The 51,977-nt window shown below is 63.1% G+C and carries 72 protein-coding genes, 1 pseudogene and 1 riboswitch (2 of these 74 running past the window's edge); of the genes and pseudogenes, 28 read left to right on the top strand and 45 right to left on the bottom strand.

Translation table 11 applies throughout. The features are described 5' to 3' along the window. Both LB528_RS18420 and LB528_RS18415 read left to right on the top strand, forming a co-directional pair. A protein-coding gene (locus LB528_RS18420) for a hypothetical protein (protein WP_224513245.1) crosses the window boundary here: on the top strand, positions 1-65 show its end. The gene continues 532 nt to the left of window position 1, outside the view; 65 of the gene's 597 nt are visible here — the last part of the coding sequence; its start codon lies off the left edge, out of view; its stop codon occupies positions 63-65. Positions 66-417: 352 nt separating this feature from the next. Beyond that, positions 418-966 (top strand): hypothetical protein, encoded by a 549-nt coding sequence (locus LB528_RS18415; RefSeq protein WP_224513247.1) that lies wholly within the window; start codon positions 418-420, stop codon positions 964-966. 140 nt (positions 967-1,106) lie between these two features. On the opposite strand, the gene LB528_RS18410 is transcribed toward LB528_RS18415, so the two are convergent. Next, a complete protein-coding gene (locus LB528_RS18410) occupies positions 1,107-1,763 on the bottom strand; it encodes a response regulator (protein WP_224513250.1) in 657 nt (218 codons plus the stop codon). Then, positions 1,760-3,157: a sensor histidine kinase gene (locus LB528_RS18405; RefSeq protein ID WP_224715832.1), complete on the bottom strand. Its 1,398-nt coding sequence runs from the start codon at positions 3,155-3,157 to the stop codon at positions 1,760-1,762. The genes LB528_RS18410 and LB528_RS18405 overlap by 4 nt, the downstream gene beginning before the upstream one ends. Positions 3,158-3,715: 558 nt before the next feature. Here LB528_RS18405 and LB528_RS18400 point away from each other — a divergent pair. Both LB528_RS18400 and LB528_RS18395 read left to right on the top strand, forming a co-directional pair. Next, positions 3,716-3,901 (top strand): hypothetical protein, encoded by a 186-nt coding sequence (locus tag LB528_RS18400; RefSeq protein WP_224513254.1) that lies wholly within the window; start codon positions 3,716-3,718, stop codon positions 3,899-3,901. 510 nt (positions 3,902-4,411) lie between these two features. Continuing rightward, positions 4,412-4,633 (top strand): hypothetical protein, encoded by a 222-nt coding sequence (locus tag LB528_RS18395; RefSeq protein ID WP_224715831.1) that lies wholly within the window; start codon positions 4,412-4,414, stop codon positions 4,631-4,633. A 19-nt stretch (positions 4,634-4,652) separates the two neighbouring features. On the opposite strand, the gene LB528_RS18390 is transcribed toward LB528_RS18395, so the two are convergent. The 3 genes from LB528_RS18390 to LB528_RS18380 all read right to left on the bottom strand — a co-directional run bounded on the left by LB528_RS18390 (position 4,653) and on the right by LB528_RS18380 (position 5,581). Then, on the bottom strand, positions 4,653-4,814 hold the full coding sequence (locus LB528_RS18390) for a hypothetical protein (RefSeq protein ID WP_224513258.1): 162 nt from the start codon (positions 4,812-4,814) through the stop codon (positions 4,653-4,655). Positions 4,815-4,959: 145 nt separating this feature from the next. Continuing rightward, positions 4,960-5,340, bottom strand: a complete 381-nt coding sequence (locus tag LB528_RS18385) for a YkvA family protein (protein WP_224513260.1) — start codon at positions 5,338-5,340, stop codon at positions 4,960-4,962. A gap of 58 nt (positions 5,341-5,398) precedes the next feature. After that, entirely contained in the window at positions 5,399-5,581 is a 183-nt protein-coding gene (locus LB528_RS18380; protein WP_224513262.1) for a hypothetical protein, read from the bottom strand. A 246-nt stretch (positions 5,582-5,827) separates the two neighbouring features. Here LB528_RS18380 and LB528_RS18375 point away from each other — a divergent pair, with 246 nt between their 5' ends. Next, the gene (locus tag LB528_RS18375) at positions 5,828-5,995 is read left to right on the top strand and encodes a hypothetical protein (RefSeq protein ID WP_224715830.1); all 168 of its coding nucleotides are present in this window, start codon (positions 5,828-5,830) and stop codon (positions 5,993-5,995) included. Between the two features lie 42 nt (positions 5,996-6,037). Here LB528_RS18375 and LB528_RS18370 read toward each other — a convergent pair whose 3' ends face one another. Continuing rightward, entirely contained in the window at positions 6,038-6,373 is a 336-nt protein-coding gene (locus LB528_RS18370) for a hypothetical protein (protein ID WP_224715829.1), read from the bottom strand. Between the two features lie 363 nt (positions 6,374-6,736). Between LB528_RS18370 and LB528_RS18365 the strand changes: the two genes are divergently transcribed. Genes LB528_RS18365 through LB528_RS18355 form a run of 3 tightly spaced genes read left to right on the top strand, consistent with a single transcriptional unit; the run spans position 6,737 to position 8,318 of the window. Continuing rightward, complete coding sequence (locus LB528_RS18365) at positions 6,737-7,561, top strand: Ku protein (RefSeq protein WP_224715828.1); 825 nt, start codon at positions 6,737-6,739, stop codon at positions 7,559-7,561. After that, positions 7,503-8,033, top strand: a complete 531-nt coding sequence (locus tag LB528_RS18360; protein WP_224715839.1) for a hypothetical protein — start codon at positions 7,503-7,505, stop codon at positions 8,031-8,033. The genes LB528_RS18365 and LB528_RS18360 overlap by 59 nt, the downstream gene beginning before the upstream one ends. A 36-nt stretch (positions 8,034-8,069) precedes the next feature. Further along, the gene (locus LB528_RS18355) at positions 8,070-8,318 is read left to right on the top strand and encodes a hypothetical protein (protein WP_224715827.1); all 249 of its coding nucleotides are present in this window, start codon (positions 8,070-8,072) and stop codon (positions 8,316-8,318) included. A gap of 31 nt (positions 8,319-8,349) precedes the next feature. On the opposite strand, the gene LB528_RS18350 is transcribed toward LB528_RS18355, so the two are convergent. The 5 genes from LB528_RS18350 to LB528_RS18330 form a co-directional block, all read right to left on the bottom strand. Further along, complete coding sequence (locus tag LB528_RS18350) at positions 8,350-9,561, bottom strand: MFS transporter (protein WP_224715837.1); 1,212 nt, start codon at positions 9,559-9,561, stop codon at positions 8,350-8,352. Between the two features lie 59 nt (positions 9,562-9,620). Then, positions 9,621-10,520 carry a DUF1259 domain-containing protein gene (locus tag LB528_RS18345; protein ID WP_224715826.1) on the bottom strand — a complete coding sequence of 300 codons (900 nt, stop codon included), beginning with the start codon at positions 10,518-10,520 and terminating at the stop codon, positions 9,621-9,623. 113 nt (positions 10,521-10,633) lie between these two features. Continuing rightward, positions 10,634-11,209 carry a hypothetical protein gene (locus LB528_RS18340; protein ID WP_224715825.1) on the bottom strand — a complete coding sequence of 192 codons (576 nt, stop codon included), beginning with the start codon at positions 11,207-11,209 and terminating at the stop codon, positions 10,634-10,636. Positions 11,210-11,358: 149 nt separating this feature from the next. Continuing rightward, the gene (locus LB528_RS18335; RefSeq protein ID WP_224715824.1) at positions 11,359-12,099 is read right to left on the bottom strand and encodes a CbtA family protein; all 741 of its coding nucleotides are present in this window, start codon (positions 12,097-12,099) and stop codon (positions 11,359-11,361) included. Between the two features lie 161 nt (positions 12,100-12,260). After that, positions 12,261-12,470, bottom strand: a complete 210-nt coding sequence (locus tag LB528_RS18330; protein WP_224513276.1) for a CbtB domain-containing protein — start codon at positions 12,468-12,470, stop codon at positions 12,261-12,263. Further along, positions 12,471-12,614: riboswitch (adenosylcobalamin (AdoCbl) riboswitch) on the bottom strand. 85 nt (positions 12,615-12,699) lie between these two features. On the opposite strand from LB528_RS18330, the gene LB528_RS18325 reads away from it, so the two are divergent. The 4 genes from LB528_RS18325 (at position 12,700) to LB528_RS18310 (ending at position 14,493) form a co-directional block, all read left to right on the top strand. Beyond that, a complete protein-coding gene (locus LB528_RS18325) occupies positions 12,700-13,275 on the top strand; it encodes a histidine phosphatase family protein (protein WP_224715823.1) in 576 nt (191 codons plus the stop codon). Between the two features lie 134 nt (positions 13,276-13,409). Beyond that, on the top strand, positions 13,410-13,682 hold the full coding sequence (locus LB528_RS18320; RefSeq protein ID WP_224513281.1) for a PilZ domain-containing protein: 273 nt from the start codon (positions 13,410-13,412) through the stop codon (positions 13,680-13,682). Positions 13,683-14,044: 362 nt separating this feature from the next. After that, positions 14,045-14,266 (top strand): hypothetical protein, encoded by a 222-nt coding sequence (locus LB528_RS18315; RefSeq protein ID WP_224513282.1) that lies wholly within the window; start codon positions 14,045-14,047, stop codon positions 14,264-14,266. Between the two features lie 80 nt (positions 14,267-14,346). Then, entirely contained in the window at positions 14,347-14,493 is a 147-nt protein-coding gene (locus tag LB528_RS18310) for a hypothetical protein (RefSeq protein WP_224513284.1), read from the top strand. Here the strand turns inward: LB528_RS18310 and LB528_RS18305 are convergent. From LB528_RS18305 to LB528_RS18240, 14 genes are all read right to left on the bottom strand, one after another. After that, positions 14,460-14,744, bottom strand: a complete 285-nt coding sequence (locus LB528_RS18305) for a PRC-barrel domain containing protein (RefSeq protein ID WP_224715822.1) — start codon at positions 14,742-14,744, stop codon at positions 14,460-14,462. The two genes, LB528_RS18310 and LB528_RS18305, sit on opposite strands and share 34 nt — an antisense overlap. Positions 14,745-14,826: 82 nt before the next feature. Beyond that, on the bottom strand, positions 14,827-15,240 hold the full coding sequence (locus tag LB528_RS18300) for an MAPEG family protein (protein WP_224715821.1): 414 nt from the start codon (positions 15,238-15,240) through the stop codon (positions 14,827-14,829). A gap of 68 nt (positions 15,241-15,308) precedes the next feature. Further along, entirely contained in the window at positions 15,309-15,794 is a 486-nt protein-coding gene (locus tag LB528_RS18295; protein ID WP_224513286.1) for an SRPBCC family protein, read from the bottom strand. Then, on the bottom strand, positions 15,791-16,108 hold the full coding sequence (locus LB528_RS18290; RefSeq protein ID WP_224513288.1) for an ArsR/SmtB family transcription factor: 318 nt from the start codon (positions 16,106-16,108) through the stop codon (positions 15,791-15,793). Before LB528_RS18290 ends, LB528_RS18295 begins: the two co-directional genes overlap by 4 nt. A 103-nt stretch (positions 16,109-16,211) precedes the next feature. Then, entirely contained in the window at positions 16,212-16,535 is a 324-nt protein-coding gene (locus tag LB528_RS18285) for a DUF2934 domain-containing protein (RefSeq protein WP_224715820.1), read from the bottom strand. Positions 16,536-16,646: 111 nt separating this feature from the next. Beyond that, positions 16,647-17,756: a mandelate racemase/muconate lactonizing enzyme family protein gene (locus LB528_RS18280; RefSeq protein ID WP_224715819.1), complete on the bottom strand. Its 1,110-nt coding sequence runs from the start codon at positions 17,754-17,756 to the stop codon at positions 16,647-16,649. Positions 17,757-17,810: 54 nt separating this feature from the next. Beyond that, positions 17,811-20,246: an FAD-dependent oxidoreductase gene (locus tag LB528_RS18275; protein WP_224715818.1), complete on the bottom strand. Its 2,436-nt coding sequence runs from the start codon at positions 20,244-20,246 to the stop codon at positions 17,811-17,813. 148 nt (positions 20,247-20,394) lie between these two features. Next, complete coding sequence (locus LB528_RS18270) at positions 20,395-21,396, bottom strand: L,D-transpeptidase (RefSeq protein ID WP_224513298.1); 1,002 nt, start codon at positions 21,394-21,396, stop codon at positions 20,395-20,397. 163 nt (positions 21,397-21,559) lie between these two features. Then, on the bottom strand, positions 21,560-21,844 hold the full coding sequence (locus LB528_RS18265) for a DUF982 domain-containing protein (protein WP_224715817.1): 285 nt from the start codon (positions 21,842-21,844) through the stop codon (positions 21,560-21,562). A gap of 22 nt (positions 21,845-21,866) precedes the next feature. Then, positions 21,867-22,169 carry a DUF982 domain-containing protein gene (locus tag LB528_RS18260; protein WP_224715816.1) on the bottom strand — a complete coding sequence of 101 codons (303 nt, stop codon included), beginning with the start codon at positions 22,167-22,169 and terminating at the stop codon, positions 21,867-21,869. 199 nt (positions 22,170-22,368) lie between these two features. After that, positions 22,369-22,596, bottom strand: a complete 228-nt coding sequence (locus LB528_RS18255; RefSeq protein ID WP_201415403.1) for a hypothetical protein — start codon at positions 22,594-22,596, stop codon at positions 22,369-22,371. Between the two features lie 139 nt (positions 22,597-22,735). Continuing rightward, on the bottom strand, positions 22,736-22,936 hold the full coding sequence (locus LB528_RS18250) for a hypothetical protein (protein WP_224513305.1): 201 nt from the start codon (positions 22,934-22,936) through the stop codon (positions 22,736-22,738). A gap of 85 nt (positions 22,937-23,021) precedes the next feature. Beyond that, positions 23,022-23,225, bottom strand: a complete 204-nt coding sequence (locus tag LB528_RS18245; protein ID WP_224715815.1) for a hypothetical protein — start codon at positions 23,223-23,225, stop codon at positions 23,022-23,024. 207 nt (positions 23,226-23,432) lie between these two features. Further along, positions 23,433-24,728, bottom strand: coding sequence for a phospholipase D-like domain-containing protein (locus LB528_RS18240; protein WP_224715814.1), 1,296 nt, complete (start codon positions 24,726-24,728; stop codon positions 23,433-23,435). Between the two features lie 246 nt (positions 24,729-24,974). Between LB528_RS18240 and LB528_RS18235 the strand changes: the two genes are divergently transcribed. The 3 genes from LB528_RS18235 (at position 24,975) to LB528_RS18225 (ending at position 26,657) form a co-directional block, all read left to right on the top strand. After that, positions 24,975-25,328: a hypothetical protein gene (locus LB528_RS18235; protein WP_224513310.1), complete on the top strand. Its 354-nt coding sequence runs from the start codon at positions 24,975-24,977 to the stop codon at positions 25,326-25,328. Further along, positions 25,243-25,755 carry a DUF6894 family protein gene (locus LB528_RS18230; protein WP_224715813.1) on the top strand — a complete coding sequence of 171 codons (513 nt, stop codon included), beginning with the start codon at positions 25,243-25,245 and terminating at the stop codon, positions 25,753-25,755. The genes LB528_RS18235 and LB528_RS18230 overlap by 86 nt, the downstream gene beginning before the upstream one ends. Before the next feature lie 536 nt (positions 25,756-26,291). Beyond that, on the top strand, positions 26,292-26,657 hold the full coding sequence (locus LB528_RS18225; RefSeq protein ID WP_224513315.1) for a hypothetical protein: 366 nt from the start codon (positions 26,292-26,294) through the stop codon (positions 26,655-26,657). Between the two features lie 37 nt (positions 26,658-26,694). Here LB528_RS18225 and LB528_RS18220 read toward each other — a convergent pair whose 3' ends face one another. After that, positions 26,695-27,426 carry a GntR family transcriptional regulator gene (locus LB528_RS18220; RefSeq protein WP_318011495.1) on the bottom strand — a complete coding sequence of 244 codons (732 nt, stop codon included), beginning with the start codon at positions 27,424-27,426 and terminating at the stop codon, positions 26,695-26,697. Between the two features lie 185 nt (positions 27,427-27,611). Between LB528_RS18220 and LB528_RS18215 the strand changes: the two genes are divergently transcribed. Next, positions 27,612-28,625: an SIS domain-containing protein gene (locus LB528_RS18215; protein WP_224715812.1), complete on the top strand. Its 1,014-nt coding sequence runs from the start codon at positions 27,612-27,614 to the stop codon at positions 28,623-28,625. 38 nt (positions 28,626-28,663) lie between these two features. Further along, positions 28,664-29,476 (top strand): PfkB family carbohydrate kinase, encoded by an 813-nt coding sequence (locus tag LB528_RS18210; protein WP_224715811.1) that lies wholly within the window; start codon positions 28,664-28,666, stop codon positions 29,474-29,476. Positions 29,477-29,479: 3 nt separating this feature from the next. On the opposite strand, the gene LB528_RS18205 is transcribed toward LB528_RS18210, so the two are convergent. From LB528_RS18205 to LB528_RS18195, 3 genes are read right to left on the bottom strand one after another with little or no spacing between them, the layout of a single operon-like run. Then, a complete protein-coding gene (locus LB528_RS18205) occupies positions 29,480-30,451 on the bottom strand; it encodes an amino acid ABC transporter permease (protein ID WP_224513318.1) in 972 nt (323 codons plus the stop codon). A 19-nt stretch (positions 30,452-30,470) separates the two neighbouring features. Next, entirely contained in the window at positions 30,471-31,751 is a 1,281-nt protein-coding gene (locus LB528_RS18200; protein ID WP_224513319.1) for an NAD(P)/FAD-dependent oxidoreductase, read from the bottom strand. A 51-nt stretch (positions 31,752-31,802) separates the two neighbouring features. After that, positions 31,803-32,630, bottom strand: coding sequence for a transporter substrate-binding domain-containing protein (locus LB528_RS18195; protein WP_224513320.1), 828 nt, complete (start codon positions 32,628-32,630; stop codon positions 31,803-31,805). 106 nt (positions 32,631-32,736) lie between these two features. Between LB528_RS18195 and LB528_RS18190 the strand changes: the two are divergent. Next, positions 32,737-32,982 (top strand): annotated as a pseudogene (locus tag LB528_RS18190) (IMP dehydrogenase); the annotation flags it as partial. Between the two features lie 24 nt (positions 32,983-33,006). Here the strand turns inward: LB528_RS18190 and LB528_RS18185 are convergent. After that, positions 33,007-33,573, bottom strand: coding sequence for a hypothetical protein (locus LB528_RS18185; protein ID WP_224513321.1), 567 nt, complete (start codon positions 33,571-33,573; stop codon positions 33,007-33,009). Positions 33,574-33,653: 80 nt separating this feature from the next. Between LB528_RS18185 and LB528_RS18180 the strand changes: the two genes are divergently transcribed. Then, positions 33,654-34,184: a cupin gene (locus LB528_RS18180; protein ID WP_224715809.1), complete on the top strand. Its 531-nt coding sequence runs from the start codon at positions 33,654-33,656 to the stop codon at positions 34,182-34,184. A 1-nt stretch (position 34,185) separates the two neighbouring features. Next, positions 34,186-34,785 (top strand): dihydrofolate reductase family protein, encoded by a 600-nt coding sequence (locus LB528_RS18175; protein WP_224513325.1) that lies wholly within the window; start codon positions 34,186-34,188, stop codon positions 34,783-34,785. A 34-nt stretch (positions 34,786-34,819) separates the two neighbouring features. On the opposite strand, the gene LB528_RS18170 is transcribed toward LB528_RS18175, so the two are convergent. Beyond that, positions 34,820-35,179: a hypothetical protein gene (locus LB528_RS18170; RefSeq protein WP_224513327.1), complete on the bottom strand. Its 360-nt coding sequence runs from the start codon at positions 35,177-35,179 to the stop codon at positions 34,820-34,822. 201 nt (positions 35,180-35,380) lie between these two features. Here LB528_RS18170 and LB528_RS18165 point away from each other — a divergent pair, with 201 nt between their 5' ends. Next, positions 35,381-35,695, top strand: a complete 315-nt coding sequence (locus LB528_RS18165) for an EthD family reductase (protein WP_224513330.1) — start codon at positions 35,381-35,383, stop codon at positions 35,693-35,695. Positions 35,696-35,750: 55 nt separating this feature from the next. On the opposite strand, the gene LB528_RS18160 is transcribed toward LB528_RS18165, so the two are convergent. The 4 genes from LB528_RS18160 to LB528_RS18145 form a co-directional block, all read right to left on the bottom strand. Continuing rightward, positions 35,751-35,930 carry a hypothetical protein gene (locus LB528_RS18160; protein WP_224715808.1) on the bottom strand — a complete coding sequence of 60 codons (180 nt, stop codon included), beginning with the start codon at positions 35,928-35,930 and terminating at the stop codon, positions 35,751-35,753. Positions 35,931-35,937: 7 nt separating this feature from the next. After that, the gene (locus LB528_RS18155; RefSeq protein ID WP_224513334.1) at positions 35,938-36,228 is read right to left on the bottom strand and encodes a DUF2934 domain-containing protein; all 291 of its coding nucleotides are present in this window, start codon (positions 36,226-36,228) and stop codon (positions 35,938-35,940) included. A gap of 86 nt (positions 36,229-36,314) precedes the next feature. Beyond that, positions 36,315-36,878 carry a DNA-3-methyladenine glycosylase gene (locus tag LB528_RS18150; protein WP_224715807.1) on the bottom strand — a complete coding sequence of 188 codons (564 nt, stop codon included), beginning with the start codon at positions 36,876-36,878 and terminating at the stop codon, positions 36,315-36,317. A gap of 41 nt (positions 36,879-36,919) precedes the next feature. Next, complete coding sequence (locus tag LB528_RS18145) at positions 36,920-38,068, bottom strand: amidohydrolase (RefSeq protein ID WP_224715806.1); 1,149 nt, start codon at positions 38,066-38,068, stop codon at positions 36,920-36,922. 348 nt (positions 38,069-38,416) lie between these two features. Between LB528_RS18145 and LB528_RS18140 the strand changes: the two genes are divergently transcribed. From LB528_RS18140 to LB528_RS18130, 3 genes are all read left to right on the top strand, one after another. Next, the gene (locus LB528_RS18140; protein WP_224715805.1) at positions 38,417-40,393 is read left to right on the top strand and encodes a putative bifunctional diguanylate cyclase/phosphodiesterase; all 1,977 of its coding nucleotides are present in this window, start codon (positions 38,417-38,419) and stop codon (positions 40,391-40,393) included. 116 nt (positions 40,394-40,509) lie between these two features. Then, entirely contained in the window at positions 40,510-42,666 is a 2,157-nt protein-coding gene (locus LB528_RS18135) for an ABC transporter ATP-binding protein/permease (RefSeq protein ID WP_224715804.1), read from the top strand. 117 nt (positions 42,667-42,783) lie between these two features. After that, positions 42,784-43,191 carry a DOPA 4,5-dioxygenase family protein gene (locus LB528_RS18130; protein WP_224715803.1) on the top strand — a complete coding sequence of 136 codons (408 nt, stop codon included), beginning with the start codon at positions 42,784-42,786 and terminating at the stop codon, positions 43,189-43,191. A gap of 158 nt (positions 43,192-43,349) precedes the next feature. On the opposite strand, the gene LB528_RS18125 is transcribed toward LB528_RS18130, so the two are convergent. The 3 genes from LB528_RS18125 to LB528_RS18115 all read right to left on the bottom strand — a co-directional run bounded on the left by LB528_RS18125 (position 43,350) and on the right by LB528_RS18115 (position 44,927). Further along, the gene (locus LB528_RS18125) at positions 43,350-43,625 is read right to left on the bottom strand and encodes a DUF6894 family protein (protein ID WP_224715802.1); all 276 of its coding nucleotides are present in this window, start codon (positions 43,623-43,625) and stop codon (positions 43,350-43,352) included. Between the two features lie 660 nt (positions 43,626-44,285). Beyond that, positions 44,286-44,543 carry a hypothetical protein gene (locus tag LB528_RS18120; protein ID WP_224715801.1) on the bottom strand — a complete coding sequence of 86 codons (258 nt, stop codon included), beginning with the start codon at positions 44,541-44,543 and terminating at the stop codon, positions 44,286-44,288. 192 nt (positions 44,544-44,735) lie between these two features. Continuing rightward, on the bottom strand, positions 44,736-44,927 hold the full coding sequence (locus LB528_RS18115) for a hypothetical protein (protein ID WP_224715800.1): 192 nt from the start codon (positions 44,925-44,927) through the stop codon (positions 44,736-44,738). A gap of 220 nt (positions 44,928-45,147) precedes the next feature. Between LB528_RS18115 and LB528_RS18110 the strand changes: the two genes are divergently transcribed. Continuing rightward, entirely contained in the window at positions 45,148-45,315 is a 168-nt protein-coding gene (locus LB528_RS18110; protein ID WP_224715799.1) for a hypothetical protein, read from the top strand. Between the two features lie 64 nt (positions 45,316-45,379). Here LB528_RS18110 and LB528_RS18105 read toward each other — a convergent pair whose 3' ends face one another. The 3 genes from LB528_RS18105 to LB528_RS18095 form a co-directional block, all read right to left on the bottom strand. Next, complete coding sequence (locus LB528_RS18105; RefSeq protein WP_224715798.1) at positions 45,380-45,571, bottom strand: hypothetical protein; 192 nt, start codon at positions 45,569-45,571, stop codon at positions 45,380-45,382. Positions 45,572-45,916: 345 nt separating this feature from the next. Beyond that, a complete protein-coding gene (locus tag LB528_RS18100) occupies positions 45,917-46,105 on the bottom strand; it encodes a hypothetical protein (RefSeq protein WP_224513355.1) in 189 nt (62 codons plus the stop codon). Between the two features lie 280 nt (positions 46,106-46,385). Continuing rightward, on the bottom strand, positions 46,386-46,550 hold the full coding sequence (locus LB528_RS18095; protein ID WP_224513357.1) for a hypothetical protein: 165 nt from the start codon (positions 46,548-46,550) through the stop codon (positions 46,386-46,388). A gap of 285 nt (positions 46,551-46,835) precedes the next feature. Here LB528_RS18095 and LB528_RS18090 point away from each other — a divergent pair, with 285 nt between their 5' ends. The 3 genes from LB528_RS18090 to LB528_RS30255 all read left to right on the top strand — a co-directional run bounded on the left by LB528_RS18090 (position 46,836) and on the right by LB528_RS30255 (position 47,742). Further along, the gene (locus LB528_RS18090) at positions 46,836-47,171 is read left to right on the top strand and encodes a hypothetical protein (protein WP_224715797.1); all 336 of its coding nucleotides are present in this window, start codon (positions 46,836-46,838) and stop codon (positions 47,169-47,171) included. Continuing rightward, positions 47,168-47,392, top strand: coding sequence for a hypothetical protein (locus LB528_RS18085; RefSeq protein ID WP_224513360.1), 225 nt, complete (start codon positions 47,168-47,170; stop codon positions 47,390-47,392). Before LB528_RS18090 ends, LB528_RS18085 begins: the two co-directional genes overlap by 4 nt. A 218-nt stretch (positions 47,393-47,610) precedes the next feature. Then, the gene (locus tag LB528_RS30255; RefSeq protein WP_263487334.1) at positions 47,611-47,742 is read left to right on the top strand and encodes a hypothetical protein; all 132 of its coding nucleotides are present in this window, start codon (positions 47,611-47,613) and stop codon (positions 47,740-47,742) included. 440 nt (positions 47,743-48,182) lie between these two features. On the opposite strand, the gene LB528_RS18080 is transcribed toward LB528_RS30255, so the two are convergent. The 4 genes from LB528_RS18080 to LB528_RS18065 all read right to left on the bottom strand — a co-directional run. Next, complete coding sequence (locus LB528_RS18080) at positions 48,183-48,428, bottom strand: MoaD/ThiS family protein (protein ID WP_224715796.1); 246 nt, start codon at positions 48,426-48,428, stop codon at positions 48,183-48,185. Between the two features lie 172 nt (positions 48,429-48,600). Next, complete coding sequence (locus LB528_RS18075) at positions 48,601-50,865, bottom strand: xanthine dehydrogenase family protein molybdopterin-binding subunit (protein WP_224715795.1); 2,265 nt, start codon at positions 50,863-50,865, stop codon at positions 48,601-48,603. A gap of 2 nt (positions 50,866-50,867) precedes the next feature. Next, complete coding sequence (locus tag LB528_RS18070; RefSeq protein WP_224513363.1) at positions 50,868-51,344, bottom strand: (2Fe-2S)-binding protein; 477 nt, start codon at positions 51,342-51,344, stop codon at positions 50,868-50,870. Then, positions 51,344-51,977, bottom strand: the 3' portion of a protein-coding gene (locus LB528_RS18065; RefSeq protein WP_224715794.1) for an FAD binding domain-containing protein. It continues 227 nt past the right edge of the window; the window shows 634 of its 861 coding nt (coding positions 228-861); its start codon lies off the right edge, out of view; the stop codon is at positions 51,344-51,346. Before LB528_RS18065 ends, LB528_RS18070 begins: the two co-directional genes overlap by 1 nt.

The following is a 51,977-nucleotide window of genomic DNA, read 5'->3' as shown; positions in this document are numbered from 1 at the left end:
ACGGACGCACCATCATCGACCGCAAGGCCACCATGGCCGATCTCAATCGCCTGAAGAGTTTGTGAGAGCGAGGTTTTATCGGGATTAGATCTTAAGGGACCGAAGGTCAGCGCTGCAAAACCAGGTTGCCACCTTTTGCTTCGTCTCTGCGGTCCTGATCGTCTTGCGGTAGAACTTGGCTACTCACCTTACCCCCGCCTCCGTGCGGGGGTAATTTTTTCAAGTTCGGCAATGTCCGCCGCTTGCGACATTGGTCAGTCACGGTGGCGGAAATGGTCCGATTGGCCAGGGCATGGGTCGTGGGCCACTTTCGTCGGACCGCCGGAATGTGAATCCTTGCAGAGACACTGTTCCGTCGCGCCTGTCCCGTGAGCGGAACTTCGGCCATGCCGAGACGAACCCGCAGGAAAGGACGGAATGCACCAACCCGCCTGCAAAAGGCCAGCCTACCTTGTGCTGCGCGCCGTTGGCGCGCTGGCGATTGTGGTCGCGCCCTGTCTGGTGAAGCCGGGCTACATGACCAAGCTCGTATCCGCAGCCTATGCCGGCAACGGCAATGGCAATGGCAATGGAGGCGGGAACAATGGAGGCGGGAACGGCGGCAACGGCAGTGGCGGCAATTCGGGTTCCGGCGGCGGCTCGAATTCCGGCAATGGCGGCAACAATGGCAACAGCAACGGCCAGGGCGACAACGGCAACAGCAATGCCGGTGGCGGCAACCCCAATGCCGGGCCGGGGAACAATAGCGGCAAGGGCAATACCAATCCCGGCGGCAAGAACAGCTACACCAACGCCGCAACAGGCGACACGCTCTCGATCGACGGTGATAAGGTCACCGTCATTCATCGCAACGGCATGAAGGAGCAAGTCCAGAACGGCCGTTTCGAGATGACGGACGCGCAAGGCCGCACAATCATCGAACGGCAGGCGACGGAGAAGGACCTGTCGCGCCTGCTGAACCTGTGAAGGTTCTGGAAGAGCTATCCCTTCTCCCCCACCCGCATGTCACCCCCGCCCATGGAGGGGGTGATTGCCTTCAGGCAGTAGGCAGTAGGCAGTAGGCAGTAGGCAGTAGGCAGTAGGATGTCATCTTCGCCACTGCCTGCCTATTGCCTAACTTGCTGCCTTTCCCGCGCCTCATGCATCAGCAGCGCCGCCTCGGTGCGGTTGCGCACGTTGAGCTTGGCGAGCACTCTGGTCATATGATGCTTGACCGTCTTCTCCTGCAGCGATAGCCGGGCGGCGACCTCCTTGTTGCTCAGCCCCTCCGCGACCAGTTTTAGGATCTCAGCCTCGCGGCCGGTGAGTTGGCTCAGCGGATCGGGCTTGCCGCCTGTGGGCTGCAGAAGGTCGGAAAGCAGCCTGGCCGAGAGGCTCGGCGATACGTAGCTCTGGCCATTGGCGACGTCGCGCAGGATCTCGGCCAGCGCCTTGGAGCCGACGCCTTTCAGCACATAACCGCGCGCGCCGGCCTTCAGCGCCTGGGCGACATCGGCATTGGTCTCCGACACAGTCAGCATGACGATCTTCTGCTCGGGCACCGCAGCAAGGATGCCGGCGAGCGCGTTGAGGCCGCCGCCCGGCATGCTGATGTCGAGCAGGAGGATATCGGGCGTGCTGGCGCGCGCCAGCCTTTCGGCGTCCTCTGCGCTGGCGCCTTCGCCCACCAGTTCGAACCCCCCCATTTCGCCGAGGCTGCGCGCCACGCCCTCGCGAAACAGGGGATGGTCGTCGACTATTGCGATGCGGATGGATGCGCTCACGGTTGCTCCTCGACAGACAAGGTGATCACCAGTCTTGTTCCTCCCGGGCCAGACAGCGTTTCGAACTGCCCGCCGATGCTTTCGATACGCTCCCTCAGGCCCGCAAGGCCAAGGCCCTCGCTTCGGGCCGGGTCGAACCCGGGGCCGGCGTCCACAACCTCGACGAGGAGCTTGCCGCCTTTCGTCGTGGTTCTGACCTGCTGGCCCTTGCCTTTGCCGTGCCGGAAGGCGTTGTTCAGGCCTTCCTGCACGAAGCGATAGATGCTGATCTTTTCCGAGGTGCCGAGTTCCGGCAAGCGCTCCGGCAGGGTTAGCAACACTTTGGTGCTGGTGCGCCGCTCATGCTCGGCCACCGCGAGCCGCAAAATGTCGGCGATGGCCTGCGTCTCGATCTGCGGCAGCACCAGCCCGTTGCAGATGCCGCGTATTTCGCGCATCGCTTCGCCCAGCGTCTTGTGGATGCCGGCGATCTCGGCCTCGCGCAGCGTGCTCGATGTGGTCGGATCGACCAGCACCGGGCTGTCCATCCTGAGCGCTGCGAGCGCCACCAGTTGCGCCGGTCCGTCATGCAGGTCTGCCCCGATACGCCTCAGATACCGTTCATTGATCGCGGTGGCGCGGCGCGAGGCGCGCTGTACGCGCTGGCGCAGCGACGAATTCTGCGCCAGCGCCGCCTGCAATTCCGAAACCTTGGCCTCGAGCGCCGCCTGTTGGGTGACAATGGTGCGGCTGCCGCGGAAAACGATGCCGGAGAGCAGGGCGAGCGCCGCGGCGGTGGCGGCCGCCACCACCAGCCATGTCCACAGCAGGGCCGAGTGGAGCGATTCCTCGAAGTCGCCGGACAATTCGTAGAATTCGGTCACAGCCACAACCTCGCCGGACCAGGGCTCGCGTACCGGGTTGTAGATTTCCAGCAGCGGAGCGCCCATCGACCGCTCCCTGTCGTCTTCCTCGTCCTCGAGCCTGTTGTATTTGACCATGACGTTGCCGGCGAAAGCGGCGATGAGGTTGGCGTTGGGCTTGATCTGCCTGCCGATCAGGCTTGCGTCCTTTGAATAGAGGATTGTGCCGTCGCGCCGCCAAAGCTTGAACGACACCAGTCTTTTGCCGAGTGCGCCCTGGCCGAGCGTCTCGTCCAGCGCCCGCTTGACCGTGTCGTCGAGTTCCTGGCTCTTGCGCATGTCTGGCAGCAGCGGCGCGATCACGCTGTCGACATAGAGCGCGGTGGTGGCGGCGGAATTGTGCAAGACGCCGTCACGGATCTGCGATGTCACCCACAGCCCAACCACGAGCATTACGGCCAGAAGGCCGATGCCGCCCGCTATCACGAACTGCCAGGCCAGCGACAGACCGCTCCAGATCCGCGCAGGTCGTTTTAAATACCTCCCAAACATCGGCACCGTTCACCCACCCGTTCGCCAGAGTATAGGCCAGGGAAGGCAATTGCGACACCGACCTTGGTCCGTGCCCTTGGGGAAGGTTAATGGCGAGGCGGTTTGCAGGCCCATGCCCGGCGCCGATTCGCAGCCAGGCAAGGCTGCTCATGCATCTTCCCGACGGCAAAAGCCCGCGCCACTCCTGTTGACGGGGAAGGCGCGGGCCGGTCGCCACCTGGATTTGGATCATCTCTTGCGGCTCTGCATTGCCGAGACAACCACCGATAGGCCCCGAGGTCCACATCAAAAGACATATGCTTCGGCGAATACAGCGCTACAGGGCGGCCGACGCCGGCCGCTGGCCGTCTCCCGCTGTTCGTTATGGACGAAACCATATAGCGGCTGGTCCTTTGAATGGCCCGGTTCGGAACCCCGGGTCCTACCGGCTGCTCCTTCCGACATAAGCCGTTGGAGCCGCGGTAAGATTTGCCCCCAAAAGAAGTCTGGGCCAAGCTGTTGATGGGGCGACCAGCGACCGCATAATGGGTTAAAATCTTGCGGTCTTGGCAACGCGTTATGGATGCCGGTACAAAAAAGCAAAAAAGAAATCAGCCGTTCTCGATCTTTGAGCTCGAGGCGCTGCGGGAAGCTTTCAGGCAGTCTGTTCGCGAGAACGATGTCGCCGAAGCGGAATGGGCGCGGCACGCCGAGTTGTTCGTCAAGAGAGCGCTGCAAAACGTCGGTCGCGTCACGCGGGCCTAGAGCGTCCGGACGTAAAGCGTTGCCAGGGAGCCCGGCGCCTTCGTAGCTTCCGGAATTGGGTCAGTGCAAAAAGCGGTTCGCCGTTTCCGCGAACAGTGGAGCGCTCCGGCGATGGGTGATTCGTCAGCGCCACATGGTCAGACCATTGCGCTGGCGCATAGGACCTCAGCAACAATTGTGGGCACAATGGGAAACGGACACTCTGACCCTGCGCCGGCTCCCCCCAAGGAAACCCAATGTCGGCGCTTTAGCCCGGCTTGCCTGTCAAAGAGCCGTACTCTTTGCCGCCAAGGCAAGCCGGGCTACCCCAATTGCCGATCCGGCGTTCTCCCATGTTCCATATCCCCGAGAGACCGCGCAAATGCAAAGAATGCGCGTGCCGCGCGGACATTGTAACGCATGGAAGACCGGGCGCGCGTCCCTCTCGGACAGGAGACGCGTTGGGATGGCAGGCGTCCGATCGTCCTCGTGCGACGGAACGAAAAGCGGGCAGGCGCGTTTTCCGCCGCGATGTCGAGGATCTCTCATCATCCCAAGGTCGAAAGGCCGTTTCAGGCCTCGGTTGCCGAGGCCGAGCGCTTGGCGCGCGCACAAAAGAACGCCAAGCTGAAGGACCTTCGCACCCACGCTTCGTGGCTGGTTCTCGATCCGCAGGCGCACTTCCAGGAGGAGATCGATTGTTCGGCGTTGCTCGGCGACCTGCCGATCCGAAAGGTCATCCGCGACGACTAGGTCTTTGCGGCTTTCAGGCTCAGGCGGCCTGCAGTCGGGCCGCGCCATCTTCGCGCGATATCTCGACCAGCCGGGCGATCGCCCATGGCACCATCAGCGCGAAGAATGCCGGGGCATCGAGGAAGACGGACCGCACCAGATCGAACCCGCTGTGATCGTAGCACACTGCGAACTCCATCATGCTTAACCCTTATTGACCCACCCATTGCGCGTGTCTTTTCACGAGCATGGAGAGCATGGCCCTGATTTGCATGAATTACAAGTGATAGCTAATTTACCTGCCGGGTGAGATGCTCTGGCATGCGCGGCCACGCGGGCCGAAGCATTCAAGCCGGCTTCGGCCAGAACAACCAGATGAGCCCCAGCGCCGCCAGCGCCCAGAGCGCGATCATGAAGGCGAGACCGGCCTTGCCCACCGGCTTCTCGCGTCGCATGGCTTCTTCGCGGAATTCCCGCATCAGATCGGCCGGAACCAGCTTCACCGCGAGCATGATGCCGACAGGCACGATCAGCAGGTCGTCCAGGTAGCCGATGATCGGGATGAAGTCCGGAATTAGATCGACAGGGCTCAGCGCATAGGCCGCGACGGCGCTTGCGGCCGCTTTTGCGTACCAGGGAACGCGCGGATCGCGGGCGGCAATCCAGAGCGCTACCACATCGCGCTTGATCTTGCGCGCCCACTGCTTTGCCGCATCGAGCATAGACATGCCGCTTATATACGGGCGCGCGGGTCTTCGGGCCATTGGTGGTCGACGGCTTGTTCGCTCAGGCGCAATCCTTCAATTCCACAACGTCGACGCCGAGGCGGAAGGCCTGGCCGTCGGCATAGGAGCGCGCATGCTGCTCGGCCTCAAAGGGGAAGACGAGCGTGGTGCCGTAGGCGGTGACGCGGACCGTCCACTTCTGGCCCCTGACGAGTTCCACGCCATGAAGCTTCGCCGTAACCATCTCACCCTCCTCAGCTCCGGCACTTCAGCGACATCCGCATAACGTTGCGAAAGTCATTTGAATACAAATAATCCGACCAAATCGTGTCGTTGCGGTGTGGATTCCGACATTGGGTCGTTTGCGTCCGTGAAATGGTTCACCGACAGCAGCGCTTTTTTGCTGCCGGGCCGCAGGAGGGCGGGATGGCCTGCTTGGAACCGTGACGATCTCAGCCGGGTTAGAATCCTGGTTCACAAGGAGAGAGCGATGATCCGCAAGCTGAAATCCGGCGAATACCGGCTCTATTCGCGCAAGATCGATCCCAGGACCGGCAAGCGCCGCAATCTGGGCACCTTCAAGTCGCGCGAAGCCGCGGAAAAGCACGAACGCGAAGTGCAGTATTTTTCAAGCGCCATTAGGCAGCTTCAAGGTTGACGCAGCGCGGGGACGCGCGAAGAAGGGCCGTGATCCGCTTGTTCACCCATGCGGTCGCGGCGGGGTGCGCGGGAGAGGGTGGCCAGGCACGTTGGAGGCGATATGGTCGAGGTCGCAGCGTCGCGTGATCATCTCGACCGACTTGGTGTCGACGGTCACGCGTCCCAGCACCTGCACGGTCGTGCGTCCGAGATCCTCGTCGACATGGACGACGTCGCCCTCGAGCCTGAGCTTGTCGCCGGCCTTGGCGTTGGGCCCGATCATCGAATAATTGTGGCTGTCGCCGTCGAGCGTCAGCATGACGCGGTCTTTGACGCGCTCGGTCACCGTCGCGAGCACCGCCACCCTATCCCCTGTTTCAACAACGGGCCGTGTCATTGCGGCCTCCCTTCTGCTCCGCGCGCGAATATCGCCCCGGAGCCAATTGGCTGACGACACGACCGGTGCCGGCAGCTGCTGAAATAAACGGGAAAACAAGCCGTTTGGTTGCCTCTGCGCTGCCTCCGCTGCGGCCCGCCGATCACATGAAGCCAGGATTTCGCGGCGGGTACCGCGTCCAGTCGCCATAAACGGGAGACGCCATCAACGGCCTCGGGAAGGGATGTGCATGCCTTGATCGACCGCGAGGCCGAGCGGCGCGTCGCATATGCCGTCTTGGCTGCTCGACTGCTGGAGCTTGGCGAACGGAACCCCGCGGGTCGACAGATGTTCCTGTTGATCGCAACGACAATGGGATGCCACATGGTTGCGCCGCGGGCGGTTTGGAAGGGTTTTCTGAAGGTCGGCTCTGTGTCTTGCGACATCAAGCTGGTCGGCGCTACAAGCGAGGCCGGCAAGGTGCATTTCAAGATCCTGAACCGTAAGGATGGCTTGCCGGTGAAAAGCGCCTATGTCGACGAGCAGACCGGCGATGTCGTCGAGGCCGAGGACCAGACCAAGGGCTTCGAACTGGAGAATGACGATTACATCGAGATTGAGCCGGACGAGATCAAGAAGCTGAAACTCACCTCGGCGCACACACTGGAGGTCGACGAGTTCGTCGCCCTGGACGACATCGACACGCGCTATTTGGAAAAGCCTTATTACCTCGTCCCCGCCGATGGTGCCGCGCTTGAGGCTTTCAGCGTATTGCGTGAGGCGATGAAGAAGAAGCGTGTCGCCGCAAGGTCCTGTGTGGTGCTCTACCAGCGTGGCCGCGAAGTCGTGATCCAGCCCTTCGGCAAGGGCATGCTGCTCACTGAGTTGCGCACGCGCAACGAGATGGTGTCGGAAAAAAGCGTCTTCGAGGGCCTGAAGTCGCCGAAATACGACAAGGATCTGCTGGAGATCGCCGAACTCCTGATCGACAAGAAGGTGACCAAGTTCGACCCATCGAAATTCGAGGACACCTATGAGGATGCGCTGATTGCAATGATCGATGCCAAGCGCAAGGGCAAGAAGCTGCCGAAGGCGGCGCCCAAGCCGAAGGAAAACGTCATCGATCTGGCTGCGGTGCTGAGGAAGAGCCTTGCCAAGGAAGGGATCAAGGCGCCGTCGACGGCGAGGCCTGCCCGCAAGTCGGCTTGATCAACCAGCCCGGCTGCTGCTTGCCGCCGCTAACAACATCGCCGCATCGCTCAAGACCGAGCTCTTCGCGCACATTCCTGCGCTCGACGCCGCCACGGTGCGCTTTGCCGAGCCACGGACGGAAGGCCGCCACCATCATGCGCCCGATCCGTTCCTGGTCTCGGGCAAGCTCGCCAGCGGGTTGCTTGAGATCATCGACACTCCGCAGGGCGAGCGCATGCGGCTGCGCCTGTCGCGCCACGCCGAGGGCCTGCGGGCGAAGGTTGCCATCGAAAGGGCGGACGGTGCGGTCGAAAGCCTGCCGCTGTCTCCGGTCGGGGGCGATCACCACTATCTGCAAACCCTGGTCGCCCCGGCCGAGCCGCACGAGTTCAGCGCCAGGCTGCAACTGGCTGCGGGTCCCGACAGCGAGGATCTGTCCTTCGTCATGGCCGAGCCGGAAGGCGATCCCCATGAGCACGTGAATGGATGATGCAGGCACTCTTCGAATATCAACGTGAGATCCGCCATGATGGCCGGTGTGGCGATTACCCTTAGGGTCGTCGTCGCCCTTACGGTCCTGTTGCGAAAAGGCTCCGTCGCCATCTTCGACCGGTTTGGCTCTAATGCCGCCTGCATCTCGACGCTGTTGGAGATCGGCACCGGGTTGTTCCTGTTCGGCGCGGCTTTGCGCCAGGTCTTGTCGCTTGAAAATCGCTGGTTTTTTGCAATTCAGAGGTGGCTGAACTCTGCCCTGCGCAGGCCGAAATCGGGTTGATTGTCACCTTCTTGCAGACAGGCGTAGCCCCTCATAGCTCCTCAGGCGGCTTGACGTGGCGGAAAGTCCAAAGCAAAGCCAAATCGTAGAGGATCTTGAGGGCACCGCAGATCACCAGCGGCCAGGCTTCGAACCCCGCAGCAAACAGCGCCCCGGCAATGGCCGGGCTCGCCGCTGCCGCGAGACTGCGTGGAACCGACGTGACGCTCGCCGCCGCGGGCCGCTCCGGCGGCGTGACGACCGCCATCACATATGAGGAGCGGGTCGGCACGTCCATCTGGGACAGTGCTGCGCGTACAAGAAGAAATGCCAGGGAGGCATGAAGATTCGGCACCAGGGCGGCCAGGATTAAGCAGATGCTCGACGGGATGTGGGTGAACACCATCGTGTTCACAAGCCCGATGCGGTTCGACAGCCATGCGGCGACCGGAAATGAGACCGCCGATAAAATACCCGACCAGAAAAAGAACACCCCGGCAGTCGACAGCGAAAGTCCAAACTTGCTGAACAACCACAAAGCCATGAGCGACTGCACCGCAAACCCGCCGGCGAACGCATCGATGCTGAACAGGGCCGCCAACTTGTAAACAATGCCACGCGACGGCCCAAGCGCCGCTGCCGGCCGGTCCTTGGGCGAGGTTTTGGGACCGGCTGGAATGCGCGCGTAGACCAAGCCTCCCGCCATGCCGAGACATGCATAGAGGACGAACATCGCCTTCAGCGCCGTTAATCGCGACATCCCGATCGTAACCAGAAAGTCCGGGCTGGTTGCGGCAAGGGCGCCAAACGCTGCCGCCAGCGCACCCAACAGGCTGTAACGCGCGAACGCCCTGGTGCGGTCCGCATCGGCGACGAGCCGCGACAGGACTGCATGCTCCAGCGGAACGAAGATGCTCACGCTTCCTGACGAAGGATTGATGGTGCCCAGGAAGGCCACGAGCAGAAGAAGTGCATAGGTGCTTGACTGCGTATAGGCCAGCCCGGTTGCGATCATCAGGCCGGACGCAGCCAGAAGCAGGGTGCGCCGGTCTGCGCGCACCGCCAGGAAGCCGATGCCGAGCGTCAACAATGCCGAACCAAGGAGTGCAGCGGTAGCCACGACACCGATCTCCAGCGGTCCAAGCCCGATCGACGCTAGATATACCGGCAGGAGCACTGCGGCGAAGCCGTCCCCAAAATCCCGGAGGGCGCGCGCCGCGTAGATGTCCGCAGCGCGGCCTCCTTCTGGCTGGTAGCCCGGCAGTTCGGCGCCGGCCGGGCCAATGCCGCCGCCTTCGGAATTTCGCCGGGCCTGCGTCAAAGTCAGCTACCCGTCCTAAGATGCACTTGATCGAGCGCCAGCTTCAGCCCTTTGGCCAACTTCCCGACATCGTCATTTGCCCAAAAATGCATGAAGAACAGCCGGGGTTGATCGTCGAGCATGTGGTTGTGCACAGCCGTCACCTCTATTCCGCTTTCCCGCAGAGCTCGTAGCACCGGATTCACTTCAGAGGCGATCAGGACGAAATCGCCGGTGATCGCGGCCTTGCCGTTTCCAGTCGGCTGGAAGTTGATGGCAATCGCAGAGCCCATTGCATCCGGCACCTCCATGCCATCGTCCTTGATGGTTTCTGCGCGCGCGATGCTGACCTGATAGACACCGCCATTGACCTTGCCTTTGTGGCCAAGCGCCTGGTCAATGGTTTGCGTATCAAGATCGATCGCTTTCGAAGCAGCGGCGGTGCTCGCCGGTGCGTCCGAAAGCGGCGTTCCACTCTGCTGCAACGCCGTATGCAGCGCCGCAGCCAGCTTCTCCGGATCGCCGTGCCCAAGGACGTGCATATACATCGTCTCCGGCTGGGCCCTCTGCAGATGATTGTGGAGGGCCGTGATCTCGATGCCGCTTTCAATCAGTTTCATCATTACCGGGTCGATCTCAGGCACGGTCAACACGAGATCGCCCATGACCATGGCGTCGTGATCGCCCACGGGTTTGAATGCGAGCCATGAGCCGAGCGCCAGGGCCGGTTTGAGTTCCACGCCGTCGAGAGTGACTTTCAGATCGGAACGAGGCAGCCCGACGCGGTACACTCCCCCTGGTGCTTCTGTGCCGGATTTCCCGAGCGCCTGCGCTACCGCCTTCCAGTCGGGTGCGGCAAGGGAGGGCTGGGCAATTCCAAGGGAGGCTGCTAACGCGAGGCCAGCTATGATTTTTCCATGCATGATTTGCTCCTGTGTTCAGCCCAGGTGCCCAAATGGAAAACGTCTGCCGTTCCGAGATGACATCACGCTCGCGGAATTGTGATGCGCGCCCGGTTTCCGTGAACGTGAACGCCCTAGGCCGTGCGGCTACGCGGCGCGCCGATAATCGACCATGCGGCGGCGGTGAGCGCCGCTGCCGTGGCAAGCAGCACCGCGAGACTCGGCAGGTGGAAGAAGATGTCCCGCCAGCGTGGCTCGATGACCGCGCCGGTGCTGAAGGCCTCGCCGCTATGCTGGCACAGGATCCACGACGCGCTGCTGCGCACCATCTCGGCATCGATGTCGGAGATCAGCGCCTTCGCGTTGCGTTCGGCAGAGGGCATCGTGGCCATATAGGTGAGCAGCGCCTTGGCGGTGGCGAGATAGGCGTGGCTACATTCGTTGAACGGGCTCTCTTCCTCGCCAAGACTTCCCGGCATCAGGCCCCAGAGGCAGTAGGTGAATTGCAGATTGCCGTGATTGTAGAGCCGCCGGAAGGTCGGGTCGGTCACGGTCTGGCGTTGGGCAAGGTCCAGGATGTCGCCTCGGTAGCGCGCAATCACCACCATCTGGCCGTGGGTCAGGCTGGGGATCTGTATGCCTGGGGGAGGCGGGGCCGACGAGCCGCTATGCGCTTGCGCGGATGTGGCGGCCAGAAGTGCGAGCAGCACCGAAACCGAGCAATTCCAGGAAAACTGTGCTGCGGTTTTCCGTCCGGAATTGCGAGAAAACAAAGGGCCAAAGTGGCTCGGCGGTCCTACCCACCGGTGAGCCATTTTGGCCGCCAGGGCGCGAAACCGTGGCGGCCAGCGCATCGGATTCAGGCGTAGCGGCGTGCCGGGCTGCGCTGGTCGCGCACCGCGACCACGCGCTCGGCAGCCGCGCCGAAGCCGAGCCCAACGACGGTCCACAGCACCAACTGGATGCCGAGCGAGGCGACGCGGAACTGCCACAGCACGGTCGCCGAGAAATTCTCTGGCACTTCGTTGATATCCGGCAGCGCCGCCTTCACCAGCGCGAAGACGACGAGGAAGGCGAGACCCGCGACGATCGAGGCGTTCCAGGCGCCGAGCCGGTTCCACAGCCGCTGCGCCAGGCCGACCGCCGCCACCATCGCCGCGATCGAGACGACGATCATGATGAAGAACAGCTCGGTGCGGTAGCCGATGGTCTCGGCATTGCCTACCGCCGGCGGGTTGGCCGGGTATTTGAGACTCGGAACCACGATCGCGGCAAGGAAGCCGAGCAGCGCGATCAGCGCCGAGGTGCCGCGCGGACCGAGCGAGCCCAGACGGCCATAGGCATAGGCGAAGACCAGCGAGAACAGCCCGCCAAGGGCGGCGCCGTAGACCAGCACGCCGGTTGCGAGACCGATGCCGGCCTGCGTGGTGCGGCTGACCATCTCGGGTTCCGGCGCCACACCGGCTGCCTGCGCCTGCTGGTCCTCGAAGGCGATCGCCTTGTCGACCTGCGGCTCGCCATAGACGCGCGCGAAGGCGAACGCCAGAATCCCCGCAACCAGCCCGACAAGCATGCCGCGCAGCAAAAGTTTTCCGACCATGTCACTAATCCTTCTGAGCAATTCCAGGAAAAGTGCTTAGCGGTTTTCCGTTCGGAATTGCGTTAAGCCAACCAAGCAATTCCAGGAAAAGTGCGTAGCGGTTTTCCGTCCGGAATTGCGTTAGATCAGAATCGAAAGGGGTTCAGCGATGCTGAACCGCTTTAGTGGCAGGGGAAGCCGAGCAGGTGGCGGCCATCATGCACGAACTCGTGCACATAGGTGCCACGGATCAGCGACGTCGCGCCTTCTTCCGCGCCGACGAAATAGATCGCCATCATCAGCATCAGGCCGGCGAAGATGGCCCACGGCAGAAGCTCGCGAACCGGAATCGCAACCGGACCGTAGCTGGGGGCGAAGGTGGTGTCGGACATATTGACCTCCCGTGGGATACTGCGTCCCGTTGATCGAACAATGCTGCGGAATAAGGCCTGACTTTCGGCTGGTGCCGATCACAGTGGCGCGACCGTGCCGGACTCGCACCGGCTTCCAATCCCGTATAGCGCTAAAACACTTGTCAGCACTTCGTTCGTCTGTCAACGACATGCAATGGCCAATACGGCTTCGCACGGCCGAAATTTCACTAGACCACGGAGTTTTGGGATGCTCGCCCGCCTGACGATGATCGCAAGCGGCGCGACGCAGGCCACGCGCAAGGGTCGTTTTCCAAGTGACGAGGCGCCGGAGCCGCGGGCCTTCGAGCGTGCCGGCGCGCTGGCCGCTTCGCTGCGCCGCGCCGACCGCGTCTGGACGAGCCCGGCGCTGGCCGCGCGTCAGACGGCCGACGCGCTCGGCCTTGACGCGACGGTCGAGCCGTTGCTTGCCGAGCAGGATTTCGGGCGCTGGGCCGGCAAAAGTTTCGAGGAGGTGCAGGCGGAGGATCCGGAAGGCATGGCGGTATGGCTTTCCGATCCGGATGCCGCACCCCATGGCGGCGAGTCGCTTGCCGCGGTGGCCTTGCGCGGCGCGGCACTGTTGGAGCGCCTGGCTGCCGAGAGCGGCCACACCATCGCGCTCACCCATGCCGTGCCGATCCGCGCCGCCATCGTGCATGTGCTGGGCGCACCGCTCTCCTCGGTCTGGAAGATCGACCTCGAGCCGCTGTCGCTCACCGAATTTCGCAGCGACGGCCGCCGCTGGGTGCTGCACGCGAGCGGCGTGGTCGCCGGCGCAATATAACGCTGGATAACCGCTCACCTGCCGACCAGCGGGCGAGCCTCGCCGTTTCAGCAATCGCTAACGGAACGGAAACGCCTCGCTGCTATGGTGCGGCCCCGTGGCGAGGAGAGCCTTGCCCGAGGAGTCCGCTGCCCATGGCCGAATATCCCGAGACCGAGCGCCGTCTTCATGCGCGCGAATTCGTGCTCAAGGAAGCCACGATCATCGCCAACGGCGTCCGGATCGGCTGCACGATCAGAAACCAGCACGAGCAGGGTGCGGAATTGCGCGTGGCCGCCGATATGGGCATCCCCGAACGCTTCCTGCTCGAGGTTCCGGCTGACGACACGGTCTATCGCGCTTTCGTGCGGTGGCGGCGCAACGACCGCGTCGGCGTGGCGCTCTACAGCAACGCGCCGAAGGACTGACGCGCCCCGACCATCGAAGCGGTGCCGCTGCTGCTCGACAATCCGGTGCGCGAGTTCGTCAAGAAAGACGGCGAGAGGGTCGCCTAGATGCCGCCGGATTGATCCAGGTCGCCTCAATGTGCCGTGTGCGCCGATACCCGCGATGCCGGCCAAGCGCTTGCGGTATTCGGCCGATGTCACGCCGACATGGCGCGAAAAAAGCGTGGGCGCAGCGTGTAGGCGGACGGCCGAACTTTACATTTTTGTAAATTGCCCTCGGCGGTTAATTCGCGATACGGCTCGCCAGCGGTTCGGCTCGGATATCCGCGTGATGGGTACTTCCGGATGAACGGGCCGAGTCGAATTCAACTTGGGAGAACGCTATGATTCGCAAGGTTCTGGTTGCAGCTTCGGTTGTTTCGCTTTTCAGCATGCCGGCATTTGCGGCCACGCAGTATTGGGTGGCAAAAGACGCCACCACCAAGAAATGCTCCGTGGTTTCCACGAAGCCGGACGGCAAGAAACTGACCGATGCCGGGACAAAGGCCTACACGTCCCAAGCCAATGCCGAAAAGGCGCTGAAGATGCTGAAGGACTGCAAGTAAGCTTGCTGTCCTAAAATTCCCGCCCGCTTCGGCATGCCGAAGCGGGCTTTTTTTTGCCGGGACTGCCTTCGGGAAACGGCGTGGGGCGAACCGCCGGCCAGGGCGGCACCGCCTCTTATTATTTGTCGACCGCCGGTCTCGTTGAGCACGACGGCCAGATGCAGGCGGCCGAGCGCGAGCTGCTCGAAGCGGTTCAGTCGCGATGCTCGGGCATCGCCTTCAACTGATCTTTCGTCCAACTGGTGACGGCATGGACATCGCCGTCCTCGTCGCGCATGAAGTCAAGCTGGCTGGCGGCGACGGCCACCGGCTTGGCGCCGATGCCGAGAAAGCCGCCGACATCGATGACGACCTGGCTGCCATGCAGGTGGTCGACCGAGCCGATCTTCTCGTCATCGGGGCCGTAGATGGTGGCGCCCTCGAGGATGTCCGGCGTGAGCTCGGCATTGGTCAGTCTTATGTGGCTGGTGTGGTCCATGGCGCATCTCCTGTGGTTGCACAGGGGATGAACCTCCGATCGGGGCGAGGGTTCCGCCGTCGGAGCGAAAAGGGAGCGCTGCTCAGCGAAGCGCCGCCCATCCCGTCACGAGGATGAGGATAAGCGTGACCAGCGCGCCCGAGACATAGAGGATCGTCCTGACGCTGCCGCCCTTGGCGACGTTTCCGCCACGCAAGTAGACCGCCATGTGCATGAGGCGTATCGCAAGGTGGATCCACACGAGCACGGCCAGCGTCCCCGGTCCGACACCGGCCATCATCGCCAACACAGCGGGCACAACAAAGGGCGCGAGCGCCTCGACCGAGTTCATGTGGACGCGGTCGATGCGGTAGAGCGGATTATCGTCGTCCGTCGGGATGACCGGACCCGCAAGCTTGCCCGCAAATCCCTCGGACGAGCCGGAATAGATCGCCAGCGCCACCGACAGGAGACAGAGCGCAAGCACGCCAAGAACGCTCAACCAGTAGGATTCCATGGTCTGCTCTCCTCCTCGTCGCTGTGGCCATGTCGGCCGCGGCCGTTCGGCGATCCGGGGCGCTGCCGTCAGGCCGCCCGGGCAAAAAGCTCCTGGTACCGCTGAAGGTAAAGCGGCCAGCCCTGATCGCCGTCGACGCCGCCGCGCACGCTTTCCCAGCCCTGGCCATGGCGCTCGATATGGCGATGCTCGATTTCGACCCGGGTCCGGTTCTCCGCCTCGGCCGTGAAGCGGACTTCCCACTCGCTGGTCTTGGCGGGGTCGGTTTCAATCTGCCAGCGCGGGTTGATGTCCCAACTCAGAAGCAGCCGGTTCGGCGGCTCGTAGGCGAGCACACGCGCGAAGCGGCATTCCGAGCCGTCGACGCCGCGATCGTAGACGTGGCCGCCGACCCGCGGCTCGAAGATCGTTTCCGCGATCGGCACGGCGAGCAGATTGTGCTCGCGGGGTTTGAAATTGCCGAAATCCTCGGTGAACACCTTGAAGGCGCGCGCGATCGGCGCCGCGACCACGACCGAATGCCTTACGGGAGCAGGGGCCGGTTGCTTGATCATGTTTCGTCCTCTGTCGGTTGCTCGACAATTTGCGCGTAGGCGGCAAGCGTCTTCACCCAGAACTGGTCGATCTCAGCCCGAAAGGCCGCGAGGCCACCCGGATCGATGCGGTAAATGCGTTCCTTGCCCGAGCGCGTGTCGGCCACCAGCCCGGCATCCTTGAGAACCTTCAAGTGCTGCGAGACCGCCGGCCTCGTGACCGGCAACACATTGGCGAGCCCGCTCACCGAACTGGGTCGGTCGACCAGCAGTTCGAAGATCGTGCGCCGTGTCGGATCGCCGAGCGCCGTCCAGTATTTCGCGTTAGTAGACACTAACGCGAAATTAGGGCGACGCGTCTGGCCTGTCAACCCGGAACGGAGTTATGGGGCGGCCTGCAGCGGGTCGAAATCCGACCGGCTGACCTTTGCCGGCGGATTAGCTTCGACGCTTGGTCTGCAGATCGCGTGCCGCCTGCTCGATCGCCGCGCGGTCGTTGCCCAGCCTGTCGAGCAGTTCCTGCGCCTCCTCGCCCGAAATGCCGGTGCGCACCGCAAGCGCCTCCACCGTAAGCACATCAGCGCTGTCGATCTCGCGCGCTTCGGGCAGCGCATCGTCCGCCGTCATCGGCAGAGCTGCTTCGCGGTCAATCTCCATTTCGGCCTGATGCCAGTGCCGTTCATGATTGCCGAGGATGCCACCCTCGCGTCGAAATATCTCATAGGCACGTTGCCTGATCTTCTCGGTCCGATCGTCGTCCATCGCCGTTCCTCCTAGCGTGTCACAAGAACGCAGGGCAGGGCGGAACGATCCGCTTCGTTCACGAAGTGATCGCGGGCACAATTCGGCCCACGCGCAGGTTTGCGCCTGGAGTTACGGCCCGTATATCGCCATCGCTTTGCCGAACATGCCGGGCTCGGGTTTCACGCCGAGCCCCGGCCGCTGCGGCACGGCGATGTGGCCTTGCTTGATGACGACCGGGTGCTTCTGGTCGAAATGGCCTTTGATGTATTCCTGGGCTATCCAGGCGCCTTCCATACGGCGCGGCTCGACCGTGGCGGCCAGATGCACGCAGGCCGCCGCGATGATGTCGCCGCCCCAAGCGTCGTCGCAGCTATGCGGCAGCGAGCGGATGGCGCAGAGATCGCGCACCGCCGTCATCTTCGTCAGGCCACCCAGACGTGTCACCTTGAAGCCGAAACCGTCGGCGATGCCGAGTGAAATTGCCCTCAGCACCGCATTCTGGTCTTCGGTGCTTTCGTCGAGATAGACCGGATGCGTGACGCGGCCTTTCAGCGTCGCGATCTCGTCTATCGTGTTGCAGGGCTGCTCGAAGACAAAGGGGATTTGCTGGCAGAGCCGGTCGAGATGGATCGCGGCGGCCACCGTCAGGCCCCGGTTGCCGTCGACGGCGATGCGCGCCTTGTAGCCGACCGCTTCCCAGACCTTGTGGACGACCTCCACGTCTTCTTCGAGATTGCGTCCGCCGATCTTCACCTGCAGTCGCGGATAGCCGGCCTTCACCTTGTCGGCGGCGATCCTCGCCGTCTCGTCGGGGGCGCCGACGATCAGCGAATAATAAGCCGGCACGCGGTCCGTCAGCGCCCCGCCCAAAAGCGTCGAGACCGGCACGCCGAGTTTTTGGCCGAGCAGGTCGAGAAAGGCCATGTCGAAGGCAGCCTTGGCGTAGCCGTGCCCGTTGAGGCGCTCGTCCATCTGTTTGGTGAGCGCCCTGATCGAGGCGATCTCCGAGCCGATCAGCCCCGGCGCGATCTCGGCGATCGCGGCGCGGGCGCCCAGCGCATGATGCGGCTGGTAAACCGGGCCGATCGGGCAGGTCTCGCCCCATCCGGCAAAGCCGTCATCGGTGACGATCTCGACAACCGTCGAGTCCAGAGCCTCCACATCGGCGCTGGCCATGCGGTAGACGCCGCCTTTGACCGGCAGTTGCGCCGAATAGACGTTGATCCGATCGATGCGCATACGGGCTCCCTCCGAAGGACACGTCGGCAACGGGGCCTTTGCTGGCCCCGCCTATTACATCCGAGCCCTGGCCGAGGTCGGATCGTAAGGCGAATCCGCAATAACCTCAGCGATCTTCCAGTCGCCCAGGACCGCGACGTCGAGCTTGGTGCCTGGCTTCGAAAACCGCTCGGGCAGCAGCGCCAGCGCCACGTCATGCCCAAGCGCATAGCCGTAGCCGCCCGACGTGATGCGCCCGACCAGCGCGCCGTCGCTATAGAGCCCTTCATTGGCAAGCGTGCTTGCGCCATCGGTGTCGATCCTGAGCGTCACGGAGCGCCGCCGATCGTTCCGCCCCTTGTATTTCAGAACCGCGTCGCGCCCGATGAAGTCCTTGTCGAGGCGGATGAAGCGCTCCAGCCCGCTCTCCAGCGCGTTGAGCTCCGGGTTCATGTCGCGATACATGGCGCGATAGGATTTTTCGAGCCGAAGCGACTCCAGCGCATGCAACCCGACCAGCCGCATGCCGTGCTTCTCGCCTTCCTTGAGGATCGCGTCGAGCAATCGCCGCTGGTAGGGCAGGGGGTGATACAGTTCCCAACCGAGCTCGCCCTCATAGTTTACCCGCAGCAGCCGCACGTCGCTTGCCAAGGCTACGCTGCCGGTCTTGACGCCGAACCACGGAAAATTTTCGTTGGAAAGGTCGATCTCGGTCAGCGGCTGCAGCACCTCGCGCGCCTTGGGTCCGACGACGGTAAAGCAGCCGCGGTCGTTGGTGACGTTCTTCAAGGATACGCTGCCGTCGGCGGGAAGCAGTTTGGAAAGATCGTCGAAGTTCCAACGCTCCGCACGCGGCGTCGAGATCAGGTAGAACAGGTCCTCGCCAAGCCGCGCCACCATATATTCCGCCCGCACGCCACCGCCGGGGGTGAGGTGATGCGCCAGCGTCACCTTGCCGACCGCCGGCAGGCGGTTGGCGATGATCCCGTCCAGCCAGGCGGCCGCATTCGGGCCGGACACTTCGAACTTAGTCATCGGCGTCATCTCGACCAGGCCGACGGCGTTGCGCACGGCCAGCACTTCCTCGCCGACGAGGTTCCCCTTTGGCGTCCAGCGCCAACTATACTGGTCCTTGGCCTCGACGCCGTCGCGCGCGAACCAGTTGGGCATCTCCCAGCCATTGAGCACGCCCCACACGGCACCGAGCTCCGTCAATCGGTCGTAGGAGGGCGCGGTCTTCTGCGGCCGGGCGGCGGGCATGTCCTGTCCGGGATATTTCTGTTCGGCATGCGTGCCCCAGGCCTCGCGCACTTTCTCGCGCGTCCAGGCCTTGTTGGCGTAGTCGCCGAAGCGACGCGGGTCGAGATCGGACGTGTCGAGGCCGTTGCCGCCCTCGACGATCCGCTCCGACAGATAATAGCCGATCGTGCCGCCCCACAGGATGCCGCCCGGCACGCCTTCGGCCAGCCACACATTGGGCAGCCCCCAGGCCGGTCCCATCAAAGGCAACTCATCCGCCGTCATCTGGAAGGGTCCGCGCACATTGGCCTTGATGCCGACGCGCCCGAGCGCCGGAACCAGCTGCAGCACCTGTTCCCAGTTCCACGACACCGCCTCGAAATCCTCTTCCAGCAGGTCGGCGCCGAACCAAGCCGGAACGCCGTCCTCGGCGAACAGCTTCAGATTCGCGGTGCGTTCGTAAGGCCCGAACATCAGCCCATCGCCCTCTTCGCGCAGATATCCTTCAAAACCCTCGTCGCGCAGGATCGGCATTTCGGGCCGCCCGGCGCGCTTGCGCTCCACGACTTCCGGCACCGCTTCGGTGATCCAGTACTGGTGCAGGATCGGGATCGCCGGGATGTCGAGGCCGAGCAGCGCCCCGGTCTGGCGCGCATAATTGCCGGTGGCGCAAATCACATGCTCGCAGGTGATATCACCGTTATTGGTCTGGACGAGCCACTCGCCGCTGGGCGTCCGCTTGAACCCGGTGACCTCCGTATTGAGATAAACCTTGGCGCCGAGATCCCGCGCGCCCTTGGCCATGGCATGCGTGACGTCGGCCGGCGCGATATGGCCGTCATCGGGGTGGTAGAGCGCGCCTAGCATCTGTTTGTTGTCGAGCAGCGGCCAGAGCTTGCGCGCCTCGTCGGGGGTGAGCAATTGCGCCCGCATGCCCTGCACCTCGGCGACGCTGATGTAGCTCTTGAATTCGTCGAGCCGATCCCTGGAATTGGCGATGCGCAGCTGGCCGCATTTGTGCCAGCCCACCGGCTGCCCGGTTTCGGCCTCCAGCCCCTCATAGATCTCGATCGTCTTGTTGATCATCCGCCCAACATTGATGTTGCGGGAATAGGACGGAATCAGCCCCGCCGCATGCCAGGTCGAGCCGGCGGTGAGCTGCGTGCGCTCGAGCAGCGCGACATCGGTCCAGCCGCGCTTGGCCAGGCCATAAAGAATACCCGCTCCGACGCATCCGCCGCCGACGATCACTACCCGCGCATGTGTTTGCATCGAACCACCAAATCCGGACCATTCTCAAAAGAGCGCCGTCGAAGCTACAGGCGAGGCAAGGCGGTGTAACGTTCTGAAAAACTGAGGATGACGATAAATTGCGCTTATGCAGCGATCCGCGGTTGGCGGATCGCGACCTGCCGGCATCTCACTGCACTTGCCCGTCCTGCGCCGTCTCGTCCTTGAAGTCGACTTTGGTGCCCGGCTTGACCATGGCGGCGAGGTCCTCGGCGTCCCAGTTGGTCATCCGGATGCAGCCATGCGAGAAGGTGGTGCCGATCTTGCCCGGGTCGGGCGTGCCGTGGATGCCGTAGCTTTCGATCGAGAGGTCGATCCACACCGATCCGACGGGATTGTTGGGCCCCTTGGCGATGGTGAAGGGATGCTTGGTTTTCACCCCCTTGAAGGCGAATTTCGGATCGTAGCGATAGGTCGGATTGTGCACCACGCGCTTGACCTCGGCCGTGCCGCTCGGCGCCGGCTTTTCCTCGCTGCCGATCGAAGCCGGATAGACCGCAATCGCCTTGCCCGACGCATCGAGGGCGCGCACCTGGCGGGATGCCTTGTCGACCTCGACGCTGGCAATCTGTGAAGGAGGATCGCCTCGGCCGACATCGGGCACCACCAGGGTCGTGCCGGCCTTGCTGAATTTCGCGCGGAGGTTGAGCATCCTCAGCAATTGTTCGCTGACATGAAACCGCTCCGCCAGCTTCTCGCGTGCGTTGCGGTAGCCGAGGCGCTTGAGATGCGCCATGCTCTCCATGCGGGCTGGAATGCGCTTGGTGAAGGGGCCGCGCACATCCTTGGCGGTGACTTCGTATGTCGTCAGCACAGGGCCGGCGAAGGTTGCAGCGAGCTTGTCCCAGGTATCTCGCGTAAGCTTGCCGTCGGAGGGCAGCCCGTTCGCCGCCTGAAAGGCTGCGACGGCTTTCGTGAAGTTCTCCGAAACGCGGCCGTCGATCAGGCCGGGGGAGAAGCGGGCGCGATCCAGAAGCACCTGCGCCTTGAGCAGCATGGGGCTGACGCCGTTCGGTTCGCCCTCGCTGAATTGCGCCTGGTTGACGGCGTCGGGCTCCAGCCTCGCTGCCTGCGCGCCGCCGCACGCAAGCGCGAGCGCCATCACCGCAACGAAAACAACGAGCCTGATCATCGACATCACTCCGGAACCGCGACAAGGGCCTGCCTCTATGACGCGGCAGCCCCGATCTGGTTCCTCTCGGGAGCGGGCGGAGCGAAGACCATCGCAAGTGCTTTGCTAGCGGCGATCGCGGCTGAAGACGATTGAGGCGGCGCTGGCCGCCGCCTCAATCACATCAGACATGTTTCGGCTGAGCAATTCCCGGGATGGGGGGAATGACACCATCCTCGATGAGGATATCCTTCTTGCGAGCAAAGGCGACGAAAACACCCCTCGCTGTTTCCGCATCCACATCCCCAGCCAGGGCGGCCCTGCAGGCGCGGATCGCGGCCTTCTGCTCGGGGCTGTTGCCGCACCAGTCGACGACAAATTGATAGGCGTCCGCCACGGTGTTCAACTGACGCGGAAATCCCAGCCCTACCCAGACATGGATTGGCTTTTCGAACGGTTTGGCGAGCATCGCGAACCTCCTCGATCCGCGACTAGGCGGTCAGCCCGCCGCCCTTGCCGCCTTTGCTGATCATCCAAGGCAAGGTGGTGCTCACGTCTTCCTGGATCCTGGCGGACTTCGCAAAACCGCAAAATGCCTCTCTGGCAGCCGTCAGCGGAAAGCCGCTGTCGAATGCCCGCTGGCAGGCGCGCAGCGCCGTTTCATAGATCGGCCCACGCCGGTTCCTGGGCCATTCATAGAGAAATTCCAGGGCGTCTTCGAGGCAGGCGATTTCCTGGATGAGGCTGTTTCCGCTCTTGACGAAAACAGGGCTGTCGAACATCCGATCGTTCATAAGATCCTCCAAATCGAACGAACAATTTGAATTTGGGACGGGCGGGGATCAGCGGTCCGCGCCTGAGATGCGATATGGGTTTACGAGTTTGAGCCGTCAAGGACTTGGCGCATGCCGCCATTGTCCTATTTCGCAGGCCCAATGTTCCGCGCGCTGTTCGGTCGATCAGCCGGCACCCGAGCCGGCGGTGGCGAGCTCGTCAGCGACTGGAATTGAGCTTCTGGATACGTCCCTTATCCAGCCGGAATACGCCGTCGGTACCGCCTTGCTGCTCGAAGTCGGTTTGAAGCTCGTCCCACGTGCCGAGATATGCGCCGCACTCGGCGCAATGGATCGGTGTTGCGGGCTGGGCATCGGCGGGGATATGCAGACGGATGGTGCCGCAAAACGGGCATTCCAGTTTGTGGTCCAGATATTCGCCAGCCATTTTGCGGAGCATCGCGCAACAAGCGCGCCTTCGCAAGCAGGGAATTTCCGACGAGCTTTGCTTCAGCCGGCTCGATCTTAAACAGCCCGTCGCGAACGCCGCCGCGAGATCCGGCGGGCATCCGCCCGCATTCAGCCGATCACACGCGGCTTGAGGTGGACGTCTGAGCACGCGCCCTGATGATCCGTGCTTCTCGCAGAAGCGACGGTCGATCGCGCCCGACGGCCTTTATCAGCCTCCTGGCTTGAGCCTCCGAGATGCCGGTTTTCTCTTTCAGCAGAATGACGAGCTGCTTGTCGTCAATTCGGCCGTGGGAACTGCTTTCACCGGGTTCAGTCATATCAAAGATCCTCCTTCCAACCGAACTGGGAAGACCGTCGAAAGTTTCAATGCGGCTTTGCTTGGCTAGCCGCTCCGCGGTGGCACTATCTGCCCAGCGGTCTTCGCGAAAGCTCCGCCAGCTCCCGCTCGTCGCTAATTCCCGCCATGTAGTTGGCGATGATGCGCAAGGCCCGTCGTTCCCGCTGCTCCTCGGTTTCATTGGCGCCGGCGCTGAGCTCGAGAACGCGACCGAGAAAGCTCACCTCATCGGGCGTGAACGCACCTTTCGACAGTCTTGTGATCGGCATTGCCGCCTCCATCGCCCTAAACCCAAAGGAAATCCGCCAGCGGACATGTTCGTGACACAGCGACCGAAGGCCCGGCTTGGCCAATCTCAACGTTTTGGCACGACGATCCTGCATGTTTACAGATGATGCGCACTAACCTATGTGAATCGAGCTGGCGGAAGGTAGCTGTCAGACGTCCGCCGCCCCACCTTTTCCCGCGATGATATGCTATAACTGCACGTGAAGCCTGCTGGCCAGCCAGTCGGTAAACTTCTCGCTCATCGGGCGCGCCTGCCACTCCGCCAGGCTGATCTGCCTCGACCGCTTGAGGTCCTCGTTGAACAAGTCGATTTGCGTCTGCGCAAAATCCTTACCGTAGACATTAAGGCTGGCTTCGTCATTCAGCCGCAACGAACGCTCGTCCAGATTGGTGGAACCGAAGCTTGCCCAGACGTCGTCGACGATCAGGAGCTTGGGGTGATACATCGTCGGCTGAAACTCATAGATGCGCACGCCCCTTTCGAGCAGTTGGCCCCAGAAGTGGCGCGAGCCTTTTCGCACGATGGGTACATCGGTCAGCGAATTGGGCACGATGACGTCGACGGCTACGCCTCTCTTCCTGGCGTCAAGTATCTGCTGCAGCGCGATTTCATCCGGCACGAAATAAGCCATGCCGATGCGCAGGTGATCCTTGGCCGCGGCGATGGCAGCCAGCATCATCAACTCCATGTCCTCGGAGCCGTTCGGTTGCGATGAAATGATCAACTGGGCGCTTAGCGCACCTGCGGGTTCGGGTGGCGGATAGAACTTTTCTCCTTGCAACGTTTCGCCCACGGTCTCCAGCCAGTTCTCGGCGAAGGCCGCCTGGAAAGCGGCGACCGAAGGTCCTTGAATTTGGTAATGGGTGTCACGCCATTCGTTCGGATTGCGCGCATCGCCCAGCCAGTTGTCCGCGATACCGACCCCGCCGGTGAAGGCGACCTGCCCGTCCACGATGAGCAGCTTCCGATGTGTCCGGTTGTTCACGCGGTCAAGCGTGTACCAGTAGATGGGCCGGTAGCGCTGGAAGCGCACCCCGGCGCCCGTCATGATGTGGATCAGGTTCTCGTCGAAAGGCAGGCTGCCGAGCCAGTCGACGAGCACTCGAACCTCGACGCCTTGCCGGGCTTTCGCGGCCAGGGCCGTGGCGAACTGATAACCGACCGAGCCCGACCAATAAATGTAGGTTTCCATGTCCACGCTGGCCTGCGCCGCGCCGATCGCTTGCAGCATCGCCGGAAAAATCTCGTCGCCATTGACCAGGGTTTGCACGTTGTTCCGTTCGGACATCTGCCCTTGCGAATAGCTGCTCATGCTTCGCACGAATTGCGGGTCCTCCGCATCGAAACGATGAGGAACGATCGTACGGATGACATGAGGCTCGGGGGTCAGGTTTACCGCGGCCAGAGTGAACACGCCGGCCACGATCGCAACGGCGACATATTTGAGGACGTCGAGCCAATAGCCGGCCTTGCGTCCGGCCACGATCGCCTTTTTGCGAGCCAGTGACGCTCTAAAGCCTAGAGACCTCACCTATTTCGTCCCCCGGGTCAGTTCTGGTGGTCTTCAACAGCAAGAATGTTCGACCCTGGTTCAGGTTCCCGGCCGGGCGTGCGGCGAGTGCCGGACCTGCGCCTCATCCAGTCGATCTCTGGACCAACTGCACTATCCACAGAACGCTGCATCCTTTGCGAGCAACCGGCGTTGAAGAAGATGTTCAGGATGGTTTGCATGGGTGCAAAGATGAAAGTGCCGGTAGCCGAAGCCTCTCAGGAGGCGGATATCCTCGTGAACAAAACGGCGCATTTCGTGGGCGAATGGATCGATGAACACAAGGCTGAAGCTCCGGCAGCACTCCCGGCGGAAATCGTTGCCGCGGAATTGGCGGATCAATGCATCGCCGACGCTGAAAACGAGGGCATAGGGCCCGACGAGATCAGCGAAGAAGTTGGCGACCTCAAGGAATATATCGCCGAGACCGTACTGGAGAAGCAAAGCGATGGCGGCGGCGATGTTCATGGATCGATCTCACCTGCGCCATCTGCCGCTGGAAACGGGGAGCCAAATGCCGAAATTCCGCATTGAGTTCCTCGAATCCACGGCGCTGCCACCGATCTACGTCGAAATGGAAAACCTCGAAACCGCGAAAGCCGAGGCCAAACGGGCTGCCAAGGAAGCCATGCTTGACGGCATTGTCGGAGGCTCAGACCCGACCTTCTGGATGACCAAGATATATGACGAGGCCGGCTATCTGGTAGCGACCATCGAGTTCCGGGATCTGGTGTCCGGCCGACAGCGTCCCGGTTCAAGGGGACGAGGCCGGCGAGCCTGGCGTAATGCGCTCAGGTTGAGATCTGATCTAGCCGCCGGCGAGACCGCGCGCATCGATATCCGGGCTGCTTCAGCCCGTCGTGCGGGCCTAGTCGCCTTTGTAGGTTTTGGCGGCTTCCTCGATCTTGCGCCAATCGTTGCCGTATCGCCGCACCAGCTCCCGTGCCTGCGCGGGCGATAGATTCTGCGTCTCGACGATATGCTTCACTTCCGTCTCTTCGCCCTTCAGCGGACGCGAGCGCGGCCGCTTGGAGTGTTGGGCTGTCGCTGCATCTCGTCTCGCCATGAATGACCTCGCTCGGATCGGTATCAACCGCCGAGCCGAAGGAAGGTTTCCTGAGCCGCTCGTCAGCCCGGCGCGATCTCCGAAAACAGCCAGTCGCGAAACGCCTTCACCTTGCGCTGGCGGATCGCTTCCGGCGGGTAGACCAGGCCGAGCCGAAGGAAGGTTTCCTGAGCCACTCGTCAGCCCGGCTCGATCTCCGAATCCCACCGACATCGCGCCGGCCTATCTCTATCTCATGCAGAACGAGTTCATGACCGGCGAGACCATCCACATCGACGGCGGACAAAGGCTGGTGTGAGCGGACCAGGCCGGAGCCTCGATTTGAAGCTCCGGCCTCATTTGTCGCCATCGATCAGTTCCGGCATCGTTGTTGCCAGACCTTCCGCTAAACATGGCGTTTCCGGGGGAACGCTAATATAGATGATGCTCGAATGAGCAGCGCCTCCGCACCGTCGAGGAATGCCATGCGAAGGGTGATCGTCGCAGCCATGTGGATTGCCGCCGCGACAGGCGCCGATGCCCATGACTGGTACGAGAACAAGTTCGACCCGGTGACGAACTTCAAATGTTGCGGCGGCACGGATTGCCGCCCCATCCCGGAATCCTCAGTGCAGTCCAGGGCCGACGGCGGCTACGTTTACTTGCCCGATGGTTTCAACATTCCGCGAGACCGCGTGCAGGAATCCCCGGACGGCCGTTATCATATTTGCGAGAACCATTACGTGATAACCAACCAGCCCTATCTGCGCTGCTTCTTCGCGCCGCGCCTCAAAGTCTCGCGGCTGCTTCCCCGCTAGTCACCGGCCCTCGATATCATCGCCACCGTTTGCGCGTTCACTTTCGTGCGAAGCTGAAGGCGAAATGGCTGCCGCGATGATAGACGGCGGCATGGACGACCGGGGTTCCGGTCCCATCGAAACAGGTTTCCGTAATGAGCAGGGCGGGCCCGAAGTCGCGCAGGTCGTTGCGCTGCACGATTTCGTCGGGCAGCGTCACGGCTGCAACGGAGGCGGCCGACATACGCGGCTGATGGCGGTGCTTTTCCAACAGCGCGAGCAGCGAGCCGCTCCATTCGATGTCGAAAAGGCGCCCCGGCAAAAAGCTGCGCGGTACGTAGTCGAGCGAATAGATGAGGGGCAGATCGTTGTGCAGCCGCAGCCGTTCAAGCCGGATGACGCGCTCTCCGTCCGCTAGCCGCAATTGCTGCTGGATAAATGGATCGGGCGTTTCCTCGGCGATGGAAAGAACCTTGTTGACGGTGTTGTAGCCATAGTGGCGCGACATGTCGGTCACGCTTTCGAACACCGTGATTGGACGGTCGACCTGGACGGCGGAGTTCGCGGTCACGAAGCGGCCGAGACCATGGGTGACGGAGATGATGCCGTCCTGTTCGAGAAGCTTCAACGCTTCGCGCAGGGCAGGGCGCGAGATGCGGAAGCGCTGCGTCAGCTGCGATTCCGTTGGCAGCCGGTCGCCGGGCTTGAGCCCTTCGGTCCTGATGAGGTCGGCCAAGCGGTCGCGCAGCTGAACCGCCAATGTGCGCGCATCCCGAAGCGGCTCGTCCAAGTCCCTCTTCCCCATTATGCCAACTCTCCTTTTGTTGTCGGACAATCGCGCCCAGGTCAAGCGGAGGCATGCGGTGGCGATCGCATGTCGTATAGGCAACGCATGCAAACCTATCCGCAAAATTTCTCTTGAAATGTGCTCCCGCAGATGTCAGTTGTCTTACAACTGAATTGATCGAGGGAACGATGCTCAATTTCGATGAAGCCCGGTTTATGCGCATCCAATCGGGGGCGGTGGCCTTGCGCGAGCGCATTGAAGCCGTTGTGGCGCAGTGCCTCGCCGCCGGGGCGCAGAACATCTTCTTTCTCGGCACCGGCGGTGCAGCGATCCTGATGCATCCGGCGGCGCAATTGCTGCAGCGCCGATCTGGCTTTCCGGCCTTCGTCGACATCACCGCCGAGCTGCAGCTTGTCCAATCCGTGCACCTGACCGACAAATCGATCGTCGTGTTGCCCTCGCTCTCCGGCACGACCAAGGAAAGCGTGGCACTGCTGTCCCGGATCAAGGACGTCGGGGCGACGGTGATCACATTGGTCGGACATGAGGAGACGCCGCTCGGCAAGGGCGGGGACCATGTCTTCGTCAACTTCGCCGAGGACGACACGTCCTGCGAATCCTTCTATCTCCAGTCGCTCTTCATCGCGCTTGCAGTGCTGAAGCATCGCGGCGAGCTCGCCGAATCCGAACGGATTTTCGCCGAACTGGAGCAGTTGCCGCGACTGTTGCTGGAGGTGAAGCGGAGCTATGAACAGGAAGCCGCCGGCTTCGCGCACAAACTGGCCGCCTCCGACTATCACATCATAACCGGCGCCGGGAATGTCTGGCCGCAGGCCTGGTATTATGGCATGTGCATCCTGGAGGAGATGCAGTGGATCCGGACCCGCCCCGTGCATGCTTCCGACTTTTTCCATGGCACGCTGGAGCTGGTGGACAAAGACGTCAGTGTCGTGCTCTTCAAGGGCGAGGATAGCGCCCGGCCGCTGGCCGATCGCGTCGAGAAATTCGCGCCTGACTATACGGACAAGTTGACGGTGCTCTACACGGCCGATTTCGAATTGCCCGGCATTTCGCCAGATGTGCGCGCGCTGGTTTCGCCGATCGTGCTCGCGACCGCCCTCGAACGGGTCAGCGCGCATCTCGAGGTGATCCGTAACCACCCGCTGACGACGCGCCGCTACTATAAGCGCGTTGCCTATTGAGCTTAGCTCTCGGCGTCAGCTTGATCGCAGCGCAGGATATGAGCAGCTTTCGATTTGCCGCCGTCGGCGACAACTGCATCGACCGCCTCGGAGCGCCGATCGGCCGCTCGCTGGTCGGCGGCAACGCGCTCAACGTTGCCGTCCAGCTCGCGCGGCTTGGCCATAACAGCTTCTATTTCGGCGCGGTCGGCCGCGACGCCGAGGGCGAACGCACCCGCGGTGAGCTCGAAGCCAATCGCGTGGCGGTCAAGCACCTGCGCCTAGACCAGCGCAACACCGCTTGGACCGACATCAAAGTCTTGCCGTCCGGCGAGCGTTTGATCGCTGCCGAGGATTTCGGCGCCTGCGCCGGCTATGCGCCGGACGAGGCCGAACTGGCGATCCTGGGGACGATGGATCACGTCCATATCGGCTGGCTGGATGACGGCGGCGCTTTGCGCAGGCGCCTGTCGCGGGCCGGGGTCAGCGTCTCGCAGGATATCTCGGTCAACGCCGATCCCGCCGATCTCGGTGTGGAGGGTTTGAGCATAGTTTTCTGCTCGACCGGCCAAAATCGCCACGTGGCTGAAGCGATGGCCGCGGATCTCCTGTCGCGCGGCGCAGGCTGCGCCGTCGTCATGCGCGGTGCCGAGGGGTCGATGGCGCTGACGGCCCGCGAGCGCGCCGAGACCGGCATCCGCCCGGTCGAGGTCGTCGACACGACCGGCGCCGGCGACAGTTTCATCGCCGGTTTCCTGCATGCCTGGCTGGCCAGGAAGCCGCTCTTGCTGTGCCTCGAAAGCGGCCGCGATCATGCCGCTCTGGCCTGCTGCCATCTCGGCGGCTTTCCCCAGGAGGGGATGCCCCATTGAAGCTCAGCGTTTGAGTGAGCGGCCGAACCGTTCCTCGATGCGGGACTGCAGGAATTCGAGCCCGATGGACAAAAGCCAATAGATCATCGAGGCGGTGATCAGCATTTCGATGTGCCGGAACTCGGTCTGGCCCTGCGTGCGCGCCAGATACATGATCTCCCAGACCCCGACCACCGAGACCAGGGAGGAATCCTTCAGCATCGCGATGAACTGATTGCCCGTCGGAGGCACGATGACGCGCATCGCCTGCGGCAGGATCACCAGGAACATCGTCTGGTTGGGGCTGAGCCCAAGCGCGGTGGCTCCCTCCGTCTGGCCGCGCGGAATGCTTTCGATGCCGGCCCGGAAAATCTCGGTCATATAGGCGCCGTAGCAAAGCGACAGGGCCATGATCCCGGCGGGCACGGCCCCGATCACATAACCGACCTGCGGCAGGCCGAGATAGATGATGTAGATCTGCATCAGCAATGGCAGCCCGCGAAACAGCGACGTGTAGAAGGTTGCCAGCCCATAGACGATGCCGTTCTTGGAGAGCTTGGCTATGGCGCCGATGAAGGCGATGACCGTCGCGATGGCGATCGAAATGGCGGAAATGTAGAGCGTGGTCACCACGCCTTGCGAAATGAGGAACCCGATCTTCCTGGCAATGAAAGAAAAGGACAGGTCGAAGGAGTAAAAGAACAGCATCAGCAGCACGAACAGCTCGATCCAAACGGCCACGATCTGCTGCTTGCGCCCGAGTTGCTGCAGCGCCTTCCAGTTGGCGGCCACGATCAGCGCGATCAGCACCGCCGAGACGGCTCGCGCCACCGCGGGATTGGCCGCAAGCCACTCGATCGAGCTCGGGATCAGCTTGCCGATCCAGTCTGCCTTGATGCCGAGACCGTAGAGGCCCGCGGCGAAAGCGGCGAGCGCCAGGCACAGGCCGATGCGGCGGGCGGCGTCCGGATAGTTGAGCAGCAGTCTGCCGATCACCTGTCGATATCCCTTCTGGTTAGCGGGGGCGTTCGCGCCACCAATCTTGCGCCTGCAGCTTCCAATAGGTGAGTTGCGCCGCGGCAAGCCCTACCGGCCCGCCCGCCCAGGCCAGTCCGAACGGCGCGAACAGAAGGTGGCGGTCCGACTGGCCGAGTATCGCCTCGGCAACCACCTTGCCGGCTATGGCCGTCGTGTTGATGCCGTGCCCGCCAAACGCGGTGAGATACCAGGCGCCTGGCTGCAGCTGCCCGATCTGGGGCATCAGGTGGCGAGCGTAGGCCATCAGTCCCGACCAGGCGAGTTCGGTCTTGAGCGTAGCGAGCTGAGGGTAGGTTCCAACCATCTCCCGGCGCAATTCCCTGGCCAGCACCGCCGGCGAAGCAGCCCGCGTGGTGATGCGCCCGCCCCAGAGCAGCCGGTTTCCATCCTCCACAACGCGGTAGTAGTCGCCGGCCCGGCGGTTGTCGCCGACGGCATCCGTCGTCGCGATGGCGCCGGCGATGAGATCGGGGGCTTCCTCGCTCAGCATCACATAGGTCGCGATCGGCAACATGGCCCGCTTCAGCCGGCCGATCAGCGGTCCTGTATAGCCGCCGGTGGCAAACACCGCTTGCCGCGCGCGTACTTCGCCGCTTGCGGTGCGTATGGTCTTGTGCGGGCCGTCGAGTCTGGCCTCGATCGCGCTGGAGCCCTCGTGAATCCTGCCGCCCAGCCGCTCGATCTCCGCCCCGATGGCGCGCAGATAGTTCAGCGGATGCATGTGGAAGGCGTTGGCATCGCGCAGGCCCTGGTAGTAACGCTCGGAATGCAGCACAGCGCTCACCTGGTCGCGCTCGAGATATTCGAGCGGATAGTCGAAATCCCGCGCCAGCTTCTCTGCATGAGCCTTCAGTTCGGCACCGCCATCATGGCGCAGCACGCCCATGATTCCGGGGCGAGGCTTCGCTGCCTTGATGTCGAGGTCCTTGATCGTCTGCCGCACGAAATCGACGCCTTCGATCGACAGCCGGTGCAGCTCTCGTGCCGCTGCCGCACCGGCCATCGCGGCGATCCTGTCGCTGCCGGTCGCGAAGCCCGGGCTGACGAAGCCGCCGTTGCGGCCCGAGGCGCCGAAGCCGATGCTCTCGGCTTCGAGCAGCACGACCTGCTGCCCGGCACGCGCCAGCTGCAGCGCCGTCGTCAGACCGGCCAGTCCGCCGCCGACAATGACCGTTTCGCATTCGGCCGGGCCCGCGAGCGGTGGTCTGGCCTTCTCGTCGGCAAGTGTGCGGCGATAATAGGTATCGGGATAGGTCATGATGGGTTCTGATGAAAGCAGGCGGCCTTGAGGGGCCGCCCGCGATGAGCGTCAATCGGCGCTGTAGTTCTTGCCGTACCACTTGGTGGTCAGCGTGGCGAGCGTGCCGTCTTTCTTCATCTGGTCGATGATGCCGCCGATCTTGGTGGTCCACTCGGCATCGCCCTTGTCGGCGATCACCACCAGCGGCTCGCGGAAGGCGTAGTCGCCCTCGAGGATGCGCAGCGGATAACCGTTCTTGATGGCGTTTTGAGCGGTCTGCTCGGGCGCGATGACCGCGTCGAGCCGCACGCCGTCCCCAAGTCTCAAATCGTCGAAGGGCAGCATGGAATCGGCGAAAGTCCGGATCTCGCCAGGCTGCAGCTTGTATTCGACTGGCGGAAGGCCGGGAGCGTCGATCTCCAGTTGGCGGCGGATGAAATCTTCCGACGTGGTGGCGGTCTCGACGCCGATCACCTTGCCGTTCAGATCGTCCACCGATTTTGCCTTGCTGTCCTTGTGGACCACATAGACATAAGGGCTGTAATAATAGATGCCGGCGAAATCGATCACCCTGGCCCGGGCCTTGGTCGGCGTCACCGAGCCGACGCCAAGATCATAGCGGCCCTGCCAGTGGCCGCCGGTCATGGTCGCCCAATCGGGCGTCTCGAAGCTGACCTCGACGCCTAGGCGCTTGGCGATCTCTTTCGAGACGTCGATATCGAAACCGACCAGCTGGTTGCTCTCGTCGAGAAAGCTCTGCGGCGGCCATCCGCTGTTGGTCGCGACCACCATGGCCTTCTTGGTTGTGACGCGGTCCAGGGTTTCTCCCGCCCACGCTGCCGACGCGAATGCGAGCGCGCCGGCAGTCAGCGCGAAACAAGTGATAAATCTCCTCACGAAACCTCCCTTTCGCATGTAAGATGTCTGACAACGCAACTTGTCCGGAAGGGAGAGGATGAGTCAAGCGTCTTTATCTGCGCATCGTCGAGTTTCGGCCTGCGATGCGCGTCCCGGCGTTGGCCTATGTGGCGTGAGCTTCGACGGCCAGAGACTGTTCTTCGGCCAGAAGCGCATGCTGGGCGGTCCGGCGCCGGTGCGCCGCTTCCTTCCCGACCTGGTGGAGCGCGTGCTGCAAGGCCGTATCAAACCCGGCAAGGTCTTCGACCTCAAGCTGCCGCTGGCCGAGGTCGCCGAAGGCTACCGCGCGATGGACGAACGCCGCGCCATCAAGGTCATGCTCGAGGTGTAGCCGCCGGCCCGGCTCCGAACCGTTTTAAGGCTCGGGAACCACCGCCCATAGCGTCTTCGCAAATCCGCGCTTGTCGAGCTGCCACGACTTGCCGGCAACCGTCGCCTTGCCGTTTTGACATTTGTAGGAATAGACGACGTCGTGCCCCGTCGCGAAAGCCGGTACGATGTCGTCATTGGGGTTGGCCTTGCAGAACTCGTCCGCGCCGGGATTGTCGCGCGCCGCGTTCATTTTCGCGCAGGGCAGGTTGGCCCCGACGAAACAGGCCAGCACCTTGCCGTTCATGCAGCGGTAATTGGCCTGCGTCTGCAGTTCCGATTCCGACGGCGTGCCCTTTGCGTCTGGAAACAGCTTCTTGAACGCCTTGACCGTACCGCCGTAAAGCTCGTGCGAATAGGGGCGGACCGTGTCGTCGTTCTTCACCTGGCGGCAGAGCTTGTAGAGGTTCTGCGCGAGCGCCGCGTTAGCGGTCGCGGCCGGCGTCGTAGCGGATGCGGGCGCCGCGATAGCGCTGACGCCAGCGGCAACGAAAAGGGCCGACACAAGCGCTGAGGCAAGAAAGCCGATTGTCGAAAGGCGAAATGCACTCATCCTGACCTCCTTGGAACTGACCGGAGCAAAACGCGCAACAAGCCGTTAGACCAGACGGTAAGATTGCAGGAGCGGCAAAGATGGCGCAACCCGTCGACAAACAGGAGCCTCTCACCTTCCGCTTCGCCGATGACGGACTGGTTCCCAATCATCCGCGCTGGCCGATGCTCGTCTATCCCGGCGCGGTGCCGTTGCCGGACGGCGTCGATCCGGCCGCCGTCTTCGAGGATATTTTCGGCGCCAATGGCTGGGGCGACAGCTGGCGCAACGGCATCTACGGCTTCGTCCATTACCATTCGCGCATTCACGAGGTGCTGGGCATCGCGCGCGGCGCCGCCGAGGTCCGCTTCGGCGGCGACAAGGGCAAGGTGCTGCAGGTCAAGGCCGGCGACGTGGCGGTGCTGCCGGCAGGCACAGGCCACCAACGCCTGTCCGGCTCGGCTGACCTTCTGGTGGTCGGCGCCTATCCGCCTTTCGGCACATACGATCTGTGTCGCAGTCCGGAGCAGCATGCCGAGGCGCTGCGCACCATCCCGACGGTCGGCCGGCCCGACAAGGATCCGCTCTTCGGCGGCGACGGGCCGCTGCTGAAGGCGTGGAGCGAAGGATGAAATGACAAGGATCGTCGCCATCGAGCATCTGACGCTGGACGGTGTTTTCCAGGCGCCGGCGCGTGCCGATGAAGACACGCGCAACGGTTTCGAGCATGGCGGCTGGGGGATTCCAGGCAGCGACCCGAAGATGCAGGAGGTCATCGGCCGCGCCATGGCCGGAGGCTGGTCGCTGCTTGCCGGCCGGACGACCTATGAAGACCTGCACGAAGGCTGGGCCGTCAGGCAGCCGGCCAATCCGATGACCAGGGCGCTGACCGGGGCGCAGAAGTTCGTCGCCTCGCACGACGCTGCGTATCAAGCGCGCTGGGAAAATTCGACGCTGCTTACCGGCGATACCGCCGAAGCAGTGCGCGAGCTCAAGCAAGGTCACGATAAGACGCTTGTCATGTTCGGCAGCGGCAAGCTGTTGCGCGCGCTGATGCGGCACGGGCTTGTCGATGAACTGGTGCTGATGGTCCACCCGCTGGTGCTGGGCGCAGGCTCGCGCCTTTTCGAGCCCGGACAGGGGCCCTCGACGCTGAAGCTGTCCGGCCAGATCGCGACCGCAACGGGCGTGGCGATCCTCACTTATGCATTTGACGGCAAGGTCGCGGCGTAGCGGCCGGAGTAAACCGGGACGCGCGGTCGCCCGCCTAAGGATACTGCGTTTTCTTCGGCGCGTAGGTTGCCGGATCGAAATCGAGCTCCTTCGGCAGCGGCCGGCTTGAGCACTGCAGATGCATCTGGCGAGCGAGAAGCCGCCGCCGTTGCTGCTCATGCTCCTTCACCGCCGCAACCATTCCCATGCTGTAAGGCCCAAGCAGAACCCCGAATCCCCAGCCGGGATGGTCCTTCTCGCGCTGGGCATAGTCAGCGGCGGCAGTACGGACCTGCTGGCATTGCGGCGATGCCCATTTCGGATCCTGCTTCGACAGCGAAGCGCCATAGTCGACGGGAGAGGACACGCATCCCGCCACTACCGCGCTCAGCGCGACGATCACCGCAATTCTCATCCTTGAGTCCCTGCTAATTTAAGGCGGAGAGAACATAGAACGCCGCTTCGCACAAGCGAGAGAGCGGCGAAAAGCAACGGGCAGGGCGGGACAGCCGCCATCGTCGTCCGTCTGCGCTTCCTAACTCTTTTTCAACGTCCCGTTCCGTTTCCATCCGCGGTTTCGTCTTTGCTTTATCCGCCGCGAAAAAGGAGAACCGCTATGGCTGGAATGGTCGTGATCTACAAGCAGCCGGCTGATGCGGAAGCGTTCGAAAAGCATTATTTCGAGACGCACATACCGCTGGCCAAGAAGATACCGGGTCTGAGGAAATACGAGGTCAGCCAGGGGCCGATAACGGTGGTGGCCGGACCACCCGACATCTACCTGATCGGGACGCTTTATTTTGACGATCTCGAAGCGATGAAGAGGGGTTTCGCAAGCCCGCAGGGAAAGGCGGCCGGGGTCGACCGCCGGCTGTATGCGCCCGATGAATCCGGAGTCCAGATTTTCCTCTTCGACAGCAGGGGAGTTTGAGGCTGCGGCTGAGACCGGACGATCCGTCCGCCGAGAGCCGCGGCCGCATCGCTGCTCACGTCGACTTTCCCCGCTCGATGTCGGTGCGTTTTTGCTCCGCCGCGGCAATCGCGGTTTCCATCACGGCATCCAGATCGGCCATCGCTTCCAGATGACCGTGATCGGCGATCGATTTGCGCAGCATGCGCATGGCGAGCAACGCGTCGTCCAATGCCTGTTCGACATTTTTAACCATGGCCGGGTCAGCCTTTGCGCCGGCTGCGCTTCTTCGGCGCCGGATCGTCATCGGCCGGGCGATTTTCTAAGGCCTTGCGCGCAAGCGCCTCGGCCGCCACCGGGTCCGGCTGGCCGGCCGGTATCGTGACCGCGCCGGGCATCGCAGCACCAGGCTGTTCGCCCAACCCATTGTCCTCGCGCTCGATTTCCTCGCGAGCCTGATGCCAGTGCTCCTCGTCCTGGCCATTCGCTTCGCCGCTGCGTTGCCAGATCTCATAGGCGCGGCGCTTGATGCGTTCGTATTTGTCGGTCGCCATTGTCTGGTCCTCCGTCATCTGCCTTCAAACGCGCGCTGGCCGCGAATGATCCATGACAGGGACAGGGAACGGATAAGGTTTGCGGCTCAAAACCTGCGGCTGAGATAGGCCGACCCGGCGAGGCCGAAGCGCCACTCGGCTTCCACGCCCTTGGTGAGGCCGATCCGGCGGCCGACGAGGATCGCGGCCGCACCGGCATCGGAATGGGCGAATTCGAAGGGGGGCGCGGTGAGCGAGAGCCCGTTATGCGAGGCGTCCACGCCGAGCGCCTGGCAAAGCTTGCCGGGACCGGAGCAGAGCAGCCGGTCGTTTTCGGTGCCGCGCCGCTCGCGCATCTTGCCGATGCCGGATTGCGGCTGGATCGCCCGGATCAGCACCGCGCTCCCCGGCAGGCACACCGCGTTCAGGCACCAATGCAGCCCGTAGGAGCGATAGACGTAGGCGTCGCCCGGCGCGCCATACATCGGCGCGTTGCGCGGCGTGCGGCCGCGAAAGCTGTGCGAGGCGGGGTCGTCGGGCCGGTATGCCTCGGTCTCGACGATGATGCCGCCGACACCGGCGAGCCCAAGCCTGGCGCCGATCAGCGCGCGTGCCACCGCGAGGGCATCGCGCGCGAAGAAATCTGGAGCACAACGAGTGTCAACTGGCATGGTGGTAGACGTCAACCGGAGAGGCTATCGCGGGCGTTCTGTCATCCAAGCAGATTGCGCGCGGCGCGCATGAAGATCCGCGAACCGATCGGGATCAGGTCGTCGGGGAAATCATAGTCGGGGTTGTGCAGCGAGGAGTGCTTTTCGCCCGCCCCAAGGAAGAACATCGCCGATTTGGCATTATGGCCGAAAATGCCGAAATCCTCCGAGGCGCGCATCGGCAGTGCCTCCTCGCTGCGCGCAACGCCTTCCTCGTCGAGCGCGCGGTTGAGATACTCCACCGCCTCCGGTGCGTTGACGCTGGCGAGGAAGATTTCGTGATAGTCGAAGCGCACCGCGAGGCCGTGCTTCGCGGCGATCTTCGTGGCAAGCGCCTCCGCGGCGGCGACCTGCTCGGCCATGCGTTCGTCGCGGCGGGTGCGCAGCGTCGCCCACACTTCCGCATAGCCGGGCGCGATGCCGAACACGGCTTCGCCCATCGCGCAATGGGTGACGGTCACCATGCCGAAGTCCTCATCAGTGAAGGTGCCGCGCCCAAGCGCGGGCAGCGCCGGCATCAATTCGCTCACCGCCGGCATCGGCGACACGCCGGTTTCCGGCATCGAGGAATGCGCGGTCTTGCCTTCGAGCACGATTCGCATGCCGCGCGAGGCGCAGTTGACGGTGCCGGCTTTCAGCCGCACCTCGCCGAACGGCACGCCCGGCAGATTGTGCAGCGAAAACGCGAAGTCCGGCGCGATCTCGGAGAAGCGCGGATCGGCGACGACGCCGGCGGCGCCATTGCCGGTTTCCTCGGCCGGCTGGAACATCAGGACGACGCGCCCGCGCGCCGGCCTGTCACGCCCGAACTGGCGGCCGAGCGCCGCCAGGATCGCGGTGTGCCCGTCATGCCCGCACATATGCGATTTGCCCGGCATCTGAGAGCTATGCTCGGCGCCTGAAAGCTCCTCGATCGGCAGCGCGTCAAGCTCCGAGCGGAACAGCACCGTCGGCCCGGCCTGTCCGCTGTCATAAACGGCCGCCACGCCGTGACCGCCGAGCCCCGTCAGCACCTTGTCCGGCCCGGTATCGGCGAGGAAGGCGACCACCTCCTTGGCGGTCTTTTCCTCCTCGTTCGAGATTTCCGGCTGCCGGTGCAGCTTGCGCCGCCATTCGGTGAGTTCGATGATGTCTCGATTGGTCAGGGTCATGGACTGAGACTCCGATTGGGCTTTTCAGGTCGCACAAACACGATAGGTTTTTTCTCGCGCCGTGCCATGGCGATCAATTCGGATAGGCCATCGGCCGCCGCAAAATCAATGCCGCTGTCTCCCACCTTCACCGCCGCGGCTGATCGGGCGAAGGCCGACGCTCGTCCTGTCCACCCGTAGCGCTCCGCAAATGTTCAGAACCGTTGCCCGATGGTCCCGTCTTGATACGGAGCCGCCGCAAGGTTTTCTCCCAGCTCCCGGCATCGGCCAGATTCAATCGAGAAATGCCACGTAAACCGCTGAAATCCTTAACACGATTTTCATTCCGCTCGCCTACCCATTAGAGACATGAAAAGGCATGACGAGCGGCTGGTGGCGGGTCCCTCTTCCGAGGGAAGGAGCGAAGCCGTGGAAGCCGGCATCCTGCGCGACCAGCTTGCGGATCTGAGCAAGGGCGTCTTCATCTCGATGCCCATCGGCACTGTGCTCTCGGCGCTGATCCTGGCGGTGCAGCTCTTGTCCGGCGGCGGCCTTGCCGCGGTGCTGTGGTTCCTGGCGATCGCGCTGATCAACGGCGCGCGCGTGGTGCTTGCCGTCGCCCAATCGGAAGCCGCCGAGGATAGGCCGGGGGCGGTGGACGCCCGGCTTTCCTTTTATGGCCGAATGGCGCTTGCATCGGGCATCGCCTGGTCGTTCCTGGCGCTGTTGAGCGACGGATACACGACCAGCCAGGCGCCGCTCTACCTCATCGTGCTTGCCGGCATTTCGGCCGGTTCGGTCACCTACGGCACCTGCTATGCGCCGGCTTCGATCAATTTCATCACCCTGCCGCTCCTCACCGCCGCCGGCTGCGTGCTTGCCAAGGGCGGCGTTGAAAATGACGTGCTCGCCTTCACCATCCTGCTTTTCCTCGGCGGCCTGATCAGGAGCGCTCTGCTCGGGCAAGCCCGCTTCCGCGAGACGAGCCGTCTCAAATACGAGGCGCGCGAATTCGCCGCCGAGATGGAGCGCAACTCCAGGCGCGACCCGCTGACGAATCTGCTCAACCGCTATGGGCTGGAGCAGGCGATCGCCGAGCTCGGGCTCTCCGACGGCCCGTTCGTGGCCATGCTGATCGACCTCGACGGCTTCAAATCCGTCAACGACACCTATGGCCACAACATCGGCGACGACCTTTTGGTCAAGGTGGCACGCCGGATAGAGGACCACGCCCCGCAGGGTGCCACGATCGCGCGCATCGGCGGTGACGAGTTCGTGCTGCTTTTCTCCGCCGGCAGATCGCAGCAAGCGGCCGGCGAGCTTGCATCCGCCGTCATCGCGGCCATCGCCAATCCGGATCCGGAGCTGAATTCGGTGCGCGTCGGCGCCTCGATCGGCATCTACCAATCGGAAAAGCCGCGATTGACGGAGATGCTGCTCAAGGCGGATTTCGCGCTCTACGCGGCCAAGCGCGGCGGCAGGAACGAATATTGTCTCTTCAACGCCGGTCTGGACGCCGCGCTTGAACGCAAGAACTGCATCGAGCGCGACCTGCGCGGCGCCATCGAAGCCGGCGCCCTCTGCTCCTGGTTCCAGCCGCTGGTGCGGCTCGACACCAACGCGGTCGTTGGTTTCGAGGCGCTGCTGCGCTGGCATCACGGTGTCCATGGCGCCATCTCGCCGCCCGAGATCGTCACCGCCGCGCGCGAAACCGGCCTGCTTTCGCTTCTGACCGAGACGGTCTTCCTCAATTGCTGCGCCATGGTCGGCGAGCTGGTGAAGCACGGGCGTAAAGATGTCCGCGTCGCGATGAACCTCTCGCCGCGCGAGCTCGAGGCCGGCAATGTCGACGACATGATCCTCGACGGCCTGAAGGCCAAGCATGTGCCTGCCGCGATGCTCGAGATCGAGATCACCGAGGAGTCGCCGGTGGACCGCGACAGGGTCGACGAAAAGGTCGGGCGCCTGGCGGATGCGGGCATATCGATCGTGCTCGACGATTTCGGCACCGGCTTCTCGACCCTGGTTTCACTCAAGGACAGCCGCATCCGCAAGATCAAGATCGACAAGGATTTCGTGCGCGACCTGGCGAAATCCGTCGAGGACCAGGCCTTGGTCGGGGCGGTGATCGGCCTCGGCCGGACTCTGGGCATCGAGGTGATGGCCGAGGGCGTCGAGACCGACGCCGACCGCATGATCCTGCGCTCGCTGGGCTGCGTAATTGGGCAGGGCTATCTCTTCTCGGCCGCGCTCCCCATGCGCGATGCGCTCGCCTTCGACGCGAGTTCTGCCACCGAAGCCCTTTTCGAGCCGCGGCGCGCGCCCCAGAGCGGCAACGCCGCCTGATTGACCACCGGCAAGGGTATTCATTGACCCGGCGGGCAACCGGCGTCGGAAAGACAGGGTAGCCGCGAAGGGCAGCCCCGCATGAAACTTTTTGATTTTTGGGCCGTTGTGGCGCGATGCCCCCGGCCAAGCGCAAACCGAGACCGGCTGACAGCGCCACGCAGCGCGGCGCAAGCAAGCCGCCTCCGGCGAAGGCGCGCCATGAGAAGACGCGCCAGTCGAAACCCCGTGGCGCGCCCAAGCAACGGCCGGACAAGGCGCCGGAAGACAGGCAGCAAGAAGACAGGGCGCAAGAAGACAAGCCGAGAGACGAAAAGGCCCAGCGAGAGAGGGCACGACCTTCGATCGACAAGAACGCGCCCGAAAAGCAGCCCACCGATGCTGCGCCGGAGGCCATCGGCCATGCCGGGTCGCCGCCGCCGGAGGCGATCGAGCCCGGTCCCGCCCTTTCGCCCGAAGAGGCCGAGCGGGCGCGCAAGAAATATCTGCTGCGGCGCTTCTGGATCAGCGGGCGCGGCTATTGGGGTTTGCATGGCGACAGGCTCGCCTGGCCGCTGACGATCGGGCTGTTCACGCTGATCTGCGTCAATGTCGGATTTCAATATGGCATCAACCGCTGGAACCGCGCGATCTTCGACGCCATCGAGCAGCGCGACGCCCATACCGTCTATTGGTTGAGCGCCATCTTCCTGCCGCTGGTCGCCGGCAGCATCAGCCTTGTCGTCGCCCAGGTCTATCTGCGCATGACCATGCAGCGACGCTGGCGCTCCTGGCTGACCACGGCGGTCATCCAGCGCTGGCTGGCCAGCGGCCGCTACTACCAGCTCAACCTCGTCAAGGGCGACCATGCAAACCCCGAGGCCCGCCTGACCGAGGATCTGCGCATCGCAACTGAATCGCCCGTCGATTTCGTCGCCGGCGTCCTCAACGCCTTCCTGTCGGCCTCGACCTTCATCGTCGTCTTGTGGACCATCGGCGGCGCGCTGAGCTTTTCGCTGGGCGGTTCCACCATCACCGTGCCCGGCTTCCTCGTCGTCACCGCGGTCATCTATGCCGCGATCACCTCGACCTCGATGTTCGCCATCGGCCGCCGCTTCGTCCAGCTTTCCGAGGACAAGAACCAGGCCGAGGCCGAGTTCCGCTACGTGCTGACGCGCGTGCGCGAGAACGGCGAAAGCATTGCGCTGCTGGGCGGCGAGGAAGAGGAGAATGCCGGCATCGACCGCACCTTCGCCGGCGTGCTCGGCCGCTGGGCGCGGCTGACCGGCCAGCACATGCGCACGGCACTGGTCTCGCAAGGATCCAGCCTGTTCGCGCCGGTCGTGCCGGTGCTGCTATGCGCGCCGAAATTCCTCGACGGCTCGATGAGCCTTGGACAGGTGATGCAGGCGGCCTCCGCCTTCGCCATCGTGCAGGGCGCCTTTGGCTGGCTGGTCGACAATTATCCGCGCCTCGCCGACTGGAATGCGTCGGCCCACCGCATTGCCTCGCTGATGATGTCGCTCGACGGGCTGGAGCGCGCGGAGAAGAACGACCGGCTCGGCCGCATCCAGCGCGGCGAGACTGAGGACGGCGCCATGCTCAGCCTCAGGAATCTTTGCGTGACGCTCGACGACGGCACCTCGGTGGTGAAGGAAACCGAGGTGGAGATCCAGCCCGGCGAGCGCGTGCTGGTCTCGGGCGAATCCGGCACCGGCAAGTCGACGCTGGTGCGCGCCATCGCCGGCCTGTGGCCGTGGGGCAGCGGTAGCGTCGATTTCCACCCGGGCAAGCGCCTCTTCATGCTGCCGCAGCGCCCCTATATCCCGTCCGGCACGCTGCGCCGTGCCAGCGCCTATCCCGCCGCCGCCGACAATTGGAAGACGAAAGAGATCGATGCCGCCCTCGACAAGGTCGGTCTCGGCTATTTGAAGGACCGGCTGGAGGAGGAGGCGCCCTGGGACCAGACGCTGTCCGGTGGCGAAAAACAGCGCCTGGCCTTTGCCCGCCTGTTGCTGCATGCGCCCGACATCGTGGTCCTCGACGAGGCGACCTCGGCGCTGGACGAGAAGAGCCAGGACAAGATGATGCAGACGGTGATCCAGGTACTGCCGAGGGTCACCATCATCAGCGTTGCCCACCGCGCCGAGCTGGAAGCGTTCCACACGCGAAAGATCACGCTGGAGAGGCGCGAGGGCGGGGCGCGGCTGGTGAGCGATGTGGAGCTGGTGTCGCGCAAGAAGAAACGCGGCTTGATCCAGCGCGCGCTGTGGGGCAGCGGCGGCAAAGGGTAGGCGCTCCGAGGCGACCAGAAGGCGCTTCAGAGCGCCGCCGGAACAGCCCTGGAGACAAGGCGACCGTGCTTCGGCTAGACTAAACCCGCCGCGTGATCATCGAAAGGAAGCGTCGAAATGAGCGAAATCAGGCCGCTTTCGGAGATAGCCAGCTATCACGCCCACGTCTATTACGGCGATGAGGGGCAGCGCCGGCAGGCCGAATGGCTGCGCGAGCGCATCGGCGAGCGTTTTCGCGTGCGCCTCGGCAACTGGCGCGACGAGCCGGTCGGCCCGCATGAGCAGGCCATGTACCAGGTCTCCTTCGCCACCGAGATCTTCGCCACGCTGGTCCCCTGGCTGATGCTGAACCACGGCGGTTTGAGCATCCTCATCCACCCCAACACCACCAACCCCAAGCGCGACCACCTGATCGACCCGATCTGGATCGGCCGGGCCCTCGGCGTGCATGGGGAAGTGCTGGGGGAGGAGGATGTGGCCGAAGAGGCGCTGGAGGTGAATACTGAGCCTACACTGGGGGTGTGAGGTGCACTCCGCAGGGCTTGGCTGCCATGATGCCTTGCAACCACAGGGAAATCAAACGCTAACCCAAAGTTCGTCATACGGACTTCTTTGCATTGTGAACGCGCTCTCAGACGAGAGCGAGGACTAGGAGCACTCTCCGATATTTCTGAGATTCCGTCCTAGCCCCCCTCAGACGCCCTGCGCGGAATGTACAGAGCGTCCCCTGAAGGGACTTTTGCCGCGAATTGAAGCGTGAACAGGAGACGATTCTGGCCGTCTGTCACGTTCATGATCCAAGGCGTCATATGCTCCCAGAAGGACTGCTTGCTCTCGTTTATCATCTCGCCGGCTGCGCGCACGGCTTCTTGCCGCGCGGCATCCAAATCCGGAAGATCGACGCCTTCGTCGTCTGGGATGAATGTGCCGTTGTCGACGTGGAAGTAATAGACGGGCATGCTGCTATGGCCTGTTGAACAGGAGCAAAACTCTCATGGAACAGCTTTGTTGCCTTAGAAGGTCTTCCGACTTGACAACCAGCAATAGCGCGGGCCAGTTTCTCCTCCTTTGAGGAGCAACCGGGGGGTACCCATGAAGAAGACCTACCGAAAGCCTACACTGGTTCGGAAAGCTAAGCTTTCCGCAATCGTCGCTACCCCGTCGGCGCCGCCGCCCTGATTTCATCTGAGAATCAAGGCCCGCTGGCTCCGGCTGGCGGGCTTTTTTGTCGTTTTGAGAGCGCTGCCTTTATCCGTCCAGCGTCTCGATGCCGTTCTCAAACAGCGTCATGATCTCTATCGCCAGCGTCTCGCGCTCGGGGCTGTCCAAGGGCAGATCGGCTCCAAGTTGCTGAAGCGCTTCCGTGAGTATCGCAGCTGTTCCGGTGTGGCAGAACCGTTGTGCCGCATGTTCATCGCCCCTGAGCTCACGTTAACCGTCCGCCCGTATTGGCTCTTCTAGCCAGGAACAATCGGCATTAACATTTGTTGTGCCGCATGGGCCATGCGGATTCATCCATTCCTGTGACAATTTTGCTCGCTGCGCTAAGATTACAGGTGGCTCTCAACCGGCGAGCACGGAAACCCTCTGGAACCTTGAGCCAAGCGGCACAGGAGGGACTACCGCACCGTGGCGTTGTTGTCACCGTATCGAGCCAGAATCGCCTCCAGCGCTTCGATCGCTTCATCCGGCACCTCGCCATCCGGCATGACGAAGAATTCATGGCTCTGCCGGCCTATGTAGTCGGGCACGATTTGAAACCGGTAGCCGGGCAGCGCTGCGCGAAGATCCTCGGCCAGATCGTCAACGAGCTTGGGCGTGACCACGCACAAGCGAGGAGGCACAACGATCACGCCGGTGGCCGGCTTGGCAGTCATTGATGGCTGCATCCGTTGAAAAAAGGACGGCGGCCGACGCATACCTGGATTCGGGGTCCGTACATAAAAGCATCGGCCGCCAGTTTTGGGCGGGGGCGCGTCTCAAACGACGCAGCGGGAAATTAGATGCGTTGGGGGCAGCTTCAATTAGGATGCCTCGACATGGTGAACAGGCGGCTATTATCCACAGGTCTATTTGAACGCGTACTTATGCACCGCGCGGTTGCTTTCCTCAGTGACGCGCACCCATAGCCGTTCATCTCTGCGCGCCTGAACCTCTTTCTTGGTTCCGATCGCCGCTTCCCACGGCGTGTTGGCTATAACGATGTGGCGGGAAACGGGCGTTTCGCCGGCCAGCTCTTCGACCTGATAGGTTGCATGCACTAGGAGCAGTGTGCGCAGGGCACGCCAGGCCTAAGTGAATAGGCGGTTACTATCCACGGCCACTGACTGCCGAGCTCGGCTGCCATCATCCACGAGGATTCATGAAGCCTAGCCATGGGTCTGGTTAGGGCGTAGGCTCATCTAGTCGCCCGCGCATATATCCTTGGCAACGGACGCTTGGAAGAGACGATCAGGCTTTCGCCCCAACGGGAGGAAAGCCATGTCCAGCGAGAGCGGCCGCGAGTTCCAGACTGCTAAGGAAAAGCAAGCCAACTGGCTTGTAGACAGAACTGGCATCACCCATACACAGGCCCATGAACTTATTGACTTGCTCGGTGTGGGCAATCTGCCGCCGCTGGTGCGCGAAGCGCTTTTGCTGAAAAAGTAGTCCTGCCCAAGGGTGATGACTTCGCACCCTTAGGTGCAGCGTTTCAGCAGCTCTTCGGAAGTCTCTAGTTGCGCGCCAGCCCGCGATCTTGCGCCGCAACAAAATCCGCGTTGCGATCGTTTGGGTTGCAAACCAGCGGGTGTGCCATGCCATCCACCTCGATCACGAAAACCGAGTACGATCCGGCAAGCAGGGTCTTGTCCGTCTGGTTCGTAGCCAGCGGCAAATCGCGCGCATCTCCTGCGGCCATTGCCATATCACACGCCACTACAAACCGAGTTGCGCGAGGTGATCGGCAATGTCGCCATCGAGCAGGTGCGAGAAAAGGCACGTTGTCAGGTCTGCGGCAAGCGGGAGTGGATGTCCGCCGAACTCTTTCATGCCTATGGGCAGGAGCTTGTGACCATCTGTTTTCGGCGCCTGAAGGAAACGATGGGAAAGGCGTGTCATTTGGCGCGACGAATAGCGGCTAAGGGCTGCATTGGCAGCAGCAGCGTAACAGGGTCTCTGCCTCGATATGGTGCCTGGCTTTGCCCAGGCGACGGCGCCGAGCGCGCCACAGCGGGTGATGTCGGCAAGCTAAGGCAGACCCTTCCGGCCCTCAACCTTCCTCCGGCACCACAAAGGAAAGCGCGATCAGATCGTCGACGTCGATGCCGCCATGGCCATTGTCCAGCACGTCCGCCACCCTTTGAAAGGCCAACATGTCATCCATGCTGAGGTTGGCTTCTCTCAGCCTGTCTTGCAAACCCGCCACCTTGGTTTCCAGGGTCCTGGAAGTCTCGATCATGCTTGTCTCCGTTATTCTCCAAGGCCGCGTTCCACACGCCCAGCATCAGGCACGTGAATACCACCGGCCCGATGAAAAGGCTGATCGCTATGCCCACGGCCGCCGCAATGCCCATCCGCTCGGCTTTCGTGGCGATCCTTGCAAGACCGTCATCGGCGGGGACGAGATTGGAAAGATCGCGGTGGTGGAGCGCGCCGTTGTCGTTTGCTGCCACCTCGAGCCGCTCCCGGAAGGGAAGCCGCGCCTTGCGAAAAGGTTCGCGGGAACTCATCCGCATAGGTCACGCCGCCTTGCCGTGGCGTTCGAAAAGCGCCAGCTTGGCCGAATAGCCAAGCCTGAGCTTGGCCTTGCAGGCCTCGCAATGGAAGGTGCTCACCGCCTTGAACCACGAGCCGTTCCTGATGATCGGCCGGTGGCAATTTGGGCATTCATAGCGAAGGCTCACGTCCCGCAACTCCTCGGAAATCGACATTGTCCACCTCTGCCCCAGCCCTTGTTCTTCTTCGGATGCCCGCCACCTGGGGGCAGGTGGCGGGCGATCCAGCCAACTGACGATTGAAGGGACTGATTGCTCGTCAGCGCAGCCCTAATGAGATGGCAGGGCTTAGGTTTCACCCGATGGACCAATGCGCCGGCGAGTGGGACCTCAGTCCGTATCAGCGGAACCTAATGTTCTTCGCGCGCTTATGGCCACATGAGCAGGCGCGGTCTCGACTTCTTCGACCGATGGATGGCGGAGCATCTGCCGAAGGTGATGACGGAGGATCCCCTCGCGGTGGGCGATCTTGCCGACGAGATGATGAAGGCGGCCGCGCGCGAAGGCATTCCGGCCAGCGAGATCAACGAAGACCTCGACAGCGTTTTTGAAGTGATCTTCGAGGCGCTGCAGCATCGCGAAGGGAGCTTGGGGGAGAGCGACCAGGCTGTCTTCGAGTTGCTTGCAGGGCGCCTGGCAAGGGAAACCGGCATCAGCCGGGATCAGGCCGGCGAGCTCATCGAATCAACCGGAACCGGCTGGGACTCGCTCCTTCGCGAGGCCCATTTCCTGAAAGAGCAGGGCGAATGAGCGAGCGTGGGGCGGAGTTCTTTGGCCGATGGATCACCGATAATGTGATGCGCGGCAATGTGGGCGCGGACATCGTCTCGGTGGCCGAGCTGACGGCCAAGCTGTTCGCCGATGCCAAGGCGGCAGGTGTCTCCGAGGAGGAGATCGAAGAGGAAGTCGGAAGCGCATACGAGGCGATCTTGGCGGCGATAGTCGGCTCCAAGGACCCCGGCAAACCGTAACTGTCGGATGGTCGTTCATATTCCCTGGAGAGCTACGGTTGGATCGGGATGACGTTTTCGTTGAATAGCCGTCCTGATCTAACTGTTTGTTGGAGCATGATCTTCTCCGGAAACCGGTCCCCAGGTTCGGGATCATGCCCTGGATCCACGCCGAACCATAGGAACATTAGCGCGCCCTAAGGGTTCTCTCAGCAAGGATCGTACACCCAGGTGGAACCATGGCCGAGCTGGCATTTGCTTTTGTGTATTATTCGGGGCTGACCGGCCACGACATGCTGGGCGCTGTCGTGTCTTTGACCGCGGGGCTTCTTCTCTACAACGTTGTGCGCGAAAACCGGCCAAACCGATAACCAGCCCGAAATCATGAGCGGCCCGGCTCGAAGCGGGGGTTGCCCACGAGCCGGGCCTGACCGGCGGGGGCACGGACTAGATACAGGGCGCCGGCTGATGTTGTTGTATCAGCCTATGCTAAAGTCATCGCCCTCCGAACGAAGGACGCCTGCAACAGCCGCCCGGCGGAACATTAGCGCATGCTAATGATTAATCCTCCACAGGAGGACCTGCCATGCACAGCATTATCTATCTCGTCGGTCTCGTCGTTGTCATTCTCGCCATCTTGAGCTTTTTCGGGCTTAGGCGATAAGGGCCACCCCAAGCGGCCGGAACGGTCGCCAGCCATATCTGTCGATGTATTCGTCGCCGCCCGTTGCCAAAAGCAAAGAGCAGCGGGAATTGCGTGAGTGGCTCGACAACCAACGGTAGGCGTGGTGGCGGCCAGCAGCAGGTTCACTCACCCGCCAGCCAGTCTCGGCAGCAGGAAAATCTCCGCTCCCGGCGGCAGCTCCTTCGACCACGTATCGCGATAGATGGTCCCGTCGATCGCCACCGCGATCCCGCGGTCGATCCACGGCTCGATGCCGGGATACTGTTCCGCAAGCTTGCGGAACAGCTCCCTTATGTCCTTGGCCTCGATGTCGTGCTTGGCCTTGCCCCCGGCGACGGCGCTGAGCGAGCCCCAAAGGATGACCTCGACCATCGCCGGCTCAAGGTGCGTCGATATTCAGGCGAGGCCGGCCTGCGAATGACGGCTTCCTGCGCTTCCGGTGCTCACGTACTTCAAGTACGCTCCGCTCCGGTTCTCGGAAGCCATCATTCTCGGCTCGGCCTGACCTGAATCTCAACACACCTTGCCCTAGCTTGGATATACCTCAGCCTTCCCGTTCCGCGTCGAGCGCCGCGAGAATGCGCGGCGGCGACATCGGGATGTGGGTCATGCGCACGCCGACCGCGTTCGACACCGCGTTGGCGATCGCCGCCAGCGGCGGCACGATCGAGGTTTCGCCCACGCCGCGCACGCCATAGGGGTGGTTGGGGTTGGGGATTTCCAGGATCTGCGTGTCGATCATCGGCAGGTCGGAGCAGACCGGGATGCGGTAGTCGAGGAAGCCCGGGTTCTGCAGCCGCCCATCCTTGCCGTAGATATACTCCTCGTTGAGCGCCCAGCCGATGCCTTGCGCCGCACCGCCCTGGTACTGGCCCTCGACATAGGTCGGGTGCACCGCCTTGCCGGCATCTTGGACCACTGTGTAGCGGATCACGCGGGTCGAGCCTGTTTCGGGGTCGACCTCGACGTCGCAGATATGCGTGGCGAAAGACACGCCGGCGCCGTCGGCGACGAGCTCGCTATGGCCGGCGATCGGCCCGCCGGTCTTGCCGGAAGCGGCCGCGATGTCCTTCAGCGACAGCGGCGAGAGGTTGCCGTATTTCTCGCCCTTGGCGATGGCATGGCCCTTTTCCCAGGTCACGTCCTCCACCGGGATGTCCCACATCTGCGCGGCGCGATCCTTCAGGATCTTGATCGCGTTGCGGGCGGCCGAGATCGTCGCCATCGAGGAGGAGAAGGTGCCGCGGCTGCCGTCGGTCATGTCGTTGTAGCCGAGGGAAGACGTGTCGGCGACGATCGCCTTGACTTGGGAATAGTCGATGCCGAGCTCTTCCGCCGCCACCAGTGACAGTGAGGCGCGAGACCCGCCGACATCGACCGTGCCGACGGCCAGCGACACCGTACCGTCCATGCCGATGTTCAGGTCCGTGCAGGTCTGGCCGCCGAAATTGAACCAGAAGCCGCAGGCCATGCCGCGTCCCTGGTTGGCTTTCAGCGGCGCCTTCATATGCGGATGGCTCTTCACCGCCTCCAGCGTCGGCCCGATGCCGATCGGCCCGTAGACCGGGCCGTAGGACGAGCGCGTGCCTTCCTGCGCGGCGTTCTTGATGCGGAACTCCACCGCATCCATGCCGAGCTCCTTGGCGAGCTCGTCCACCACGCTTTCCACGGCAAAGGCCGCCATCGGCGCGGAGGGGGCGCGATAGGCCGCGGTCTTCGGCCGGTTGACCAGCACTTCGTAGCCGACGGTCTTGACGTTCTCGAGCTTGTAGCAGGCAAACGCGGTCATCGCGCCGATCTCGGCCCAGGAGCCGGGATAGGGACCGCAGCTGTAGCGCAGCGTCGCTTCCGCGGCGGTGATGGTGCCGTCCTTCCTCGCGCCGATCTTGACGTCGATCGAGGTCGCGCTGGTCGGCCCCGACGCGCGGAAAACCTCGTCGCGGGTCATCACCAGTTTTACGGGACGGCCGGCCTTGCGCGACAGGGCAAGCGCCACCGGTTCGGCCCAGACATGGGTCTTGCCGCCAAAACCGCCGCCGATCTCCGAGGAGGTGACACGCAGCTTCGAGGCCTCCAGCCCAAGCAGCTGGGCGCAATGCTGGCGGTAGACGAAATGGCCTTGCGTGCAGACCCACAGGTCCGCCGTGCCATCCGGGTTGACGCTCGCCACGCAGGCATGCGGCTCGATATAGCCCTGATGCGTCTGCTCGGTCTTGAACGAGCGCTCGATCACGAAATCGGCCTGGGCAAAGCCCTTATGGACATCGCCATGGCCGAACTGGGTGCGCTTGGTGACATTGGAGGGTTTTGCGGGCTTTTCCTCGAGGCCCTCGGTGAAGATCTGGTCGTTGATCAGCGGCGCGTGATGCTGCGCGGCCTCGTCGACATCGGTGACATGCGGCAGCACCTCATAGTCGACTTCGATCAGCTTCAGCGCCTGGCGGGCCGTGCGGGCGTCGATCGCCGCCACCGCGGCCACCGCATGGCCGTCATAGAGCGCCTTCTTGCGCGCCATCGAATTGTCGAGGATGTCGTACATGGCGGCATCGCCATCGGTGAGGTCCGGCAGGTCCTTCGCCGTAATCACCGCCTTCACGCCGGCGAGCTTCTCCGCCTTCGACGTGTCGATGCTCTTGATCAGCGCATGCGCGTGCGGGCTGCGCAGCACGCGGCCCACCAGCTGGCCGGCCATGTTGAAGTCGGCGCCGTAGCGGGCGCGGCCGGTCACCTTGTCGATGCCGTCGGGGCGGATCGGCCGCGTGCCGACCGAGGAGAAATTGCGTCCGGAGTAGCGCGGATCGAAATTCATGATCAGGCTCCCTTCATCACATTGGCCGCATCCTGTACGGCGCGCACGATCTTGTCATAGCCGGTGCAGCGGCAGAGATTGCCGGCGAGCCCAAAGCGGATTTCCTCCTCGGTGGGCGAGGGGTTTTTCTCCAGCAGATCCTTCGCCGCAATCAGGAAACCTGGCGTGCAGATGCCGCATTGCAAGGCCGCGTGCTCCAGGAATTTTTGCTGCAGCGGGTGCAGCTGGTCGCCATGCGCCATGCCTTCGATGGTCTCGACCTTGCGGCCTTCGGCTTCCGCGCCAAGCACCAGGCAGGAGCAGACCAGCCTTCCGTCGACGATGACGCTGCAGGCGCCGCAGTCGCCGGTGCCGCAGCCTTCCTTGGCGCCGGTCAGGCCCAGCCGATCGCGCAGCACGTCCAGCAGCGTCTCGTCGGGCTGGCACAGATATTCGACGGCATCGCCGTTGATCGTGGTTGATACAGCTACACCGGCCATTATTTGCCTCCCGCACGCTTGTAGGCGGTCGTTGCGGCTCTCTGTGCCAGCACGCCCGCGACTTTCCGTCTGAATTCGATGGTGCCGCGCTTGTCGTCGATCGGACGGCAGGCGCCGGAGCAGATCTTGGCCAGCCGCTCCAGCGTCGCTTCATCGAGCTTCGAGCCGATCAGCACTTGCCCGGCTTCCTCGACCAGAAGCACTGTCGGCGCCGCGGCGCCCAGCGCCACGCGGGCGGTCTTGATCGCGCCCTTGTCATCCAGCGTCAGGTTGACGCCGGCGCTCACCACCGCGATGTCCATTTCGGTGCGCGGAATGAAGCGCAGATAGGCGTCGCCCGCATGGTCAGCCCGCTTGTCGAGCAGGATCGCCTCGATGATCTCGCCCTTGGCCAGAGACGTGCGGCCGGGTCCGGTCGGCACGGCTTCCACGGCAATCGTGCGCTTGCCCGAAGGCCCGGCGACAACCGCCTTGGCGCCGGCCGCCACCAGCGCCGGCACGCTGTCGGCGGCGGGCGAGGCGTTGCACAGATTGCCGGTGATGGTGCAGCGTCCCTGCACCTGCTTGGAGCCGATCAGGTTGGCCGCCTCGACGACGCCAGGCCATGCCTGCTTGAGCGCCTTGTTCTCGCCC

It is taken from the genome of Mesorhizobium sp. CA4 (assembly GCF_020165075.1).
Classification (GTDB): domain Bacteria; phylum Pseudomonadota; class Alphaproteobacteria; order Rhizobiales; family Rhizobiaceae; genus Mesorhizobium.
This window is presented reverse-complemented; position numbering and strand designations above follow the sequence as displayed.

Coding starts and splice junctions, on each gene's coding strand:
- LB528_RS18165 (WP_224513330.1), top strand. CDS start 35,381: ATGGCTGGAATGGTCGTGATCTACAAGCAGCCGGCTGATGCGGAAGCG.
- LB528_RS18345 (WP_224715826.1), bottom strand. CDS start 10,520: ATGCATGGAAAAATCATAGCTGGCCTCGCGTTAGCAGCCTCCCTTGGA.
- LB528_RS18210 (WP_224715811.1), top strand. CDS start 28,664: ATGAGCAGCTTTCGATTTGCCGCCGTCGGCGACAACTGCATCGACCGC.
- LB528_RS18390 (WP_224513258.1), bottom strand. CDS start 4,814: ATGATGGAGTTCGCAGTGTGCTACGATCACAGCGGGTTCGATCTGGTG.
- LB528_RS18150 (WP_224715807.1), bottom strand. CDS start 36,878: ATGCCAGTTGACACTCGTTGTGCTCCAGATTTCTTCGCGCGCGATGCC.
- LB528_RS18125 (WP_224715802.1), bottom strand. CDS start 43,625: ATGCCCGTCTATTACTTCCACGTCGACAACGGCACATTCATCCCAGAC.
- LB528_RS18405 (WP_224715832.1), bottom strand. CDS start 3,157: ATGTTTGGGAGGTATTTAAAACGACCTGCGCGGATCTGGAGCGGTCTG.
- LB528_RS18080 (WP_224715796.1), bottom strand. CDS start 48,428: ATGGTCGAGGTCATCCTTTGGGGCTCGCTCAGCGCCGTCGCCGGGGGC.
- LB528_RS18175 (WP_224513325.1), top strand. CDS start 34,186: ATGACAAGGATCGTCGCCATCGAGCATCTGACGCTGGACGGTGTTTTC.
- LB528_RS18305 (WP_224715822.1), bottom strand. CDS start 14,744: ATGGACCACACCAGCCACATAAGACTGACCAATGCCGAGCTCACGCCG.
- LB528_RS18105 (WP_224715798.1), bottom strand. CDS start 45,571: ATGGCAATGGCCGCAGGAGATGCGCGCGATTTGCCGCTGGCTACGAAC.
- LB528_RS18265 (WP_224715817.1), bottom strand. CDS start 21,844: ATGCTCGCCAAACCGTTCGAAAAGCCAATCCATGTCTGGGTAGGGCTG.
- LB528_RS18130 (WP_224715803.1), top strand. CDS start 42,784: ATGAGCGAAATCAGGCCGCTTTCGGAGATAGCCAGCTATCACGCCCAC.
- LB528_RS30255 (WP_263487334.1), top strand. CDS start 47,611: ATGGCCGAGCTGGCATTTGCTTTTGTGTATTATTCGGGGCTGACCGGC.
- LB528_RS18280 (WP_224715819.1), bottom strand. CDS start 17,756: ATGCGCATCGATCGGATCAACGTCTATTCGGCGCAACTGCCGGTCAAA.
- LB528_RS18395 (WP_224715831.1), top strand. CDS start 4,412: ATGTCGAGGATCTCTCATCATCCCAAGGTCGAAAGGCCGTTTCAGGCC.
- LB528_RS18185 (WP_224513321.1), bottom strand. CDS start 33,573: ATGAGTGCATTTCGCCTTTCGACAATCGGCTTTCTTGCCTCAGCGCTT.
- LB528_RS18330 (WP_224513276.1), bottom strand. CDS start 12,470: ATGTCCGACACCACCTTCGCCCCCAGCTACGGTCCGGTTGCGATTCCG.
- LB528_RS18110 (WP_224715799.1), top strand. CDS start 45,148: ATGTCCAGCGAGAGCGGCCGCGAGTTCCAGACTGCTAAGGAAAAGCAA.
- LB528_RS18070 (WP_224513363.1), bottom strand. CDS start 51,344: ATGGCCGGTGTAGCTGTATCAACCACGATCAACGGCGATGCCGTCGAA.
- LB528_RS18385 (WP_224513260.1), bottom strand. CDS start 5,340: ATGTCTATGCTCGATGCGGCAAAGCAGTGGGCGCGCAAGATCAAGCGC.
- LB528_RS18300 (WP_224715821.1), bottom strand. CDS start 15,240: ATGGAATCCTACTGGTTGAGCGTTCTTGGCGTGCTTGCGCTCTGTCTC.
- LB528_RS18370 (WP_224715829.1), bottom strand. CDS start 6,373: ATGACACGGCCCGTTGTTGAAACAGGGGATAGGGTGGCGGTGCTCGCG.
- LB528_RS18160 (WP_224715808.1), bottom strand. CDS start 35,930: ATGGTTAAAAATGTCGAACAGGCATTGGACGACGCGTTGCTCGCCATG.
- LB528_RS18085 (WP_224513360.1), top strand. CDS start 47,168: ATGAGCGAGCGTGGGGCGGAGTTCTTTGGCCGATGGATCACCGATAAT.
- LB528_RS18415 (WP_224513247.1), top strand. CDS start 418: ATGCACCAACCCGCCTGCAAAAGGCCAGCCTACCTTGTGCTGCGCGCC.
- LB528_RS18320 (WP_224513281.1), top strand. CDS start 13,410: ATGGCCGAATATCCCGAGACCGAGCGCCGTCTTCATGCGCGCGAATTC.
- LB528_RS18255 (WP_201415403.1), bottom strand. CDS start 22,596: ATGGCTGGCGAATATCTGGACCACAAACTGGAATGCCCGTTTTGCGGC.
- LB528_RS18100 (WP_224513355.1), bottom strand. CDS start 46,105: ATGATCGAGACTTCCAGGACCCTGGAAACCAAGGTGGCGGGTTTGCAA.
- LB528_RS18325 (WP_224715823.1), top strand. CDS start 12,700: ATGCTCGCCCGCCTGACGATGATCGCAAGCGGCGCGACGCAGGCCACG.
- LB528_RS18250 (WP_224513305.1), bottom strand. CDS start 22,936: ATGACTGAACCCGGTGAAAGCAGTTCCCACGGCCGAATTGACGACAAG.
- LB528_RS18355 (WP_224715827.1), top strand. CDS start 8,070: ATGATGGCCGGTGTGGCGATTACCCTTAGGGTCGTCGTCGCCCTTACG.
- LB528_RS18380 (WP_224513262.1), bottom strand. CDS start 5,581: ATGGTTACGGCGAAGCTTCATGGCGTGGAACTCGTCAGGGGCCAGAAG.
- LB528_RS18275 (WP_224715818.1), bottom strand. CDS start 20,246: ATGCAAACACATGCGCGGGTAGTGATCGTCGGCGGCGGATGCGTCGGA.
- LB528_RS18295 (WP_224513286.1), bottom strand. CDS start 15,794: ATGATCAAGCAACCGGCCCCTGCTCCCGTAAGGCATTCGGTCGTGGTC.
- LB528_RS18090 (WP_224715797.1), top strand. CDS start 46,836: ATGGCGGAGCATCTGCCGAAGGTGATGACGGAGGATCCCCTCGCGGTG.
- LB528_RS18145 (WP_224715806.1), bottom strand. CDS start 38,068: ATGACCCTGACCAATCGAGACATCATCGAACTCACCGAATGGCGGCGC.
- LB528_RS18180 (WP_224715809.1), top strand. CDS start 33,654: ATGGCGCAACCCGTCGACAAACAGGAGCCTCTCACCTTCCGCTTCGCC.
- LB528_RS18075 (WP_224715795.1), bottom strand. CDS start 50,865: ATGAATTTCGATCCGCGCTACTCCGGACGCAATTTCTCCTCGGTCGGC.
- LB528_RS18315 (WP_224513282.1), top strand. CDS start 14,045: ATGATTCGCAAGGTTCTGGTTGCAGCTTCGGTTGTTTCGCTTTTCAGC.
- LB528_RS18225 (WP_224513315.1), top strand. CDS start 26,292: ATGAGCAGCGCCTCCGCACCGTCGAGGAATGCCATGCGAAGGGTGATC.
- LB528_RS18365 (WP_224715828.1), top strand. CDS start 6,737: ATGGTTGCGCCGCGGGCGGTTTGGAAGGGTTTTCTGAAGGTCGGCTCT.
- LB528_RS18215 (WP_224715812.1), top strand. CDS start 27,612: ATGCTCAATTTCGATGAAGCCCGGTTTATGCGCATCCAATCGGGGGCG.
- LB528_RS18400 (WP_224513254.1), top strand. CDS start 3,716: ATGGATGCCGGTACAAAAAAGCAAAAAAGAAATCAGCCGTTCTCGATC.
- LB528_RS18335 (WP_224715824.1), bottom strand. CDS start 12,099: ATGGTCGGAAAACTTTTGCTGCGCGGCATGCTTGTCGGGCTGGTTGCG.
- LB528_RS18375 (WP_224715830.1), top strand. CDS start 5,828: ATGATCCGCAAGCTGAAATCCGGCGAATACCGGCTCTATTCGCGCAAG.
- LB528_RS18155 (WP_224513334.1), bottom strand. CDS start 36,228: ATGGCGACCGACAAATACGAACGCATCAAGCGCCGCGCCTATGAGATC.
- LB528_RS18135 (WP_224715804.1), top strand. CDS start 40,510: ATGCCCCCGGCCAAGCGCAAACCGAGACCGGCTGACAGCGCCACGCAG.
- LB528_RS18200 (WP_224513319.1), bottom strand. CDS start 31,751: ATGACCTATCCCGATACCTATTATCGCCGCACACTTGCCGACGAGAAG.
- LB528_RS18230 (WP_224715813.1), top strand. CDS start 25,243: ATGGCGGCGGCGATGTTCATGGATCGATCTCACCTGCGCCATCTGCCG.
- LB528_RS18245 (WP_224715815.1), bottom strand. CDS start 23,225: ATGCCGATCACAAGACTGTCGAAAGGTGCGTTCACGCCCGATGAGGTG.
- LB528_RS18235 (WP_224513310.1), top strand. CDS start 24,975: ATGGGTGCAAAGATGAAAGTGCCGGTAGCCGAAGCCTCTCAGGAGGCG.
- LB528_RS18285 (WP_224715820.1), bottom strand. CDS start 16,535: ATGGACGACGATCGGACCGAGAAGATCAGGCAACGTGCCTATGAGATA.
- LB528_RS18140 (WP_224715805.1), top strand. CDS start 38,417: ATGAAAAGGCATGACGAGCGGCTGGTGGCGGGTCCCTCTTCCGAGGGA.
- LB528_RS18170 (WP_224513327.1), bottom strand. CDS start 35,179: ATGAGAATTGCGGTGATCGTCGCGCTGAGCGCGGTAGTGGCGGGATGC.
- LB528_RS18260 (WP_224715816.1), bottom strand. CDS start 22,169: ATGAACGATCGGATGTTCGACAGCCCTGTTTTCGTCAAGAGCGGAAAC.
- LB528_RS18270 (WP_224513298.1), bottom strand. CDS start 21,396: ATGATCAGGCTCGTTGTTTTCGTTGCGGTGATGGCGCTCGCGCTTGCG.
- LB528_RS18120 (WP_224715801.1), bottom strand. CDS start 44,543: ATGACTGCCAAGCCGGCCACCGGCGTGATCGTTGTGCCTCCTCGCTTG.